General features: G+C 70.6%; 70 protein-coding genes and 1 pseudogene (2 of these 71 cut by a window edge). 62 read left to right on the forward strand and 9 right to left on the reverse strand.

Annotated features, from left to right (window positions below):
* Positions 1-50, forward strand: partial view of a hypothetical protein gene (locus tag JS756_RS08700; RefSeq protein WP_205382430.1) — the 3' portion only. The gene continues 742 nt to the left of window position 1, outside the view; the window shows 50 of its 792 coding nt (coding positions 743-792); its start codon lies off the left edge, out of view; it ends in the stop codon at positions 48-50.
* A gap of 437 nt (positions 51-487) precedes the next feature.
* Here JS756_RS08700 and JS756_RS08705 read toward each other — a convergent pair whose 3' ends face one another.
* Positions 488-886 carry a VOC family protein gene (locus JS756_RS08705; protein ID WP_205382431.1) on the reverse strand — a complete coding sequence of 133 codons (399 nt, stop codon included), beginning with the start codon at positions 884-886 and terminating at the stop codon, positions 488-490.
* A gap of 93 nt (positions 887-979) precedes the next feature.
* Here JS756_RS08705 and JS756_RS08710 point away from each other — a divergent pair, with 93 nt between their 5' ends.
* The 6 genes and pseudogenes from JS756_RS08710 to JS756_RS08735 all read left to right on the forward strand — a co-directional run bounded on the left by JS756_RS08710 (position 980) and on the right by JS756_RS08735 (position 4,154).
* Entirely contained in the window at positions 980-1,969 is a 990-nt protein-coding gene (locus JS756_RS08710; RefSeq protein WP_205382432.1) for a helix-turn-helix transcriptional regulator, read from the forward strand.
* Positions 1,970-2,196: 227 nt separating this feature from the next.
* Positions 2,197-2,613, forward strand: a pseudogene (locus JS756_RS08715) (Scr1 family TA system antitoxin-like transcriptional regulator); the annotation flags it as partial.
* A complete protein-coding gene (locus JS756_RS08720) occupies positions 2,610-2,813 on the forward strand; it encodes a DUF397 domain-containing protein (protein WP_205382433.1) in 204 nt (67 codons plus the stop codon). The pseudogene JS756_RS08715 and the gene JS756_RS08720, both read left to right, overlap by 4 nt.
* Positions 2,803-2,970, forward strand: a complete 168-nt coding sequence (locus JS756_RS08725; RefSeq protein ID WP_205382434.1) for a hypothetical protein — start codon at positions 2,803-2,805, stop codon at positions 2,968-2,970. Before JS756_RS08720 ends, JS756_RS08725 begins: the two co-directional genes overlap by 11 nt.
* Before the next feature lie 348 nt (positions 2,971-3,318).
* The gene (locus JS756_RS08730; protein ID WP_205382435.1) at positions 3,319-3,477 is read left to right on the forward strand and encodes a hypothetical protein; all 159 of its coding nucleotides are present in this window, start codon (positions 3,319-3,321) and stop codon (positions 3,475-3,477) included.
* Complete coding sequence (locus JS756_RS08735) at positions 3,474-4,154, forward strand: hypothetical protein (RefSeq protein ID WP_205382436.1); 681 nt, start codon at positions 3,474-3,476, stop codon at positions 4,152-4,154. The genes JS756_RS08730 and JS756_RS08735 overlap by 4 nt, the downstream gene beginning before the upstream one ends.
* 201 nt (positions 4,155-4,355) lie before the next feature.
* Here JS756_RS08735 and JS756_RS08740 read toward each other — a convergent pair whose 3' ends face one another.
* Entirely contained in the window at positions 4,356-4,535 is a 180-nt protein-coding gene (locus tag JS756_RS08740) for a hypothetical protein (RefSeq protein ID WP_205382437.1), read from the reverse strand.
* A 152-nt stretch (positions 4,536-4,687) separates the two neighbouring features.
* Between JS756_RS08740 and JS756_RS08745 the strand changes: the two genes are divergently transcribed.
* A complete protein-coding gene (locus JS756_RS08745) occupies positions 4,688-6,391 on the forward strand; it encodes a PucR family transcriptional regulator (protein WP_205382438.1) in 1,704 nt (567 codons plus the stop codon).
* 579 nt (positions 6,392-6,970) lie between these two features.
* Positions 6,971-7,507: a hypothetical protein gene (locus JS756_RS08750; RefSeq protein ID WP_205382439.1), complete on the forward strand. Its 537-nt coding sequence runs from the start codon at positions 6,971-6,973 to the stop codon at positions 7,505-7,507.
* Between the two features lie 157 nt (positions 7,508-7,664).
* Here the strand turns inward: JS756_RS08750 and JS756_RS08755 are convergent, their stop codons facing one another.
* Entirely contained in the window at positions 7,665-9,227 is a 1,563-nt protein-coding gene (locus JS756_RS08755; protein ID WP_205382440.1) for an alanine/glycine:cation symporter family protein, read from the reverse strand.
* An 894-nt stretch (positions 9,228-10,121) separates the two neighbouring features.
* Here JS756_RS08755 and JS756_RS08760 point away from each other — a divergent pair.
* From JS756_RS08760 to truA, 35 genes are all read left to right on the forward strand, one after another.
* Positions 10,122-10,895 (forward strand): hypothetical protein, encoded by a 774-nt coding sequence (locus JS756_RS08760; RefSeq protein WP_205382441.1) that lies wholly within the window; start codon positions 10,122-10,124, stop codon positions 10,893-10,895.
* A gap of 74 nt (positions 10,896-10,969) precedes the next feature.
* Complete coding sequence (locus JS756_RS08765) at positions 10,970-11,506, forward strand: YcxB family protein (protein WP_205382442.1); 537 nt, start codon at positions 10,970-10,972, stop codon at positions 11,504-11,506.
* A gap of 273 nt (positions 11,507-11,779) precedes the next feature.
* Entirely contained in the window at positions 11,780-13,042 is a 1,263-nt protein-coding gene (locus tag JS756_RS08770; protein ID WP_307790442.1) for a hypothetical protein, read from the forward strand.
* 443 nt (positions 13,043-13,485) lie between these two features.
* Entirely contained in the window at positions 13,486-13,794 is a 309-nt protein-coding gene (gene rpsJ, locus JS756_RS08775; protein WP_003948644.1) for a 30S ribosomal protein S10, read from the forward strand.
* A gap of 18 nt (positions 13,795-13,812) precedes the next feature.
* Positions 13,813-14,457, forward strand: coding sequence for a 50S ribosomal protein L3 (rplC, locus tag JS756_RS08780; protein WP_103781446.1), 645 nt, complete (start codon positions 13,813-13,815; stop codon positions 14,455-14,457).
* Positions 14,458-14,465: 8 nt separating this feature from the next.
* Positions 14,466-15,122: a 50S ribosomal protein L4 gene (gene rplD / locus JS756_RS08785; protein WP_205382443.1), complete on the forward strand. Its 657-nt coding sequence runs from the start codon at positions 14,466-14,468 to the stop codon at positions 15,120-15,122.
* Positions 15,122-15,541, forward strand: coding sequence for a 50S ribosomal protein L23 (gene rplW, locus JS756_RS08790; protein ID WP_205382444.1), 420 nt, complete (start codon positions 15,122-15,124; stop codon positions 15,539-15,541). The genes rplD and rplW overlap by 1 nt, the downstream gene beginning before the upstream one ends.
* Positions 15,542-15,579: 38 nt before the next feature.
* Positions 15,580-16,416 (forward strand): 50S ribosomal protein L2, encoded by an 837-nt coding sequence (gene rplB, locus JS756_RS08795; protein ID WP_205382445.1) that lies wholly within the window; start codon positions 15,580-15,582, stop codon positions 16,414-16,416.
* Positions 16,417-16,428: 12 nt separating this feature from the next.
* Positions 16,429-16,710, forward strand: a complete 282-nt coding sequence (gene rpsS / locus JS756_RS08800; RefSeq protein ID WP_003992359.1) for a 30S ribosomal protein S19 — start codon at positions 16,429-16,431, stop codon at positions 16,708-16,710.
* Positions 16,711-16,752: 42 nt separating this feature from the next.
* Positions 16,753-17,100 carry a 50S ribosomal protein L22 gene (rplV, locus tag JS756_RS08805; protein ID WP_205382446.1) on the forward strand — a complete coding sequence of 116 codons (348 nt, stop codon included), beginning with the start codon at positions 16,753-16,755 and terminating at the stop codon, positions 17,098-17,100.
* On the forward strand, positions 17,100-17,924 hold the full coding sequence (gene rpsC / locus JS756_RS08810) for a 30S ribosomal protein S3 (RefSeq protein ID WP_205382447.1): 825 nt from the start codon (positions 17,100-17,102) through the stop codon (positions 17,922-17,924). Before rplV ends, rpsC begins: the two co-directional genes overlap by 1 nt.
* A 5-nt stretch (positions 17,925-17,929) precedes the next feature.
* Positions 17,930-18,349, forward strand: a complete 420-nt coding sequence (gene rplP, locus JS756_RS08815; protein ID WP_205382448.1) for a 50S ribosomal protein L16 — start codon at positions 17,930-17,932, stop codon at positions 18,347-18,349.
* Entirely contained in the window at positions 18,349-18,573 is a 225-nt protein-coding gene (gene rpmC / locus JS756_RS08820; protein WP_055632347.1) for a 50S ribosomal protein L29, read from the forward strand. The genes rplP and rpmC overlap by 1 nt, the downstream gene beginning before the upstream one ends.
* The gene (rpsQ, locus tag JS756_RS08825) at positions 18,573-18,857 is read left to right on the forward strand and encodes a 30S ribosomal protein S17 (protein WP_205382449.1); all 285 of its coding nucleotides are present in this window, start codon (positions 18,573-18,575) and stop codon (positions 18,855-18,857) included. The genes rpmC and rpsQ overlap by 1 nt, the downstream gene beginning before the upstream one ends.
* Positions 18,858-18,994: 137 nt before the next feature.
* Positions 18,995-19,363 carry a 50S ribosomal protein L14 gene (gene rplN, locus JS756_RS08830; RefSeq protein WP_003998823.1) on the forward strand — a complete coding sequence of 123 codons (369 nt, stop codon included), beginning with the start codon at positions 18,995-18,997 and terminating at the stop codon, positions 19,361-19,363.
* Between the two features lie 2 nt (positions 19,364-19,365).
* Positions 19,366-19,689 carry a 50S ribosomal protein L24 gene (gene rplX, locus JS756_RS08835; RefSeq protein ID WP_205382450.1) on the forward strand — a complete coding sequence of 108 codons (324 nt, stop codon included), beginning with the start codon at positions 19,366-19,368 and terminating at the stop codon, positions 19,687-19,689.
* Positions 19,689-20,249, forward strand: a complete 561-nt coding sequence (rplE, locus tag JS756_RS08840) for a 50S ribosomal protein L5 (protein ID WP_205382451.1) — start codon at positions 19,689-19,691, stop codon at positions 20,247-20,249. The genes rplX and rplE overlap by 1 nt, the downstream gene beginning before the upstream one ends.
* A gap of 5 nt (positions 20,250-20,254) precedes the next feature.
* The gene (locus JS756_RS08845; RefSeq protein WP_003948630.1) at positions 20,255-20,440 is read left to right on the forward strand and encodes a type Z 30S ribosomal protein S14; all 186 of its coding nucleotides are present in this window, start codon (positions 20,255-20,257) and stop codon (positions 20,438-20,440) included.
* A 289-nt stretch (positions 20,441-20,729) separates the two neighbouring features.
* A complete protein-coding gene (rpsH, locus tag JS756_RS08850) occupies positions 20,730-21,128 on the forward strand; it encodes a 30S ribosomal protein S8 (protein ID WP_004984520.1) in 399 nt (132 codons plus the stop codon).
* A 24-nt stretch (positions 21,129-21,152) separates the two neighbouring features.
* The gene (rplF, locus tag JS756_RS08855; RefSeq protein WP_205382452.1) at positions 21,153-21,692 is read left to right on the forward strand and encodes a 50S ribosomal protein L6; all 540 of its coding nucleotides are present in this window, start codon (positions 21,153-21,155) and stop codon (positions 21,690-21,692) included.
* Between the two features lie 3 nt (positions 21,693-21,695).
* Entirely contained in the window at positions 21,696-22,079 is a 384-nt protein-coding gene (gene rplR / locus JS756_RS08860) for a 50S ribosomal protein L18 (protein ID WP_205382453.1), read from the forward strand.
* A 36-nt stretch (positions 22,080-22,115) separates the two neighbouring features.
* Positions 22,116-22,721 carry a 30S ribosomal protein S5 gene (gene rpsE, locus JS756_RS08865; RefSeq protein WP_009190144.1) on the forward strand — a complete coding sequence of 202 codons (606 nt, stop codon included), beginning with the start codon at positions 22,116-22,118 and terminating at the stop codon, positions 22,719-22,721.
* A gap of 2 nt (positions 22,722-22,723) precedes the next feature.
* Complete coding sequence (gene rpmD, locus JS756_RS08870; protein WP_003998814.1) at positions 22,724-22,906, forward strand: 50S ribosomal protein L30; 183 nt, start codon at positions 22,724-22,726, stop codon at positions 22,904-22,906.
* Between the two features lie 2 nt (positions 22,907-22,908).
* Positions 22,909-23,364: a 50S ribosomal protein L15 gene (gene rplO, locus JS756_RS08875; RefSeq protein ID WP_059127184.1), complete on the forward strand. Its 456-nt coding sequence runs from the start codon at positions 22,909-22,911 to the stop codon at positions 23,362-23,364.
* Between the two features lie 284 nt (positions 23,365-23,648).
* Positions 23,649-24,029 (forward strand): hypothetical protein, encoded by a 381-nt coding sequence (locus JS756_RS08880; RefSeq protein ID WP_205382454.1) that lies wholly within the window; start codon positions 23,649-23,651, stop codon positions 24,027-24,029.
* A gap of 348 nt (positions 24,030-24,377) precedes the next feature.
* On the forward strand, positions 24,378-25,691 hold the full coding sequence (gene secY / locus JS756_RS08885; protein ID WP_205382455.1) for a preprotein translocase subunit SecY: 1,314 nt from the start codon (positions 24,378-24,380) through the stop codon (positions 25,689-25,691).
* Positions 25,691-26,353, forward strand: a complete 663-nt coding sequence (locus tag JS756_RS08890; protein WP_205382456.1) for an adenylate kinase — start codon at positions 25,691-25,693, stop codon at positions 26,351-26,353. The genes secY and JS756_RS08890 overlap by 1 nt, the downstream gene beginning before the upstream one ends.
* A gap of 126 nt (positions 26,354-26,479) precedes the next feature.
* Positions 26,480-27,316 (forward strand): type I methionyl aminopeptidase, encoded by an 837-nt coding sequence (gene map / locus JS756_RS08895; RefSeq protein ID WP_205382651.1) that lies wholly within the window; start codon positions 26,480-26,482, stop codon positions 27,314-27,316.
* Between the two features lie 163 nt (positions 27,317-27,479).
* Positions 27,480-27,701 (forward strand): translation initiation factor IF-1, encoded by a 222-nt coding sequence (gene infA, locus JS756_RS08900; protein ID WP_003948620.1) that lies wholly within the window; start codon positions 27,480-27,482, stop codon positions 27,699-27,701.
* Between the two features lie 65 nt (positions 27,702-27,766).
* Positions 27,767-27,880: a 50S ribosomal protein L36 gene (gene rpmJ, locus JS756_RS08905; protein ID WP_003998809.1), complete on the forward strand. Its 114-nt coding sequence runs from the start codon at positions 27,767-27,769 to the stop codon at positions 27,878-27,880.
* 196 nt (positions 27,881-28,076) lie between these two features.
* Complete coding sequence (gene rpsM, locus JS756_RS08910; protein WP_062721749.1) at positions 28,077-28,457, forward strand: 30S ribosomal protein S13; 381 nt, start codon at positions 28,077-28,079, stop codon at positions 28,455-28,457.
* 64 nt (positions 28,458-28,521) lie between these two features.
* The gene (gene rpsK, locus JS756_RS08915; protein WP_003956432.1) at positions 28,522-28,926 is read left to right on the forward strand and encodes a 30S ribosomal protein S11; all 405 of its coding nucleotides are present in this window, start codon (positions 28,522-28,524) and stop codon (positions 28,924-28,926) included.
* A gap of 182 nt (positions 28,927-29,108) precedes the next feature.
* Positions 29,109-30,131, forward strand: a complete 1,023-nt coding sequence (locus tag JS756_RS08920) for a DNA-directed RNA polymerase subunit alpha (protein WP_003966937.1) — start codon at positions 29,109-29,111, stop codon at positions 30,129-30,131.
* A 137-nt stretch (positions 30,132-30,268) separates the two neighbouring features.
* Positions 30,269-30,763, forward strand: a complete 495-nt coding sequence (gene rplQ / locus JS756_RS08925; protein WP_205382457.1) for a 50S ribosomal protein L17 — start codon at positions 30,269-30,271, stop codon at positions 30,761-30,763.
* 73 nt (positions 30,764-30,836) lie between these two features.
* Positions 30,837-31,694: a tRNA pseudouridine(38-40) synthase TruA gene (truA, locus tag JS756_RS08930; protein ID WP_205382458.1), complete on the forward strand. Its 858-nt coding sequence runs from the start codon at positions 30,837-30,839 to the stop codon at positions 31,692-31,694.
* A gap of 190 nt (positions 31,695-31,884) precedes the next feature.
* On the opposite strand, the gene JS756_RS08935 is transcribed toward truA, so the two are convergent.
* Positions 31,885-32,763 (reverse strand): hypothetical protein, encoded by an 879-nt coding sequence (locus JS756_RS08935; RefSeq protein ID WP_205382459.1) that lies wholly within the window; start codon positions 32,761-32,763, stop codon positions 31,885-31,887.
* A 347-nt stretch (positions 32,764-33,110) separates the two neighbouring features.
* Here JS756_RS08935 and rplM point away from each other — a divergent pair, with 347 nt between their 5' ends.
* The 4 genes from rplM to JS756_RS08955 all read left to right on the forward strand — a co-directional run bounded on the left by rplM (position 33,111) and on the right by JS756_RS08955 (position 36,380).
* Positions 33,111-33,554 carry a 50S ribosomal protein L13 gene (rplM, locus tag JS756_RS08940; RefSeq protein ID WP_205382460.1) on the forward strand — a complete coding sequence of 148 codons (444 nt, stop codon included), beginning with the start codon at positions 33,111-33,113 and terminating at the stop codon, positions 33,552-33,554.
* Between the two features lie 42 nt (positions 33,555-33,596).
* Positions 33,597-34,109 (forward strand): 30S ribosomal protein S9, encoded by a 513-nt coding sequence (gene rpsI / locus JS756_RS08945; RefSeq protein ID WP_205382461.1) that lies wholly within the window; start codon positions 33,597-33,599, stop codon positions 34,107-34,109.
* A 265-nt stretch (positions 34,110-34,374) separates the two neighbouring features.
* A complete protein-coding gene (gene glmM, locus JS756_RS08950) occupies positions 34,375-35,733 on the forward strand; it encodes a phosphoglucosamine mutase (RefSeq protein ID WP_205382462.1) in 1,359 nt (452 codons plus the stop codon).
* Between the two features lie 188 nt (positions 35,734-35,921).
* Positions 35,922-36,380, forward strand: a complete 459-nt coding sequence (locus JS756_RS08955) for a hypothetical protein (protein ID WP_205382463.1) — start codon at positions 35,922-35,924, stop codon at positions 36,378-36,380.
* A 157-nt stretch (positions 36,381-36,537) separates the two neighbouring features.
* On the opposite strand, the gene JS756_RS08960 is transcribed toward JS756_RS08955, so the two are convergent.
* Positions 36,538-37,497: a DUF389 domain-containing protein gene (locus tag JS756_RS08960; RefSeq protein ID WP_205382464.1), complete on the reverse strand. Its 960-nt coding sequence runs from the start codon at positions 37,495-37,497 to the stop codon at positions 36,538-36,540.
* Between the two features lie 25 nt (positions 37,498-37,522).
* A complete protein-coding gene (coaA, locus tag JS756_RS08965; RefSeq protein ID WP_205382652.1) occupies positions 37,523-38,491 on the reverse strand; it encodes a type I pantothenate kinase in 969 nt (322 codons plus the stop codon).
* 224 nt (positions 38,492-38,715) lie between these two features.
* Between coaA and JS756_RS08970 the strand changes: the two genes are divergently transcribed.
* The 3 genes from JS756_RS08970 (at position 38,716) to glmS (ending at position 42,954) form a co-directional block, all read left to right on the forward strand.
* Complete coding sequence (locus JS756_RS08970) at positions 38,716-39,546, forward strand: hypothetical protein (RefSeq protein ID WP_205382465.1); 831 nt, start codon at positions 38,716-38,718, stop codon at positions 39,544-39,546.
* 261 nt (positions 39,547-39,807) lie between these two features.
* Positions 39,808-41,004 (forward strand): acyltransferase family protein, encoded by a 1,197-nt coding sequence (locus JS756_RS08975; protein WP_205382466.1) that lies wholly within the window; start codon positions 39,808-39,810, stop codon positions 41,002-41,004.
* A 102-nt stretch (positions 41,005-41,106) separates the two neighbouring features.
* Positions 41,107-42,954, forward strand: coding sequence for a glutamine--fructose-6-phosphate transaminase (isomerizing) (gene glmS / locus JS756_RS08980; protein ID WP_205382467.1), 1,848 nt, complete (start codon positions 41,107-41,109; stop codon positions 42,952-42,954).
* On the opposite strand, the gene JS756_RS08985 is transcribed toward glmS, so the two are convergent.
* Together JS756_RS08985 and JS756_RS08990 are read right to left on the reverse strand one after the other, a co-directional pair.
* Entirely contained in the window at positions 42,915-43,136 is a 222-nt protein-coding gene (locus tag JS756_RS08985; RefSeq protein WP_205382468.1) for a DUF397 domain-containing protein, read from the reverse strand. The genes glmS and JS756_RS08985 overlap by 40 nt on opposite strands.
* 8 nt (positions 43,137-43,144) lie before the next feature.
* Positions 43,145-43,996, reverse strand: a complete 852-nt coding sequence (locus JS756_RS08990) for a helix-turn-helix domain-containing protein (RefSeq protein ID WP_205382469.1) — start codon at positions 43,994-43,996, stop codon at positions 43,145-43,147.
* A 226-nt stretch (positions 43,997-44,222) separates the two neighbouring features.
* Here JS756_RS08990 and JS756_RS08995 point away from each other — a divergent pair, with 226 nt between their 5' ends.
* The 8 genes from JS756_RS08995 to JS756_RS09030 all read left to right on the forward strand — a co-directional run bounded on the left by JS756_RS08995 (position 44,223) and on the right by JS756_RS09030 (position 50,353).
* A complete protein-coding gene (locus JS756_RS08995; protein ID WP_205382470.1) occupies positions 44,223-44,633 on the forward strand; it encodes an ATP-binding protein in 411 nt (136 codons plus the stop codon).
* 61 nt (positions 44,634-44,694) lie between these two features.
* Entirely contained in the window at positions 44,695-45,066 is a 372-nt protein-coding gene (locus JS756_RS09000; RefSeq protein WP_205382471.1) for a holo-ACP synthase, read from the forward strand.
* Positions 45,067-45,147: 81 nt separating this feature from the next.
* A complete protein-coding gene (locus JS756_RS09005) occupies positions 45,148-46,584 on the forward strand; it encodes an NAD(P)H-hydrate dehydratase (RefSeq protein WP_205382472.1) in 1,437 nt (478 codons plus the stop codon).
* A gap of 159 nt (positions 46,585-46,743) precedes the next feature.
* A complete protein-coding gene (locus tag JS756_RS09010) occupies positions 46,744-46,905 on the forward strand; it encodes a hypothetical protein (protein ID WP_205382473.1) in 162 nt (53 codons plus the stop codon).
* 15 nt (positions 46,906-46,920) lie between these two features.
* Positions 46,921-48,099 (forward strand): alanine racemase, encoded by a 1,179-nt coding sequence (gene alr / locus JS756_RS09015; RefSeq protein ID WP_205382474.1) that lies wholly within the window; start codon positions 46,921-46,923, stop codon positions 48,097-48,099.
* Positions 48,100-48,327: 228 nt separating this feature from the next.
* Positions 48,328-49,563, forward strand: a complete 1,236-nt coding sequence (locus JS756_RS09020) for an alpha/beta fold hydrolase (RefSeq protein ID WP_205382475.1) — start codon at positions 48,328-48,330, stop codon at positions 49,561-49,563.
* Positions 49,529-50,041 carry a tRNA (adenosine(37)-N6)-threonylcarbamoyltransferase complex ATPase subunit type 1 TsaE gene (tsaE, locus tag JS756_RS09025; protein WP_205382476.1) on the forward strand — a complete coding sequence of 171 codons (513 nt, stop codon included), beginning with the start codon at positions 49,529-49,531 and terminating at the stop codon, positions 50,039-50,041. Before JS756_RS09020 ends, tsaE begins: the two co-directional genes overlap by 35 nt.
* A gap of 129 nt (positions 50,042-50,170) precedes the next feature.
* Positions 50,171-50,353, forward strand: a complete 183-nt coding sequence (locus JS756_RS09030; RefSeq protein ID WP_205382477.1) for a hypothetical protein — start codon at positions 50,171-50,173, stop codon at positions 50,351-50,353.
* A gap of 360 nt (positions 50,354-50,713) precedes the next feature.
* Here JS756_RS09030 and JS756_RS09035 read toward each other — a convergent pair whose 3' ends face one another.
* Positions 50,714-51,265, reverse strand: coding sequence for a hypothetical protein (locus JS756_RS09035; RefSeq protein ID WP_205382478.1), 552 nt, complete (start codon positions 51,263-51,265; stop codon positions 50,714-50,716).
* 113 nt (positions 51,266-51,378) lie between these two features.
* Here JS756_RS09035 and tsaB point away from each other — a divergent pair, with 113 nt between their 5' ends.
* The 3 genes in view from tsaB to tsaD are tightly spaced (at most 29 nt apart) and all read left to right on the forward strand, a layout consistent with a single transcriptional unit that may run on beyond the window.
* Positions 51,379-52,035, forward strand: a complete 657-nt coding sequence (gene tsaB, locus JS756_RS09040; protein WP_205382479.1) for a tRNA (adenosine(37)-N6)-threonylcarbamoyltransferase complex dimerization subunit type 1 TsaB — start codon at positions 51,379-51,381, stop codon at positions 52,033-52,035.
* Positions 52,036-52,064: 29 nt separating this feature from the next.
* Entirely contained in the window at positions 52,065-52,541 is a 477-nt protein-coding gene (rimI, locus tag JS756_RS09045; RefSeq protein ID WP_205382653.1) for a ribosomal protein S18-alanine N-acetyltransferase, read from the forward strand.
* Positions 52,534-52,880 carry the beginning of a tRNA (adenosine(37)-N6)-threonylcarbamoyltransferase complex transferase subunit TsaD gene (gene tsaD / locus JS756_RS09050; RefSeq protein WP_205382480.1) on the forward strand. 745 nt of this gene lie beyond the right edge of the window, so 347 of the gene's 1,092 nt are visible here — the first part of the coding sequence; the start codon lies at positions 52,534-52,536; its stop codon lies off the right edge, out of view. The genes rimI and tsaD overlap by 8 nt, the downstream gene beginning before the upstream one ends.

Below are 52,880 nucleotides of genomic sequence, written 5' to 3' on the forward strand. Positions count from 1 at the left end.
GACACGCGGAGACGGCCCGCATCCTGGAGTCGGTGCGGTTCCCGGGCTGAGGACGGCCCCTGGCCGCAGGCGGATCCGCCTCCCCTCACCCGGCCGTGGTGTGCACGAGGCCCAGCGCGTCCCGGTGCACAGGGATCCCCGCGTCGTGCGCGTCCTGGTGCACAGCGGTCCCCGCGTCGTGCGCTGTCCGGGGCGGTGGTTCAGGTGCTTCCCCCGCCCGGTCCAGGGGCAGGAATGGTCCGTTCGTGCCGGTGCTCCGACCGGGAGGTCCGCCGGAAGCGCGGGGCAACCGGCGTGGACGGGCCCGATCGACGCTCTTTGAGTGTGGTGTGTCAGGACGTTGGTTCCACGGCGTCAGCGCAGGCGTCCATTCGAGGGCAGCGGTGCGTTCCGGTGTGCCCTGCCGATGGCGCTCCTGGACTCGGTGGCCGTGCTCACCGGGAGCCCCGGGATCTTGGGGCTCCCGCGTGAGCGGCTGTGCATGGCGTCAGCGTGCGAACTTTGCGATGGCTGCCGGGGTGACGGGGGTGAAGAAGTTGACGAGGTTGCCGTCGGGGTCGCGGAACAGCAGCGACCGGTTGCCCCAGGGCATCGTGGTGGGTTCGTTGACGAAGTCGTCGACGAAGGCGGTCAGGTTCTGGTGAACGCGGTCCACGTCGTCGACGAGGAACTCGGTGATCACGCTGTGGTTGTCCGCCGGGCGGGCAGAGCCCGGAGCGAACAGCGGGACCGTGCGGGTGCTGCCGATCGCAAGGGTGGCGCCCGCGGTCCTGAGTTCGGCGAAGTCCTCGGTGGCCCACGTCGCCCGCGCCCCTGTGGCTCTCTCGTAGAACTCGACGAGGCGCGCTACGTCGCCGGTGATGATGCGGATCGAGACGAACTCCATGGGAGTCTCCTTGGCTGTGCTGGAGGCGTGCACTGCGCAGGCTAGGAGAAATAGTGGACAGAATCGGTCCTGTATTCGCGTTAGGCTGAGGATATGGCTCGACCCACCGGCCGCGTGCTGACACTCCTGGAGCTGCTGCAGTCGGGCGGCACCCGGACGGTGGCCGAACTGGCCGACCGGCTCGGCGTCGAAGGGCGCACCGTGCGGCGGTATGTGGACCAGCTGAACGACCTCGACGTGCCCGTGGAATCGGTGCGCGGCCGCTACGGCGGGTACCGGCTCGCTCCCGGGTACCGCTTGCCTCCGCTCATGCTCAGCGACGACGAGGCGCTGGCCGTGCTGCTCGGCCTGGTCGCCGGCCGCCGGGCAGGGCTGACGACGACGCAACACACGGCAGTCGAGACGGCGTTGGCGAAGATCCGGCGGGTGCTGCCCCAGCACATCGCCCGCCGGCTCGACACACTCCTGGAGACTCTCGCCTTCACGGATCAGCCGGGCGAGTTCGACCCCCCGGACGCCGGGGTCCTGCTCACCATCGCCGACGCGGTGCGCCACCGCCGACCGGTCTCGATCCGCTACACCGACCGCGACGGACGGCGCAGCGAACGCACACTGCACGCGTACGGGATCGTCGCCCATGCGGGCCGGTGGTACGTCACGGGCAAGGACGCCCGGATCGGCGAGGAGCGAACCTTCCGGCTCGATCGCATCACAGACGCCAGGGCCCTGCCCGGCTCATTCGAATCGCCCGTGGGTCCCGCGCCTGCACAGCGCGTGTTGTCAGGATTCGCCACGGCCGAGTACCGGCACGAGGTGACCTTGCGGATCCACGGGACAGTTGAGCAGATCCGCGCCCACCTTCCCATCAGCGTCGCGAGCCTGGAGGAGCACGAGTCCGCAGCCGGCCAGGACCGCGCGACCGAACGCTGGCTGCGTGTCGAGCTACGGGCGGAGCGACTCGACTGGTTGCCTCCGGTACTCGCCTCACTCGACCGGCCGTTCGTCATCGAGCGCCCCGATGAACTACGCGACCTCGTCATCGCGCTCGCCGATCGCCTCACCTCCTACGCCCGCCAAGCCTGACCGCGAGGAGCCAATGCCATGAGACGGCACATCAGGCTGGTGAGCGCCTACGAAGGGGATGTCGGGTGAACGGCAATCCGCTGTACCACTGGATGGCGCTGGCCGCGTCGACGGTGTCCACCCTGCCGGTACCGGCGGCGATGCTGGCAGGGTGGATACCGCGATGGATGCGGAACCGGCAGGCCGGGATTCGGCTTCGCGCCTACGGTCTCCTGTGCTGCTACGCGGATCTGGAACGCCGTGTGGCAGCCCGGATGGCACGGCGGGCCGTCTACGAGCGGGTCCCCGCGCCCGCTCTCGGGTTCGTCCTGGAAGAGGCGACGCTCCACCGCGGGGTCGGAGGCACAATGGTGCGGCGACAGCAGTTCGAACACCTGCTGGAGGTGGGGCGGTTGAACAACGTCACACTTCAGGTGACGCCGATGGACGGCGCTGCCCATCCCGGCATGGGCGGCAGGATCGAAGTGCTGAAGTTCGAGGACGGAACGGCGGTCGGGCGCTCCGACGGCGCCTTCAACGGCCGTCCGACGTCCGACCCTCGCCGGCTTCGAGTCCTTGAGCTGCGCTATGGCACCATCCGGGCGCAGGTTCTCCCACCGCGGGAGTCGCTGGCGCTGATCGAGCAACTTCTGGGAGAGAGATGATCCGCACGTCCACGACCGGGGGTGTCCCTGAACCGTTCTGGTTCAAGAGCAGTTACAGCAGTGGCCCCGACGGCGACTCCTGCGTCGAGGTCACCACCACCCCGGCCACCGTCCACGTCCGCGACTCCAAGCAGGGCACCGCCGGTCACCGCCTGGCGCTCACCCCTCACGCCTGGGAGGTGTTCGTCCGTGCCCTTTGACGACGACGAGCCCGTATTCCGGCGGAGCCGGTGGGGGACGAACCGCTACGAGTACAACCCGGACAACCCCGTCGGCTGCACGCTGATCGTGCTGACCGTCGTCTTCGTCGCGGTGATGATGCTGCTCATGGTCAACCACGCGGGCCCGTTCAGCTGAGGGGACGGACACCGGCGAGCGGCGGCCGGTGACGAGGCGCGCGGCTGCGGGACGCACGGGGCAGCACGAGAGGCCCGGCGGGGGAGGTCACGCCGCAGCCTCGCGGTGCGGTCACGTCAGCACCCGATGGACACAACAGCGTGGCCTGGCACGAGAGTTGCCATCCTCCGCACCTGTGAAGACACGGTGCCCGTGCACGGCCCCCGAGACCGTTGGCGGCGACCTCATGGTAGGAATGTTCGAGGTTTCGACCATGACGGGCAACGCCCTGGCTGATCGCGGTCGGCCGATGGCACGGCGCGGGCGGGGGCGGCCGAAGACCGAGGCCGTGCAACTGCATCCACACGGATGCAGTTGAACCACCTGCCCGCGGAACCGTGCTGCGGCAGGACGCCGGATCCCGCTGCCCTCGAGGACGAACTGGGAGAACTCGGCACCATGGCGTACGACACGTTCACCGCGTCCCACGGCTGCTCGGTCACGGCCGGTTCAGGAGCGCGGTGGTGACGATGCGGAAGAGCATGGTGGCCGTCGTTCTGCCCTTGCTGCTGGCCGCGACGGGGTGCGACTCGGGTGACGGGAACCAGCAGGACGACCGGGCCGGTGAAACCTGCACGACGCTGCTCGGCAAGGCCGGGGAGACCTGGGTCAAGGAGAGCAGCGCCCAGGAAACGGGTCGGGCGGACACCGGGGATCTCCCGTCTGCCAAGGAGCGGTTCTACCAGGACGCTCGGTCGTGGAGCGCCGGCGACGAGCAGGCGGTGCGTCTCTTCTCCAGGACCGAGGTGTGCCGCGTCGTCCTGAGGCAGCAGAAGCCGCACACGAGCCGCTTGTCTCTCGCCTACGGCGCGTCCAGCTTTCCCTTCGACTCCCCGTTCGGGGAGAAGAACTCCGTCGAGGTGCCCGAGACCCTCGTTCCGGTCAACTCCGACGTGAAGCTGGTGACACGGCGGCTGAACGGCTCCATGGCGTACTCCGTCTACGTGAAGTGCCGGGTCCCGGGCGCCCCTGTGGGGCAGGAGGAGGGGGTGCCGCTGGAGGGCTCCCTGACGGACACGCTCGTCGCCGGCGCTGGACGCCTGGAACATCTGACGTACCTGCTGCACTCCGCACGCGTGGTCGCGGACGCGTTCGGCTGCCGGAACGACCCGGTCGTTCCGGAGGCCCCTCCGGAGAGCACGTGACCAGGACGCCTGCACGGATCGCTGCGGTGGCACTGTCCCTCCTCGGCGCGCTCACTGCCGGATGCTCGGCCGAAGGGCGGGAGTACACGCTTCCGGCAGGCGTGCGCGGGGTGCCCGTGGGGGAGGAGACAGGTTCCCTCTGCCCGCGGGGAAGACGTTCGCTCAGAACCTGAGCGAGGTGAGCAGCAGGGGCAATCCTGATCACGACTGTGCGCTACTGGTGGACGGGGAGCTTGCCATGTCGACGACGGTCGCCGAAGCGGACGATGGGATCGACCCCATGCGCTCCTCGGCCGCGTCGTTCTTCACCCATCGCGAGAAGATGGCCGGGCTGTCCTTCGACGGCTCCGGCGCCCTGGGCGGCGAGATCGCGATGATCACGGCGAAGTGCAACGCTCCGCGGAGTCCCTACCTGTACGTCGAGGTGAATCTCGTCGGCGCCGGGAGCGGACTCGATCACTATGGGGAAAGTCCTAGCAGCGCGTGTCACACCCTTTCCGCGCCGGACAGCTTTTTGTATGTTTGTCCTGTCAATGATCGGGTTCGACCGCGTGCCGCAGGCAGGCCGCGGGGCAGGACGGGTGCTCAGCGTGGAAGAGACGGTGCCCGCCGGAGCGGGCCTGCGGCAGGTGTTGCTGGCACTGGGGGAGCCGGTCATCGACCTCGTGGCCGCGCCCGCCGGACTGGACGTCGAGATCACCGACGTGGCGATCCTGGACGCCGACGAGGAACCGGAGGCGTACCACGCCGACCTGGTGCTGCTCATCGGTGCGCGCGGACGCAGGGCGGCCCGGCTCGCGTGGGCCGCCGGCCGCCGGGGTGCGGCGGCCGTGGCGCTCAAGGTGGAGGCCGGCGACGACCGGCAGGCGCTGAAGGAGCTGGCGGAGGGCACCGGAACCGTCGTGCTCGGTGTCCGGCCGGAGGTGCGCTGGAGCAGGCTCGACGCGCAGGTCAGGGAGGTGCTCGCGGACGCCCGCTGGGCCGGGCCGGCGTCGGCGTCCGAGCAGCCCGCCGACCTGTTCGCGCTGGCCGAGACGGTCGCCGCGCTCACCGGCGGCATCGTCAGCATCGAGGACAGCGCCAACCGCGTCCTGGCGTACTCCCGCTCCGACGACGACGTCGACGAACTGCGGCGCCGTTCCATCCTCGGCCGGGAGGGCCCCGCCCACTTCCTCGCGCTGCTGCGGCAGTGGGGCGTGTACGAGCGGCTGCGGGCCGGCGAAGAGGTGGTGCACGTCGAGGAGCGGCCGGAACGCGGGATCAGGCGGCGGCTGGCCATCGGCATCCGCGTCGACGAGCAGACGCTGGGCTCGATCTGGGTCCAGCAGGGCCGGGAGGAACTCTCCGACAACGCCGAGAGCGCCCTGATCGGCGCCGCTCGCACCGCGGCCCTGCTCCTCGTGCGCAACCGCACGGGCGCGCCCACCGACCTGCGGCTGGAGGACGCCCTGCTCAGCAGGATGCTGGAGGGCCACATCGACCCGCGCACCTTCGCCGCCCGCATCGGGGCCGACCTGGGCAAGCCCGCCGCCGTCGTGGGCTTCGCCCTGCGCGACACCACGACCGGCGGCGAAGCCGGGCGGCCGGCCTTCGAACTGCGCCGGGCGGACCTGACCAACCTGGTCTCGGTGCACGCCGCCGCGTTCCGGCGCCGCTCCCTGGTGGCCGGGGCGGGCACCCGCGTGTACATGCTGCTCCCCGGTCTGCAGGAACGTTCCGGCGCGGGGGCCGTCGCCGCGCTGGCGCAGGACATCGTCCGCACCGCGGGCCAGCGGCTGCAACTGGACGTGTACGCCGCCGTCGGCTCGGTGGTCGAGGGGCTGGACATCATCGCCGAGTCCAAGGCCGAGGCCGACCGGGTGCTCGACATCATCGCCGCAGGCGGTGAGCGGCGCGTCGCCACCATCGACGACGTCCGCTCCGAGGTCCTGGTCGGCGACACCCTCGCCCTGCTGGAACGGCACCCGCGGCTGCGCGACCCGCGGATCAGCGCCCTCCTCACCTACGACCAGGAGCACGAGACCGGGCTGGTGACGTCGGTCCTGGCCTACCTCGCCGCGCAGAGCAACATGCGCGCCGCGGCCCGGCTGCTGCACGTGCACACCAACACCCTCCGCTACCGGCTCAAGCGGGCCGAGGCCGTCAGCGGGATCGACCTGAACGACCCGCACCAGTGCCTGTTCTCGCACCTCCAACTGCTGCTGGAGACCGGCGCGATGCCGGTGCCGCACACGTAGCCGAACCCGTGGCACGGGCACCGGGGGCCTCGCCCGGTTCGGCCGGCCCGGTGCGCAGGGCGATCCCCGCGGAGGGACTGTCCGAAGGCTCCCCGGGAGCTGCGCCGATGGTGTCGGCGGGGAGGACGAGGGGACCGGACGCGAGGTCGCCGACCGTGCCAGTAGGTTCCCTCTGTTCGTGCCCGCACCCGGGCGGGGCACGAGGCGGATCCGTGTTCTCCCTGCCGGCGTGAGCCGCGCTGTCCGCGCGGGCCCGCGCGTCAGGCGCGTGACAGGCGGGCCAGGCGCCGGTCACCACCGCCGATCTGTACCCGCACGGCGTGGCGTCCAGGAACGCGGGCCACGTTCGTGTGTCCGGCCCATGGTGGGAATGTTCGACGGCGCGGCGACAGAGGCGGGCGTGCGGCCGGCGCAACGCCTGCACTTGAAGAGCGAGTTCGCGCGGCTGGGCAGTTCGCGGCGCCCGACGACGCCCTGTGTGAGGTCCGTGCGCCCGAGCGGCACGATGCGTGCACCTCGGCCGTGGATAGCCTTCGACGGGAACAGCACAGCCAACAGGATTGCGGGTATCGCGCCTCGATGAGCAGCAAGGTGACACACAGGGCGGTGGCCGTGGTCGGCGCGGTGGTGGTCGTGCTCGCGGGGGTGTCGGCATGCGCCGGATCCGGCGGTTTCACGATTCCGGAGCGTCTGTGCGGAGTCGAGGTGAGCCCCGATCTCCTGCGCCCCCTGCTGCCCGCGGGCGAGGAGTTCGAGGCCGAGCGGAAGGAGCCGGCGTCCGACCGCCGGCAGTGTGTCGTGTCCGTGGACGGGAAGACGGTGCTGTCCATCGACGAGTTCAGCGGTCAGCGCGGCTTCGACGCCGTGGAGCACGCGCGAACGACACGGCCCGAGCTCGATCCGCAGAAGGTGCCCGCGGTGTCCAACGCCGCGATCATGGACGGGGAGTTCGTCGCCGTGACCTCCTGCGGGGGCGGCGGCGACCAGAGCGCTCACGTCCTCGACGTCTCGCTGCCGGGGCCGCGCAAGGAGGCGGGGCGCAAACGCGAGGCGCTGGAGCGGTTCGCGGTGTCGTACCTGCCGCACAGCCTCGGCGCGGCGAACTGCACCCGGTGATCGGTGGCGCCCGTACGGATGGGGCGTGCGGCGCGCTGGGGCTGTGCCTCCTCCGGCTGCGTCCGCCGCCGGAGACACGCGCGATGCCGGTGCCGCACGCGTGGTCCTCACACGTGCGGCACCGGCATCGCCGAAGGGGAGCGGGTGGCAGGGCCTCCTACGGGGCTTCCTCCACCGCGGACACCGCGACGGGCTCCGGCTCGCGGGCCGGCCGCGGCGACACGTCACCGCTCTGCAGCGCCGCCTTGAAGCGGGCCAGCTCCTGCTTGACGAACGGGGCCAGCAGGTAGAGGCCGATGATGTTGACCAGGGCCAGCAGGAACAGCACCGCGTCGGTGAAGTCCAGCACGCTGCCGAAGGTGAGCACCGCGCCGATCACGATGAACAGGCAGAAGATCACCTGGTAGATGCGCTCGCTGGTCCGGGTCTTGCCGAACAGGTGGGTCCAGGCCTTCTGACCGTAGTACGACCAGGTGATCATGGTCGAGACGGCGAACAGGACGACGGCCACGGTGAGCAGCTTCGGGAACCACGGCAGGACGGTCTCGAACGCCGAGGAGGTGACGGTGACGCCGTCCGCCTTGGAGCCGTCGGCCGCGTACTGGGCCTTGGCCTCGTTCCAGAAGCCGCTGTCGGCGATGACGATGGTCAGCGCGGTCATGGTGCACACGACGACCGTGTCGATGAACGGGCCGATCAGCGCGACCAGGCCCTCGGTCACCGGGTAGCGGGTCTTCACCGCGGAGTGCGCGATGGGCGCCGAGCCGAGGCCGGCCTCGTTGGAGAAGGCGGCGCGGGTGAAGCCGACGATCAGGGCGCCGATGACACCGCCGACCACGCCCTCACCGGTGAAGGCCTCGTGGAAGATCGAGCCGAACGCGGCCGGGACCTCGGTGGCGTTGGTCAGGATGACGATCAGGCAGGCCGCGACGTAGAGGATGGCCATGCCCGGCACCAGGCGGCTGGCCACCTTGCCGATCGAGCGGATGCCGCCGAGGATCACCGCGCCGACGACCACGGCCAGCACGATGCCCATGACCAGAGCGGAGCCGCTGCCGCCGAGGGGGCCGGTGTCGCCGCCGGTGACGTTGCGGATCTGCTGGACGGTCTGGTTGGCCTGGAACATGTTGCCGCCGCCGATGCCGAACAGCAGGATCATGACGGCCGCGAGGGCGGCGAGCACCTTGCCGATGACCGCTCCGCCCGCGCCGGGCAGGCGCTCGGCCAGGCCCTTGCTCAGGTACTTCATCGGGCCGCCGGAGTACGACCCGTCCGCGTGCTGGTCGCGGTAGCGCACGCCGAGGGTGCACTCGACGAACTTCGACGCCATGCCGAGCAGGCCGCAGAGCACCATCCAGAACGTGGCCCCGGCCCCGCCGATGGTGATCGCGACGCCGACACCCGCGATGTTGCCCAGGCCGACCGTGCCGGACAGCGCCGAGGACAGTGCCTGGAAGTGGGTGATCTCTCCGGGGTCGTCGTCACGGCTGTACCGGCCGCGCAGCAGGTTCAGCGACAGCTTGATGCTGCGGAACTGGATGAAGCCGAAATAGAGGGTGAACACCGCACCGGCGACCACCAACCAGGCCACGATCCATGGGAACGTGATCCCGCCGACGGTGACATCGGCGAAGACGAATTCGCCGAGCCCTTTGGCGAGCGGGTCGAAGAGAGAGTTGATCTTGTCCTCGACCTGTCCGAGGACGCCCTCCTGAGCCATGGTGATTGATCCTTTCCGCCGACCCGTCGACCTGGCGACGTACCGGTGCCGACCGGGCCCGAACTGGGGGACTGAAGCTGTCGGGAACCCGTGTGCAACCCGAACCACGTCGGGTTTCGGCAAACCGTAGGGGTTGGCGGTCGGCCCGTATCTCGTACAAGCGGACAAAGAACCGGCCGGTACGCCGTCAAAGTGACGTTCAGTCGCGCCCATGACATGCAGGTCGACGCCTCGGGGTGCCTCCGTCCCGAAGATCGCCGACTGGTAGGTTCTGGGGTTCGATGCACCGGCGTGACCTTGATCCGCAGACGGTACGGGGGTGTGGCTTCGTGGTCCGGTCGGCGTCGCGGTGGCGCGCGCTGCCGTGCAGACGTTCGTCCCTGTTCACAGGGGTGCCGGCGCGGCACCCGACCTCCGCCGACGCGGCCGCCCGTGCCCCGGCTGCGGCATGCCCTCCGGTGCTCACCCAGGGGCCTTCGTCCGCCGACCGGTCCACGCCTGCGACCCGGCTTTCCCCCACGTCCCGGCCCCGGCGCTCGCTCCGGCCCGCGCCCGCCCACCGGCTCTGGCCCACGTGCCGAATTTCTTCCGACGCATCTGCCGCATGCGGCGCGGCTGCCGCGCCCACCGCGCAGGTCCCACCCACCGCACTGGTCGCGCAGGCCCCACTTGCCGCACCGGACGCGCCCGCCGCGTTCGCCGGGCCACCGGCACGAGCCCGCGCGCGGGGGCCACGCACCGGACCACGGCACGGGCTCTCGCCACCTCACCGCCCCGCGCCGCCCTCGGGGTGAGGGTGACCTCCCCGCCGTGACCTCTCCGCCCCGCCTCCTCAGCTCTCCCCCCACCCCGTCGCGCGTTCCCGGAACCCGGAACGAGGAAGAAGGAAGATCCATGCACCGAACCCTCAGGACGGCCCGTTCCGCCGTGCTCGCCGCGCTCATGGGGACGGCGGTGGCAGCCTGTGGCACGGCCCAGGGCGGCGGAGGGCCCTCCCGTGCCCTGGCCACGGTCTCCGCCACGGCCGACGACGTCGCCGGCCACGACGAGGAGAGCGGGCAGTCCGCCCGGCAGCTCATCGAGCGGGCCAACGACACGATGCGCAGCCTCGCGTTCAGCGGGGTCGGTTCGACGACGTCCTTCGACGGGGGAGTGACGCTGATCGACTGGAACCCGGACCGGGGCCTGCACATGTCCTACTCGGCCACGGCCGACGACCGCCAGGACATGTACTGCAAGGACGGCCTGCTCTACACGAGCGCACCGCTCCTGGCCCGGAGCCTTGGGTCGCAGGGCGTCGACATCACCGTCCCCGACCGGCTCAGGGACGTCTACGTGACCAAGGAGACCGGCGAGAGCTGCGCGATCTACTTCGTCATACCGTCCAGCGGGACCTATGCGCCCGACAAGGACACGACCGTGAACGGCAGCCGGGCCCGGGCCATCGAGGTGAGGTCGTCGGGCACCTCCTCCGTCTACTACGTCAGCGCCGACGACCCCGCCCGGATCCTGAAGCTGAAGTCCGTGCACAACGGCCGTACCAGCAGCACGGCCTACTCCGACTTCGGCAAGAAGCAGAACTTCACCCTGCCGGGCCCGGACCGGACCATGACCATGGAGGAGTTCCGCGGCGAGGTCGACGGCGCGCACCCCGCCGACGGGCAGTGATCGTCGTCCCCCTAGGGTTCCGCCCCGGAACCGCCCCCGTTCTCGGCCGTGCCGCCGAGGGAGATTGGTGTGAGATGACGACGGAAGCGCAGCAGGTCGACGGCAGACGCGTCGAGGTCCGGCAGGTGACGACGGCCGCGCAGTACCGGGAGGCACTGCGGGGACAGATGAAGGTGTCGCCGGCCGCGCGGCGGCAGCGGATGTTCTTCGTCGTGCTGGCGCTGGTGATGGCGGCCCTGGCGGTCCACCCCACCCCGGACGGTGTCGGCGTCGACCCCGTCGGCATGTCCCTCGCCGCAGTGTGGCTGCTCCTCGGCACGTTCGCGCTCCGCTGGCTGACCGCCCGGGCCCAGCAGCGCGCCCACGGACACCACGGGGAGCGGAGGATCGTCGTCGACGAGACGGGGGTGAGCGTCGAGACCGCCCACACCTTCACCAGGTTCGCCTGGCCCGCGATGTCCCGGTACGTCGAGACCCGTCACCTGTTCGTCCTGGCCAGCGCCGACAAGCGGGCCTCCTGCGTGGTGTTCCTGCCGCGTCAGGGCGTCGGCGGCACGGACGAGTCCGAGCGGCTGCGCGCCCTGTTCGACGCACATCTGCCCCGGGGCTGACCCGGGCCGCTCAGGACCGGACGGGACCGGACCGGACAGGGCCGGGCAGAGCCGGGCGAAGAAGGCTGACGGGCGCCGGTCGGAACGGCGGCGCCGGGGGAGCAGGGGCTCAGGCCCATAGCAGTTCGATCACGGGTTCCACACGACGTCTGGGCACGGTACGTGGTGACGGAAAACAATGCCCTCTGACGATCTTGCGCGGTCCCCTGCCGCCGGTCGCCCCACAACCCGCACGTCCCCGCACCTCCGCATCCGGCCCATGAGAGCGAGCCCGTGAGCACCGTCCCGCCGCCCGAACACCCCGACGAGGAGCCCGGTGAGGGGTTCTCGATATCCGACGACCAGTGGGAGGTCTTCCAGCGCGAGGCCGCCGAGGACGGCGGTCGGAACGCGCCGAAGGAGCCCTCCGCGCGCGCACGGACGGTGACCCGGCGGCTGCGGGAGCAGGACGCCGCGCAGGCGCCCGCCGCGGAGGGGGCCCGGCGGCGGTGGTGGCGCAGGCGTACCCCGCAGCCGCAGGCCTGGACGCCGCCCGGCTGGCGCACCGGACCGGCCTGGCAGGAGATGAACGGCACCCGCACCCGCCGGCGCCGGGCGGTCTCGGCCGTCGCCGTGCTGGCGGCGGCAGCGGTGGCAGTGGTCGCCGTACGGCCGTCGCTGCTGGCGGGCCACGTCCCCGGGTTCGACACCGCGTCCGGCGCCTCGCCCTCGCCGCTGCCGCCCGAGACGGCGCAGCCCTCCGCGTCTCCGGCGGGCGCCGACACGCTCAGGATCCCGGACCGCGCCCACCCCTTCCGCGGCTCACCCGCCCTGAACTGGGCCGACGGCGCGGACGCCATCACGCTGCCGCCCGCGAAGGCCACGGCCGGGCTGAGCAAGGCCGACGTGGCTCTCGCGCTGCGCCGTACCAAGGACTTCGTCGTCGCCGCCAACCTCGACCCGGCCGTGCTGCGCGGTGCGCAGCCCGACAAGGCGCTGTCCCTGCTGGACCCGAAGAACGCGACCCGGCTGTCCGAGCTCCGCCGGTACCTGCGCGAGCCGTCGGCGCGCCGCGACCCGCTCACCGTGTTCAGCCGCTTCGACCCGCACGAGGTGACCCTGGCCGGTGACGTGATCAAGGTGCGGGGACGTATGACGTTCGCCGCCGCCAGGCAAGGGGAGGTCCGCGTCCACGCCGACTACTCCTTCGTGTACCCGCTGGTGAAGGCCGACGCCGCCGGCGGCGGCAGCGACGTCGTCGCCCGCACGGTCGTCCGCCGCGAGCTCGACGTCACCGTCGCCGATCCCCACCGGTGGCAGGCCACGTCGGGCAAGCTCTGGCTGGAGGACTGGGACGCCGAGTACTACAACGACGAGTGCGGCGTCGACGACGGCTGGTTCCACCCCGGGTTCCCCTACGACGGGCCCTCCGACGTCGAGCCGTCGGGCGAGCCCGTGAACCCCTACGACCGCACCCGCCCGCTGCAGGAGAGCGGCGCTCCGGAGGCCTCGGCCGGTCCGGATTCCGTGGAGTGCGGGAGGACCACCGGCACCTGACGCCACGGGCGGCGCCCCGGGCGGCCCGCGAGGGTTTGACCTTCGTCACGCTCGGGGTATTCTCTCCGGCCCGATTGGCCAGCCCCCTGCCCCATATGGCAGACTGTCCGAGTTGCTCGGTCGAGTGTTGATGCTGCGCGCCTCCCGCCGGGAGGACCGGAAGCGAGTCCCACAGTACTCGTCGCCCTAACTGCCGTAAGGCAGCGCTGGGGCGGACGTACGGGAATCTTCCGGGAAGTGTCGGTGCGGCACCGGCCAGGCACCCGGTGGGCCTTCCGCCCTCGGCTTGCGGTTCCGGACGGGCCGTGTTCATTCCGCAGGGATGTTCGAACAAGGGACATCTGTGTCAGCGGGAGCGCGACACGCCCGACCGCGTGGGTCGGAGATGAAGGCCTCGAACACCGGGTTCCAGAGCGTAAGAGAGACAGGACTACTGAGTAGCCATGGCGGGACAGAAGATCCGCATTCGGCTCAAGGCCTACGACCACGAGGTCATCGACTCCTCGGCGAAGAAGATCGTCGAGACGGTGACCCGTACCGGTGCGTCGGTCGCGGGCCCGGTGCCGCTGCCCACTGAGAAGAACGTGTACTGCGTCATCAAGTCGCCGCACAAGTACAAGGACTCGCGCGAGCACTTCGAGATGCGCACGCACAAGCGCCTGATCGACATCCTCGACCCCACCCCCAAGACCGTTGACTCTCTGATGCGACTCGACCTCCCGGCCGGTGTCGACATCGAGATCAAGCTCTGAGGCCCGGTGATCTGAGAGATGGCTAAGCAGATCAAGGGCATCCTGGGCGAGAAGCTCGGCATGACGCAGGTGTGGGACGAGAACAACCGTGTTGTTCCGGTCACCGTCGTCAAGGCCGGCCCCAACGTCGTCACCCAGGTCCGTACGAACGATGTCGACGGCTACGAGTCGGTCCAGATCGCCTTCGGCGAGATCGACCCGCGCAAGGTGAACAAGCCCCTCAAGGGCCACTTCGCCAAGGCCGACGTCACCCCCCGTCGTCACCTCGTCGAGATCCGCACCGCGGACGCCTCCGAGTACACACTCGGCCAGGAGATCACCGCTGAGGTGTTCGAGGCCGGCGTGAAGGTCGACGTCACCGGCAAGAGCAAGGGCAAGGGCTTCGCCGGTGTCATGAAGCGCCACAACTTCGGTGGCCTCGGTGCCGGGCACGGTACCCAGCGCAAGCACCGCTCCCCCGGCTCCATCGGTGGCTGCGCCACCCCGGGTCGTGTGTTCAAGGGCCTCCGCATGGCGGGTCGCATGGGCAACGAGCGGGTCACCACCCAGAACCTGACCGTCCACGCCGTTGACGCGGAGAAGGGTCTGCTGCTCATCAAGGGCGCGGTTCCCGGTCCGAACGGCGGCCTCGTCCTGGTCCGCACCGCGGCCAAGGGGGCCTGAGGTAACCGATGAGTACTGTTGACATCCTTTCGCCGGCGGGCGAGAAGGCCGGTTCCGTCGAGCTCCCCGCGGAGATCTTCGGCGTTGAGAAGGTCAGCGTCCCGCTGATCCACCAGGTCGTCGTCGCGCAGCTGGCCGCGGCCCGTCAGGGCACGCACAAGACGAAGACGCGCGGCGAGGTCCGCGGCGGTGGCAAGAAGCCGTACCGCCAGAAGGGCACCGGTCGCGCCCGTCAGGGTTCGACCCGCGCGCCGCAGTTCGCCGGTGGTGGCGTCGTGCACGGTCCCGTGCCGCGCGACTACTCGCAGCGCACCCCGAAGAAGATGAAGGCTGCCGCTCTGCGTCACGCCCTCACCGACCGGGCGCGTCACAACCGGATCCACGTCGTCTCCGGCGTGATCGAGGGCGAGACCCCGTCCACGAAGGCCGTCAAGACGCTGTTCGGCAAGATCAGCGAGCGCAAGAACCTGCTGCTCGTCGCCGACCGCTCGGACGAGGCCGCGTGGCTGTCCGCCCGCAACCTGCCCCAGGTCCACATCCTGGAGCCGGGCCAGCTGAACACGTACGACGTTCTCGTCTCGGACGACGTGGTCTTCACCCAGTCCGCGTTCGAGTCCTTCGTGTCTGGCCCCAAGGCCGCTGACACCGAAGGGAGCGAGGCCTGATGGCTACGCGTCACCCGAGCATCGCCTCGAAGGCCGCCAAGGCGGCCAAGGCCGCGCGCGTCGCCAAGGCCCGCCGCCACGCCACCGAGGGCAAGAACACCGTCGAGACCCCGCTGAGCAAGTCGTACACGGACCCCCGTGACGTGCTGCTCAAGCCGGTCGTCTCGGAGAAGAGCTACGCGCTCCTCGACGAGAACAAGTACACGTTCATCGTCGACCCGAACGCCAACAAGACCCAGATCAAGCAGGCCGTCCAGGCGGTCTTCGACGTCAAGGTCACCGGGGTCAACACGATCAACCGCCAGGGCAAGCGCAAGCGGACCCGCACGGGCTTCGGCCAGCGTGCCGCCACCAAGCGCGCGATCGTGACCCTCGCCGAGGGCGACCGTATCGACATCTTCGGCGGTCCGACCGCGTAAGCGGGTCGGATCGTCCGATATCGGACGAGGACTGAGAAATGGGAATCCGCAAGTACAAGCCGACTACGCCGGGCCGTCGTGGCGCCAGCGTCGCCGACTTCGTCGAGGTCACGCGGTCCACGCCGGAGAAGTCGCTGGTCCGCCCCCTGCACAGCAAGGGCGGCCGTAACAACGCCGGTCGTGTGACCGTTCGCCACCAGGGTGGCGGACACAAGCGCGCCTACCGCGTGATCGACTTCCGTCGTCACGACAAGGACGGCGTGCCGGCGAAGGTCGCGCACATCGAGTACGACCCCAACCGCACCGCGCGCATCGCGCTGCTGCACTACGCCGACGGCGAGAAGCGCTACATCCTCGCCCCGCGCAACCTGCAGCAGGGTGACCGCGTCGAGAACGGTCCCGGGGCCGACATCAAGCCGGGCAACAACCTGGCCCTCCGCAACATCCCGGTCGGTACCACGATCCACGCGATCGAGCTCCGTCCCGGCGGCGGTGCCAAGTTCGCCCGTTCCGCCGGTGCCTCCGTGCAGCTGCTCGCGAAGGAGGGCCAGATGGCCCACCTCCGCATGCCCTCCGGTGAGATCCGCCTGGTCGACGTGCGCTGCCGCGCCACCGTCGGCGAGGTCGGCAACGCCGAGCAGAGCAACATCAACTGGGGCAAGGCCGGTCGCAAGCGCTGGCTGGGCGTCCGCCCGACCGTTCGCGGTGTGGCGATGAACCCGGTCGACCACCCCCACGGTGGTGGTGAGGGCAAGACCTCCGGTGGTCGCCACCCGGTCAGCCCCTGGGGTCAGAAGGAAGGTCGTACTCGTTCTCCCAAGAAGGCGAGCAACAAGTACATCGTCCGCCGCCGCAAGACGAACAAGAAGCGCTAAGGACGGGTTGAGATGCCTCGTAGCTTGAAGAAGGGGCCCTTCGTCGACGACCACCTGATCAAGAAGGTGGACGCCCAGAACGAAGCCGGTACCAAGAACGTCATCAAGACCTGGTCCCGCCGCTCCATGATCGTGCCGGCCATGCTGGGCCACACGCTGGCGGTGCACAACGGCAAGACCCACATCCCGGTGTTCGTCACCGAGTCGATGGTCGGCCACAAGCTCGGCGAGTTCTCGCCGACGCGCACCTTCCGGGGTCACGTCAAGGATGACCGGAAGTCGAAGCGCCGCTAACGCGGATCGCATTCAGACACGTAAGTAACTGAAGGGACAACCATGGAAGCCAGGGCCCAGGCGCGGTACATCCGCGTCACGCCCATGAAGGCCCGCCGCGTGGTGGACCTCATCCGTGGCATGAACGCCACGGAGGCCCAGGCAGTCCTGCGATTCGCTCCGCAGGCTGCTTCCGTGCCGGTCGGCAAGGTGCTCGACAGCGCCATCGCCAACGCCGCGCACAACTACGACCACACCGACGTCGACGACCTGTTCGTCTCCGAGGCGTTCGTCGACGAGGGCCCGACCCTGAAGCGGTTCCGACCGCGTGCCCAGGGCCGTGCCTACCGGATCCGCAAGCGGACCAGCCACATCACCGTGGTCGTCGCCAGCAAGGAAGGAACCCGGTAATGGGCCAGAAGGTAAACCCGCACGGGTTCCGGCTCGGTGTCACCACCGACTTCAAGTCGCGTTGGTACGCCGACAAGCTGTACAAGGACTACGTCAAGGAAGACGTCGCCATCCGTCGGATGATGACGTCCGGCATGGAGCGCGCCGGCATCTCGAAGGTGGAGATCGAGCGCACCCGTGACCGCGTGCGTGTGGACATCCACACCGCTCGTCCGGGCATCGTCATCGGCCGCCGTGGCGCCGAGGCCGACCGCATCCGCGGCGACCTCGAGAAGCTCACGGGCAAGCAGGTCCAGCTGAACATCCTCGAGGTCAAGAACCCCGAGACCGACGCTCAGCTCGTGGCCCAGGCCGTCGCCGAGCAGCTCTCCTCCCGCGTCTCCTTCCGTCGGGCCATGCGCAAGAGCATGCAGTCCGCCATGAAGGCCGGCGCCAAGGGCATCAAGATCCAGTGCGGTGGCCGCCTCGGCGGCGCCGAGATGTCCCGCTCGGAGTTCTACCGCGAGGGCCGTGTGCCCCTGCACACGCTCCGCGCGAACGTGGACTACGGCTTCTTCGAGGCCCGTACGACCTTCGGCCGCATCGGTGTGAAGGTCTGGATCTACAAGGGCGACGTCAAGAACATCGCCGAGGTCCGCGCCGAGAACGCCGCCGCCCGTGCGGGCAACCGCCCGGCTCGCGGTGGCTCCGACCGCCCGGCCCGTGGTGGCCGCGGTGGCGAGCGGCGCGGTCGCAAGCCGCAGCAGGCTGCCGGTGCCGAGGCCCCCAAGGCCGAGGCCCCCAAGGCCGACGCTCCGGCTGAGAGCACCGGAACGGAGGCCTGACCGTCATGCTGATCCCCCGTAGGGTCAAGCACCGCAAGCAGCACCACCCGAAGCGCAACGGCATGTCCAAGGGTGGCACGCAGGTTGCTTTCGGTGAGTTCGGCATCCAGGCGCTGACGCCGGCGTATGTCACGAACCGCCAGATCGAGGCGGCTCGTATCGCCATGACCCGTCACATCAAGCGTGGCGGCAAGGTCTGGATCAACATCTACCCGGACCGCCCGCTGACCAAGAAGCCCGCCGAGACCCGCATGGGTTCCGGTAAGGGTTCCCCGGAGTGGTGGGTTGCGAACGTCAAGCCCGGTCGCGTGATGTTCGAGCTGTCCTACCCGAACGAGAAGATCGCCCGTGAGGCGCTGACCCGTGCGGCCCACAAGCTGCCGATGAAGTGCCGGATCGTCAAGCGCGAGGCAGGTGAAGCGTGATGTCGGTCGGTACCAAGGCGTCCGAGCTGCGCGAGCTGGGCAACGAGGAGCTTCTGGGCAAGCTCCGCGAGGCCAAGGAAGAGCTGTTCAACCTCCGCTTCCAGGCGGCGACGGGCCAGCTCGAGAACCACGGCCGTCTGAAGGCGGTCCGCAAGGACATCGCCCGGATCTACACCCTCATGCGTGAGCGTGAGCTCGGCATCGAGACGGTGGAGAACGCCTGATGAGCGAGAGCAACGTGACTGAGAAGCAGGAAGAGCGCGGATTCCGCAAGACCCGTGAGGGTCTGGTCGTCAGCGACAAGATGGACAAGACCGTCGTCGTCGCCGTCGAGGACCGCGTCAAGCACGCGCTGTACGGCAAGGTCATCCGCCGTACCAACAAGCTCAAGGCGCACGACGAGCAGAACAGCTGCGGCGTCGGCGACCGCGTCCTCCTGATGGAGACCCGGCCGCTGTCGGCGACCAAGCGCTGGCGCGTCGTCGAGATCCTCGAGAAGGCCAAGTAATTCCCGCGAGGGAATTGCGCAGGCAAGCACATCCCTCCTAGGGGGACCCCCTAGGCATCGTTCCGCCAGGCTCGGGGCGGGGTCGCGTGTCCACACCGACTCCGCCCCGGGAACCGGCAGACATCCAGGAGATAGACGTGATCCAGCAGGAGTCGCGACTGCGTGTCGCCGACAACACTGGTGCGAAGGAGATCCTTTGCATCCGTGTGCTCGGTGGCTCCGGTCGCCGCTACGCGGGCATCGGTGACGTCATCGTCGCCACCGTCAAGGACGCGATCCCCGGTGGCAACGTGAAGAAGGGTGACGTCGTCAAGGCGGTCATCGTTCGCACCGTCAAGGAGCGCCGCCGTCCGGACGGCTCGTACATCCGCTTCGACGAGAACGCCGCCGTCATTCTCAAGAACGACGGCGACCCTCGTGGCACCCGTATCTTCGGCCCGGTGGGCCGTGAGCTGCGCGAGAAGAAGTTCATGAAGATCATCTCCCTCGCGCCGGAGGTGCTGTGAGCATGAAGATCAAGAAGGGCGACCTGGTCCAGGTCATCACCGGCAAGGACAAGGGCAAGCAGGGCAAGGTCATTGCCGCTTTCCCGCGCGACGAGCGCGTCCTGGTCGAGGGTGTCAACCGGGTCAAGAAGCACACGAAGGCCGGGCCGACCGCTCAGGGCTCGCAGGCCGGCGGCATCGTGACCACCGAGGCCCCCATCCACGTCAGCAACGTCATGCTGGTCGTGGAGAAGGACGGCCAGAAGGTCCCGACCCGCGTCGGCTACCGCTTCGACGACGAGGGCAACAAGATCCGCGTTGCCAAGCGGACGGGTGAGGACATCTGATGACGACCACCACCGTTTCCCCGCGTCTGAAGCAGAAGTACAGGGGCGAGATCGTCCAGAAGCTGCGTGACGAGTTCCAGTACGAGAACGTCATGCAGGTTCCGGGCCTCGTCAAGATCGTGGTCAACATGGGTGTCGGCGACGCCGCCCGTGACTCGAAGCTGATCGAGGGCGCGATCCGCGACCTGACCACGATCACCGGTCAGAAGCCGGCCGTCACCAAGGCCCGCAAGTCCATCGCGCAGTTCAAGCTGCGTGAGGGCCAGCCGATCGGTGCCCACGTCACGCTCCGTGGCGACCGCATGTGGGAGTTCCTGGACCGCACCCTGTCGCTCGCGCTGCCGCGCATCCGCGACTTCCGCGGCCTGTCCCCCAAGCAGTTCGACGGCCGTGGCAACTACACCTTCGGTCTCACGGAGCAGGTCATGTTCCACGAGATCGACCAGGACAAGATCGACCGCGTCCGGGGTATGGACATCACCGTGGTGACCACGGCGACCAACGACGAAGAGGGCCGTGCCCTTCTCCGTCACCTCGGCTTCCCGTTCAAGGAGGCGTGAGCGAGATGGCGAAGAAGGCTCTCATCGCGAAGGCTGCTCGCAAGCCCAAGTTCGGTGTGCGTGGCTACACCCGCTGCCAGCGCTGCGGCCGTCCGCACTCCGTGTACCGCAAGTTCGGCCTCTGCCGCGTGTGCCTTCGTGAGATGGCTCACCGCGGCGAGCTGCCGGGCGTGACCAAGAGCTCCTGGTAGTCCCGCCCAACCGTCGCCCGACCACCGCCCTTTGAGGGCGGCCTGTCGGGCGGGCCGGTTGGAACGGAACACCTGGACCTCTCGGTAAGCAACCGGGACGGCAGGGGCTCCCACCCTCATGGCGTAGGCTGGGAGGGTTGGGCCTCTGCCGCCCCGAACGCACGCGGACTAGTCCGCCAGTAATTGCTTACTACGCCGTAGGTCCCCGCGCCGCACCCGTCCCGTCCCTGTACGGGGAGAGGGATGGCGCATATAGGAAACCCCGGCGAGAAAGGCCACAGGCCAATTCATGACCATGACTGATCCGATCGCAGACATGCTCACGCGTCTGCGGAACGCGAACTCGGCGTACCACGACTCCGTGGCGATGCCGCACTCGAAGATCAAGTCTCACATCGCGGAGATCCTCCAGCAGGAGGGCTTCATCACGGGCTGGAAGGTCGAGGACGCCGAGGTCGGCAAGAACCTCGTCCTGGAGCTGAAGTTCGGCCCCAACCGTGAGCGCTCCATTGCGGGCATCAAGCGGATCTCCAAGCCCGGTCTCCGGGTCTACGCGAAGTCCACCAACCTGCCGAAGGTGCTCGGCGGCCTGGGCGTGGCGATCATCTCCACGTCGCACGGGCTCCTCACCGACAAGCAGGCCGGCAAGAAGGGCGTGGGTGGGGAAGTCCTCGCCTACGTCTGGTAGCAGAAGGGAACGGAGGAAACAGCTATGTCGCGCATCGGCAAGCTCCCCATCGCGGTTCCCGCCGGCGTGGACGTCACCATCGACGGCCGTACGGTCTCGGTCAAGGGCCCCAAGGGCGCGCTGACCCACACCGTCTCGGCGCCGATCGACATCGCCAAGGGCGAGGACGGCACCCTGCAGGTGACCCGCCCCAACGACGAGCGTCAGAGCAAGGCCCTGCACGGCCTGTCCCGCACGCTGGTGGCGAACATGATCACCGGCGTGACCCTGGGTTACGTGAAGAAGCTCGAGATCAGTGGTGTCGGTTACCGCGTGACCGCCAAGGGCTCGAACCTCGAGTTCGCGCTCGGCTACAGCCACCCGATCCTGGTCGAGGCCCCTGAGGGCATCACCTTCAAGGTGGAGACCCCGACCCGTTTCTCGGTCGAGGGCATCGACAAGCAGAAGGTCGGCGAGGTTGCGGCCAACATCCGCAAGCTGCGCAAGCCCGACCCGTACAAGGCCAAGGGCGTCAAGTACGAGGGCGAAGTCATCCGCCGCAAGGTCGGAAAGGCGGGTAAGTAAGCCATGGCATACGGGCAGAAGATCCTCAAGGGCGACGCCTACAAGCGCGCCGCGATCAAGCGCCGCCACATCCGGATCCGCAAGCGGATCTCGGGTACGGCGGAGCGCCCCCGTCTCGTCGTGACCCGCTCCAACCGCCACATCGTGGCGCAGGTGATCGACGACCTGAAGGGCCACACCCTGGCGTCGGCGTCCACGCTGGACGCGTCGATCCGTGGTGGCGAGTCCGACAAGTCCGCGCAGGCCAAGCAGGTCGGTGCCCTGGTCGCCGAGCGTGCCAAGGCCGCCGGTGTCGAGGCCGTCGTGTTCGACCGTGGTGGCAACCAGTACGCCGGGCGCATCGCCGCCCTGGCGGACGCCGCCCGCGAGGCCGGGCTCAAGTTCTGAGCCGCTTGTAGCTAGCGGAAAGAGAGAGGTAATCCAATGGCTGGACCCCAGCGCCGCGGAGGCGGTGCCGGTGGCGGCGAGCGGCGGGACCGGAAGGGCCGTGACGGCGGCGCTGCTGCCGCCGAGAAGACCGCGTACGTTGAGCGCGTCGTCGCGATCAACCGCGTCGCCAAGGTTGTGAAGGGTGGTCGTCGCTTCAGCTTCACCGCGCTGGTCGTGGTGGGCGACGGTGACGGCACCGTGGGTGTCGGTTACGGCAAGGCCAAGGAGGTGCCGGCCGCCATCGCCAAGGGCGTTGAGGAGGCCAAGAAGCACTTCTTCAAGGTCCCCCGGATCCAGGGCACCATCCCGCACCCCATCCAGGGTGAGAAGGCTGCCGGCGTCGTGCTGCTCAAGCCGGCGTCCCCGGGTACCGGTGTGATCGCCGGTGGTCCGGTGCGTGCCGTGCTCGAGTGCGCCGGTATCCACGACGTGCTGTCGAAGTCGCTCGGCTCCGACAACGCCATCAACATCGTGCACGCGACCGTGGAGGCCCTGAAGGGCCTGCAGCGTCCCGAGGAGATCGCGGCCCGCCGTGGTCTGCCCCTGGAGGACGTGGCCCCCGCGGCCCTGCTGCGTGCGCGTGCCGGGGCGGGTGCGTAATCGTGGCGCAGCTCAAGATCACGCAGGTCAAGTCCTACATCGGCAGCAAGCAGAACCACCGTGACACCCTGCGGTCGCTTGGTCTCAAGGGGATCAACACCGTGGTCGTCAAGGAGGACCGCCCCGAGTTCCGCGGCATGGTGCACACCGTCCGCCACCTCGTGACGGTCGAGGAGGTCGACTGATCATGGCGGAGCAGAACCCGCTCAAGATCCACAACCTCCGTCCCGCCCCGGGCGCCAAGACCGCCAAGACCCGTGTGGGTCGTGGTGAGGCGTCGAAGGGTAAGACGGCCGGTCGTGGTACCAAGGGCACCAAGGCCCGCTACCAGGTTCCGGAGCGCTTCGAGGGTGGGCAGATGCCCCTCCACATGCGCCTCCCGAAGCTGAAGGGCTTCAAGAACCCGTTCAAGACCGAGTACCAGGTCGTGAACCTCGACAAGCTGGCCGCCCTCTACCCCGAGGGTGGCGAGGTCACCGTCGAGGGTCTGGTGGCCAAGGGTGCCGTTCGCAAGAACGCGCTCGTCAAGGTCCTCGGCCAGGGCGAGATCTCCGTGGCGCTGCAGGTGACGGTCGACGCCGTCTCCGGCTCCGCCAAGGAGAAGATCACCGCTGCCGGTGGAACGGTCACCGAGCTCGTCTGAGGCGCGAGACGCCCGTCGAGACGGAGGCCCGAGGTCGGCCGCACTCAGCCCCACTCTGCCCCGGCGGAGTGGGGCTGAGCCCGTCTGTGGGGCCGGCAGGCTTCAACTGCTGCCCCCCACCGCGGAGTTGGTGTCGGCCGGATGACTTTGAAAAATCTTGATCATGACGCTCGGGTGAACTAGTGTTCCCCTTGATCGCCGCTACGCCACGTAACCGACCAGGCGCTGCGGCGATTTCTGCTGTCTACGGGGGTCGACCACGACCCAGCAGAAGGGGAAATGCGATGACCAGGACCAAGCTCACCCGCCTGGGCACGGTGGCCGCGGCCGCCACGGCCATGATGGTGACGGCGGCTACGCCGGCCATGGCCACGTCCAACAAGACGATCTCCCTCGGCCACGGCCGCGGGTACATGAAGTTCATCGACGACGGGGACGTCTTCAAGATCTGCGACACCAAGAAGGACGGCCACGGCGTCACCGGCACGCTGTGGGTGAGGAACCTCAGCGGACTGGTGTCCGTGGCGATGCGGATCGACGACGGCGGCGACGCCGGCTGCGACAAGAAGGGGTACAACATCGGCAATCTCGCCAGCTACAAGATGGAGATCTGCTGGAACGGCAAGGGCGAGCCCTGCAAGTTCTCGGAGTGGTTCAACGAGTAGGCCGATGCCGCGCGGCCGGTCACCTCACCGTGCGGCCCCTGTCCGTGACCGTTCACACTCATCGGTGACCTGCGGTCGCGGGCGCGGCGTATGACGACAGGGCCCCGGACGGGGCGGGGGCGCCGAGCCCGCCGCCCCCTCCGGGGCCCGTTGCCGTGGGTCACCGGCCGTTCTCCGGGGCGCCCGGCCGCCGGGGGCAGGGCGGCATCCCGTTCGGTCCGCGATATGGGTAGGCTGTGCTGTCGGCGCCCGGCGCCGTGTCGCCATGCCGTAACCTCTTTCACCAAACCGTCAATCACCTTAGCCATCTACCTCACGTGCGCACGCGCGGGGGTCGCAGGAGGCACCGTGCTCACCGCGTTCGCCCGGGCGTTCAGGACGCCCGACCTGCGCAAGAAGCTGCTCTTCACGTTCGGCATCATCGTGGTCTACCGGGCCGGTACCCACGTTCCGATCCCGGGTGTCGACTACAAGTCCGTCCAGCAGTGCGTGGACGAGGCGTCCGGCAACCAGGGGCTCTTCGGCCTCGTCAACATGTTCAGCGGCGGTGCGCTGCTGCAGATCACGGTCTTCGCGCTGGGCATCATGCCGTACATCACGGCGAGCATCATCCTGCAGCTGCTGACCGTGGTGATCCCGCGCCTGGAGGCCCTGAAGAAGGAGGGCCAGACCGGTACGGCGAAGATCACCCAGTACACGCGGTACCTGACGGTGGCGCTCGCCATCCTCCAGGGCACCGGCCTGGTGGCCACCGCCCGCAGCGGCGCGCTCTTCTCCGGTTGCACGGTCGGCTCGCAGATCGTCCCGAACCGCTCGATCTTCGCCACGATCGTCATGGTCATCTGCATGACCGCCGGTACGGCCGTCGTGATGTGGCTCGGCGAGCTGATCACCGACCGCGGTATCGGCAACGGCATGTCGATCCTGATGTTCATCTCGATCGCCGCCACCTTCCCGTCCGCCCTGTGGGCCATCAAGAAGCAGGGCAACCTGGCGGACGGCTGGATCGAGTTCGGCACCGTCATCGCCGTCGGCCTGGCCATGGTGGGACTGGTGGTCTTCGTCGAGCAGGCCCAGCGCCGCATTCCCGTGCAGTACGCGAAGCGGATGATCGGGCGCCGTTCCTACGGCGGCACGTCCACCTACATCCCGCTCAAGGTGAACCAGGCGGGTGTGATCCCGGTCATCTTCGCCTCGTCGCTGCTCTACATCCCGGCGCTGGTCGCGCAGTTCTCCGGTGGCAACTCCGAGTGGAAGCAGTGGATCACTGCCAACCTGACCAAGGGCAGCCACCCGATCTACATCACTCTGTACTTCTTGCTCATCGTTTTCTTCGCGTTCTTCTACGTGGCGATCTCCTTCAACCCCGAGGAAGTCGCCGACAACATGAAGAAGTATGGTGGCTTCATCCCGGGCATCCGGGCTGGCCGACCGACCGCTGAGTACCTCTCCTACGTGCTCAACCGGATCACCTGGCCGGGTTCGCTGTATCTGGGCCTGATCGCTCTCGTACCGACAATGGCGTTGGTCGGCTTCAACGCGAGCCAGAACTTCCCGTTCGGCGGGACCAGCATCCTGATCATCGTGGGTGTCGGCCTCGAGACGGTGAAGCAGATCGAGAGCCAGCTTCAGCAGCGCAATTACGAAGGGTTCCTCCGCTGATGCGAATCGTCCTCGTCGGGCCGCCCGGTGCCGGTAAGGGTACGCAGGCCACGCGCCTGGCCGAGAAGCTGCGCGTGCCGCACATCTCCACGGGCGACCTGTTCCGCGCCAACATCAGCCAGCAGACGGAGCTCGGGAAGCTTGCGAAGTCCTACATGGACGCCGGAAACCTCGTCCCGGACGAGGTGACCATCGCGATGGCCAAGGACCGCATGGAGCAGCCCGACGCCGAGAACGGCTTCCTGCTCGACGGCTTCCCGCGCAACGTCTCGCAGGCGGAGGCGCTGGACGAGCTGCTGACCACCGAGAACATGAAGCTCGACGCGGTGCTCGACCTGGAGGCCCCCGAGGAGGAGGTCGTCAAGCGGATCGCCGGCCGGCGCATCTGCCGCAACGACGGCTCGCACGTCTTCCACGAGACGTACAAGAAGCCGGCCGAGGCCGGCGTCTGCGACGTCTGCGGGGGCGAGCTCTACCAGCGCGACGACGACTCCGAGGAGACCGTCCGCAAGCGGCTGGAGGTCTACCACACGCAGACCGAGCCGATCATCGACTACTACAAGGCCCAGGGCCTCGTGGTGACGATCTCGGCGATGGGCCCGGTGGACGAGGTCACCGAGCGGGCTCTGGGGGCGCTGAAGCGCGAGGACGACGGCAAGTAGGCAGTGGCCGCCGTCAGGCTTTCCGGCCGTGGCGTCCCCAGGGACGCCACGGCCGTAGTGTTGTACAGGCACGCGTGTGCGTGCAGGTGACCGGTTGACGTGAGTGACGGAGAGCGCAGGCTTCCCATGGTGCAGATCAAGACGCCCGAGCAGATCGCGAAGATGCGGGCGGCGGGCCTGGTCGTCGCCGCCATCCACGCGGCCACCCGCGAGGTCGCGGTGCCCGGTGCCACGACGAAGGACCTGGACGAGGTCGCCCGCAAGGTCCTCGCCGAGCACGGCGCGAAGTCGAACTTCCTCGGCTACGGCGGCTTCCCGGCGACGATCTGCACCTCCGTGAACGAGGTGGTCGTCCACGGCATCCCGTCCGAGGACGTCGTGCTCAAGGACGGCGACGTCATCTCCATCGACTGCGGCGCGATCGTCGACGGCTGGCACGGCGACGCCGCGTACACGGCCTTCGTCGGCTCGGGCCACGCCCCGGAGCTGATCGAGCTCTCCCGGGTGACCGAGGAGTCGATGTGGGCCGGCATCGCCGCCATGAAGCAGGGCAACCGCCTGGTCGACATCTCCCGGGCGGTCGAGACCTACATCCGCCGCCAGCCCAAGCCGGGCGGCGGACGCTACGGCATCATCGAGGACTACGGCGGCCACGGCATCGGCACCGAGATGCACATGGACCCGCACCTGCTGAACTACGTGGACCGCAGGAGGGGCAAGGGCCCGAAGCTGGTCCCCGGGTTCTGCCTGGCCATCGAGCCGATGGTCTCCCTCGGCACGCCGCGCACGGAGGTCCTGGAGGACGACTGGACGGTCATCACGACCGACGGCACCTGGTCCTCGCACTGGGAGCACTCCGTCGCCCTCACCGAGCAGGGCCCGCTGGTGCTGACCGCCCCCGACGGGGGCCGGGCGAAGCTCGCCGAGTACGGCGTCACCACGGCGCCGGATCCCCTTGCGTGACGATCGGCATGACGATCTCGTCCGCTGGGCACACTTTCTCAATTCGTGTTTCCGGGTGCGCTGACGTAGACTGACTCGTCGGCTCTTGTGCACCCGCATGTCCGCATGCTCACCAACGGTGCACGCCAGAGTCGATCAAGGTAGTCGATTCGAAGGGCGAAGCGTGGCCAAGAAGCAAGGTGCCATCGAGATCGAGGGCACTGTCGTCGAGTCTCTGCCGAACGCCATGTTCAAGGTCGAGCTCCAGAACGGCCACCAGGTCCTGGCACACATCAGCGGCAAGATGCGCATGCACTACATCCGCATCCTCCCTGACGACCGGGTCGTGGTGGAGTTGTCTCCGTACGACCTGACGCGTGGCCGGATCGTCTACCGCTACAAGTAGATCTTGCCCACGTTCCGCGCCTGTCGCGGGGCTGCCGGCAACTGACCCGGAGAACCTCACATCCCATGAAGGTCAAGCCGAGCGTCAAGAAGATCTGCGACAAGTGCAGGGTGATCCGCCGCCACGGTCGGGTCATGGTCATCTGCGAGAACCCGCGCCACAAGCAGCGCCAGGGCTGACGCACGACCACACCCTCTGCACCTCTGTGGCAGAGACTTCGCGCGACGCGAGCTGAATATGTACATACGCAGGGCCCGAGCCGTCTCCGACGACTCGACACCCCCGGCTCGGAGGCCGGGGACCCAGTCCGTACCTGACACGGCGGCTGGGAACCGGCTCTGCGGAAGACCTCCGAAGATCACCAGGAGCCATTGAATGGCACGCGTTTCCGGTGTCGACATCCCGCGCGAAAAGCGCGTGGAGGTCGCCCTCACCTACGTGTTCGGCATCGGCCGGACCCTTTCGCAGCAGACGCTGGCTGCCACCGGCGTCGACCCGAACACCCGCGTCCGCGACCTCTCCGAGGAGCAGCTCGTCGCGATCCGCGAGTACGTCGACAACAACATCAGGACCGAGGGTGACCTCCGTCGCGAGATCCAGGCCGACATCCGCCGCAAGGTGGAGATCGGCTGCTACCAGGGTCTGCGGCACCGCCGCGGTCTGCCCGTCCGCGGTCAGCGCACCAGCACCAACGCTCGTACCCGCAAGGGCCCGCGTCGCGCCATCGCCGGCAAGAAGAAGCCGGGCAAGAAGTAGTCCGCAGCGGACACCTGTCCACGGTCTTCGCTGTAGGACCGACCACCTCCTCAGGAGTTAAGACATGCCCCCCAAGGGACGTCAGGGCGCTGCCAAGAAGGTGCGCCGCAAGGAAAAGAAGAACGTCGCTCACGGCCACGCGCACATCAAGAGCACGTTCAACAACACGATCGTGTCGATCACGGACCCGTCCGGCAACGTGATCTCCTGGGCCTCCGCCGGCCACGTCGGCTTCAAGGGCTCCCGGAAGTCCACGCCGTTCGCCGCGCAGATGGCCGCCGAGTCGGCTGCCCGCCGTGCCCAGGAGCACGGCATGCGCAAGGTCGACGTGTTCGTCAAGGGTCCGGGCTCCGGCCGTGAGACCGCGATCCGCTCCCTGCAGGCCACGGGCCTCGAGGTCGGCTCCATCCAGGACGTCACCCCGACCCCGCACAACGGCTGCCGCCCGCCGAAGCGCCGCCGCGTCTGACGCACGGCTGCCTCAGGGCTTTTCGGGGCGGTACTCCCTCGCGGGCCGTACCGCTTTTCCGGGCGGTACGTCCCCAGCGGGGCGTGCCGCCCGTACCCTTGCAGTACCCCCGTGCTTCTCGGGCACGGGTTCCGTCGGGCGTCATATAGCGGGCGTCCACGACTGAAGGATCTGATCCACACATGCTGATCGCTCAGCGTCCCTCGTTGACCGAAGAGGTCGTCGACGAGTTCCGCTCCCGGTTCGTGATCGAGCCGCTGGAGCCGGGCTTCGGCTACACCCTCGGCAACTCCCTGCGTCGTACGCTCCTCTCCTCGATCCCGGGTGCGGCGGTCACGTCCATCCGCATCGACGGCGTTCTGCACGAGTTCACCACCGTGCCGGGCGTCAAGGAGGACGTCACCGACCTCATCCTCAACATCAAGCAGCTGGTCGTCTCCTCCGAGCACGACGAGCCGGTCGTGATGTACCTGCGCAAGCAGGGCCCGGGTCTCGTCACCGCCGCCGACATCGCGCCCCCGGCCGGTGTCGAGGTGCACAACCCCGACCTCGTCCTCGCCACGCTCAACGGCAAGGGCAAGCTGGAGATGGAGCTGACCGTCGAGCGCGGTCGCGGCTACGTCTCCGCCGTGCAGAACAAGCAGGTGGGCCAGGAGATCGGCCGGATCCCGGTCGACTCCATCTACTCGCCGGTTCTCAAGGTCACCTACAAGGTCGAGGCGACCCGTGTCGAGCAGCGCACCGACTTCGACAAGCTGATCGTCGACGTCGAGACCAAGCAGGCGATGCGTCCGCGTGACGCCATGGCCTCCGCCGGCAAGACCCTGGTCGAGCTGTTCGGTCTCGCCCGCGAGCTGAACATCGACGCCGAGGGCATCGACATGGGTCCGTCCCCGACGGACGCCGCCCTCGCCGCCGACCTGGCGCTGCCGATCGAGGAGCTGGAGCTCACGGTCCGCTCCTACAACTGCCTCAAGCGTGAGGGCATCCACTCCGTGGGTGAGCTCGTCGCCCGCTCCGAGGCCGACCTCCTGGACATCCGCAACTTCGGTGCGAAGTCCATCGACGAGGTCAAGGCGAAGCTGGCCGGCATGGGCCTGGCCCTGAAGGACAGCCCGCCCGGATTCGACCCGACCGCCGCCGCCGACGCCTTCGGCGCCGACGACGACGCGGACGCCGGATTCGTCGAGACCGAGCAGTACTGACGGCTCGGGACCGCGGTCCGCACTCTTTCCGGGATCGTCCCCTCGGGGATGATCCCGGATCTCCGACAGGCGACCGCCTGCTCGGATACTGACTCCGGTACCTGATACGGCCGGGGCAGACCCACAGGAGAAGAACCATGCCGAAGCCCACCAAGGGTGCCCGTCTGGGCGGCAGCGCCGCGCACGAGAAGCTGCTCCTCGCGAACCTGGCGAAGAGCCTCTTCGAGCACGGCCGCATCACCACCACCGAGGCGAAGGCCCGCCGCCTGCGCCCGTACGCGGAGCGTCTGATCACCAAGGCGAAGAAGGGCGACCTTCACAACCGCCGCCAGGTGCTCCAGGTCATCACGGACAAGGGCATCGTCCACACGCTCTTCACCGAGATCGGCCCGCGTTACGAGAACCGGCCGGGTGGCTACACCCGCATCACCAAGATCGGCAACCGTCGTGGCGACAACGCGCCCATGGCGGTCATCGAGCTGGTCGAGGCGCTGACGGTGCAGCAGAAGGCCGTCGGTGAGGCCGAGGCCGCCACCCAGCGTGCGGTCAAGGAGGCCGAGGAGGCCAAGGCGGAGGAGACCACCGAGGCTCCGGCCGAGGAGGCCGCCGCCGAGGAGTCCAAGGACGCCTGAGGTCACGCCTCGCGCTGAGCGGGTCCGCCCCTTCCGGGCGGGCCCGCTTTCGCGTACCTGAGAGGATTCCGGTGTGAGTGACGAAGTACAGCCCGGGCATGTCCGCATCCGCCTCGACCTGGCCTACGACGGCACCGCCTTCCACGGCTGGGCCAAGCAGGCCGGCGGGAAGCGGACCGTGCAGGGCGAGATCGAGGACGCACTGCGCACGGTGACCCGGTCCCCGCAGACGTACGAGCTGACGGTCGCCGGGCGGACCGACGCCGGGGTGCACGCGCGGGGCCAGGTGGCGCACGTCGATCTGCCGCGCGACGTGTGGGCCGAGCACAAGGAGAAACTGCTCAAGCGGCTCGCCGGGCGGCTGGACCGGGACGTGCGGGTGTGGGCGCTGCGCGAGGCGCCGGGCGGCTTCGACGCCCGGTTCTCGGCGATCTGGCGCCGCTACGCCTACCGGGTCACCGACAACCCGGGGGGCGTGGATCCGCTGCTGCGCAACCACGTGCTGTGGCACGACTGGCCGCTCGACGTGGACGCCATGAACGAGGCGGCCCGGCACCTGCTCGGCGAGCACGACTTCGCCGCGTACTGCAAGAAGCGGGAAGGCGCCACCACCATCCGCACGCTGCAGGAGCTGAGCCTGGAACGCGGAGGCGACGGGATCGTCACGGCGACCGTGCGGGCCGACGCCTTCTGCCACAACATGGTCCGCTCGCTGATCGGCGCCCTGCTGTTCGTCGGCGACGGGCACCGGGGGCCGGAGTGGCCGGGCAAGGTGCTCGCGGCGGGTGTGCGGGACTCGGCCGTGCACGTCGTACGGCCGCACGGGTTGACGCTGGAGGAGGTCGGCTACCCGGCCGACGGCCTGCTGGCCGCGCGGAGCCGTGAGGCCCGGAACAAGCGGTCGCTGCCGCCGCGCGGGGGCTGCTGCTGAGCGAGCGGTGCGCCGGGCCGTGCGCGGGGTACCGCCCGCGGTCCGCGGCGCCGCGCCGTGCGCGGGGTACCGCCCGCGGTCCGCGGCGCCGCGCCGTGCTCCCGCACGCCGCGGTGCCGGCCGCCGGGCCCGCCTCGCAGCCGGTGCCGGGGCGCGGCGCCGTCGGGCCGCGTGGGCGTCGGTCCCGGCCCTACTGCTGGGCCGCCGCCGACGCCTGGGCCTCGCCACGGCGGCGGATCTGGCGGAAGGCGAAGTCGGCGAGGTCGTCGCCGGTGCCGAAGACCTCGGCGTCCTTCGCCGTCACGTCCTTGCCGCTGGTGAAGCCCGAGAGCGTGAAGTAGGCGTAGCGGCCGTAGGCGTTGGTGGTGGAGCGGCACACGGCGCCGTTGCAGAAGTTCTTCACGCCCTTGCCGGACAGCGCTGTCACGATGCTCTTGGTGTCGGCCTGCTTCTTGGCCTTCAGGGCCTGCGCCTCGGTGTCGAACACGGCCACGCCGACGGTCGACGCGATGCCGTCGACGGTGTAGGTGACGCGTATCAGGCGGGTGCAGCCGTTGGCGGTGAGCACCTTCGGCAGGGTGCCCCCGGCCGCCGTGGCGCACTTCGCGGTGTCGGCCTCCGGGCCCTTCTTGTAGACCGTGGAGCCGACGGTCAGCTGCGTGCCCGGGAAGAGGAGGGCGGGGGAGAGCGGCGCGGTGTCCTTCTGCTTGCTGGAGACGAAGTCCTTCGGGTCCAGCGGCGGCGGCGCGCTGGTCGGTTCGAAGGAGGGCGCGGTGGCCGTCTCGCTGGGCAGGGACGCGGTGGACGGAAGGGCGACCGGGTCGTCGGGGCCCGAGCTGCCGTTCGCGGACACCACGGCCACGGCGACGGCCGCGCCGACGGCCAGTGTGGCGACCACGCCGCCGCCGACGAACAGCATCCGCCGCCGTTTCGCGCGCGCCTCGGACGCCTCGGCGAGTGCCGCCCAGTCCGGTGTGTCGCCGGTGCCCTCGCCGCTCCAGCCCTGCTGGGACTGCGGTTTCCAGGGATCCCACTGGGACTGCTGAGGTCCCCCCTGCCCAAAGCTCATGGGGCGCATCCTAGACCGGCGGCCGGATTCGTCATGCCCGGGCCGGACGACAGCGCCGGCCGCGCGGCACCGAGGGTGCGGCCCTGCCGTCCGCCCGGGGCGGCGAACGGGCCGGCGCCGTGCGTGGTGAGGGGCCGTTTTGACCCCTCAGGGGTGCCCCGGTATTCTGCTTGTTCGTTGTGTATTGGCTTGCTCATTCTCACGGGACGGGCCCTTACACCGGTCCACCGGGCCGATGACCAGCGATCCCACGCTTGCGGTATGCGTCGCCGCCGTGCGATCGAGGCTGTCGTGATCGTTTCGGTGACCTGTTCAGGACCATTCACTCGAAGCGAAGGCTACGAACCGTGCGTACGTACAGCCCCAAGCCCGGCGATGTGACGCGCCAGTGGCACGTCATCGACGCTCAGGACGTCGTCCTGGGTCGTCTCGCCACGACCGCCGCCACCCTTCTGCGGGGCAAGCACAAGCCGATCTACGCGCCGCACGTCGACGCTGGTGACTTCGTCATCATCATCAACGCCGACAAGGTGCACCTCTCCGGCAACAAGCGGACCCAGAAGATGGCGTACCGCCACTCCGGTTACCCGGGCGGTCTGCGCTCCGTCCGCTACGACGAGCTGCTCGAGAAGAACCCCGAGAAGGCCGTCGAGAAGGCCGTCAAGGGCATGCTCCCCAAGAACTCCCTGGGCCGTCAGATGCTCTCGAAGCTGAAGGTCTACAAGGGTGACCAGCACCCGCACGCTGCGCAGCAGCCGGTGCCGTTCGAGATCACCCAGGTCGCGCAGTAAGTCCGGCCACCCCCTAAGACTGAAGAGAATCTGAGGAGAATCGTGGCCGAGACCACTGCCGAGCAGCCGCTCGAAGAGCTTGACATCGACAGCTACACCACCGAGTCCGAGGTCCCCGTCGAGGGTGAGTACACCTCGGAGTCCCTCGCCTCCGCCTTCGGTGAGCCCCAGCCGGCCGCCGGCCTGGGCCGCCGCAAGGAGGCCATCGCCCGTGTCCGGATCGTTCCGGGCACCGGCAAGTGGAAGATCAACGGTCGCACCCTCGAGGAGTACTTCCCGAACAAGGTGCACCAGCAGGAAGTGAACGAGCCCTTCAAGGTGCTCGAGCTCGAAGGCCGCTACGACGTCGTCGCCCGCATCTCCGGCGGCGGTGTCTCCGGCCAGGCCGGCGCGCTGCGTCTCGGTGTCGCCCGCGCCCTGAACGAGGCGGACGTGGACAACAACCGCGGCCCGCTGAAGAAGGCCGGCTTCCTGAAGCGCGACGACCGTGCGGTCGAGCGCAAGAAGGCCGGTCTGAAGAAGGCCCGCAAGGCTCCGCAGTACAGCAAGCGCTAAAGCTTCGCTGCCTGCTCGTACGTTCTCGGGGATCCGGAGCCGACACCTCGTATCCTGATTCCCCTGCGTACTCCGAACGCCCCGGCGGCACGCCAGTGTGCCGCCGGGGCGTTCGTGTATCACCGCCTTCGGGCGTATAACGGCACAAGATGTTGAGCTGCTTGTGTGATCGGATCTCCGGGCCGTGCAGGCCCGGAACGGGACCCCTGTGCACGGGCCGCACCCGCACGGGCGACCGTGACTGACGCTTCCTGTAGGAGGACACGTGGGACGACTCTTCGGCACGGACGGCGTGCGCGGTGTCGCCAACGCGGATCTGACGGCCGAGATGGCACTCGGACTGTCCGTCGCGGCGGCACACGTACTGGCCGAGGCGGGCACTTTCGAGGGCCACAGGCCGACCGCCGTGGTCGGACGGGACCCGCGTGCGTCCGGGGAGTTCCTGGAGGCAGCCGTGGTCGCGGGCCTGGCGAGCGCGGGCGTGGACGTCCTGCGGGTCGGCGTGCTGCCGACGCCCGCGGTGGCCTACCTGACCGGCGTGCTCGGCGCGGACCTCGGCGTCATGCTCTCCGCCAGCCACAACGCGATGCCCGACAACGGCGTCAAGTTCTTCGCCCGCGGCGGCCACAAGCTCGCCGACGAGCTGGAGGACCGGATCGAGTCCGTGTACGAGGAGCACCGCCGCGGCGAGCCGTGGGAGCGCCCGACCGGCGCCGGCGTGGGACGCGTACGCGACTACACCGAGGGCTTCGACCGGTACGTCGCCCACCTCGTCGGTGTCCTGCCGAACCGCCTCGACGGACTGAAGATCGTCCTCGACGAGGCGCACGGCGCCGCCGCCCGCGTCTCCCCGGAGGCGTTCTCGCGGGCCGGCGCCGAGATCATCACGATCGGTGCGGAGCCGGACGGGCTCAACATCAACGACGGCTGCGGATCGACCCACCTCGGCCAGCTGAAGGCCGCGGTCGTCGCGCACGGCGCCCACCTCGGCATCGCCCACGACGGCGACGCCGACCGCTGCCTCGCCGTGGACCACACCGGCGAGGAGATCGACGGCGACCAGATCCTCGCCGTACTCGCGCTGGCGATGCGGGAGCGGTCCGTCCTGCGGGCCGGAACCGTCGTCGCGACCGTCATGTCCAACCTCGGCTTCAAGCTCGCCCTGGAGCGGGAGGGCCTGAAGCTCGTCCAGACCGGGGTCGGCGACCGGTACGTGCTGGAGGAGATGAAGCAGCACGGCTACGCCCTCGGCGGTGAGCAGTCCGGGCACGTCATCATCCTGGACCACGCCACGACCGGCGACGGCACCCTCACCGGCCTCATGCTCGCGGCGCGGGTCGCGCAGACCGGACGGACGCTGCGGGAGCTGGCGTCCGTGATGGAGCGGCTGCCGCAGGTGCTGATCAACGTCCCCGACGTGGACAAGGCGCGGGTCGGCGAGTCGGCCGACGTGGCCGCCGCCGTCGCCGAGGCGGAGCGGGAGCTGGGCGCGACCGGCCGGGTGCTGCTGCGCCCCTCCGGCACGGAGCCGCTGGTCCGGGTGATGGTGGAGGCCGCCGACATCGACCAGGCCCGGTCGGTGGCCGGGCAGCTGGCCGACGCGGTGAAGTCGGCGCTCGGCTGATCCACGTCCGCAGGCCGGCACTCGGCCGCCGCACGCTCGTACCGCACGGCGCCGTCGCGCCCCCCAGAGGGGCGGGCGGCGCCGTGCGTGCTGTGGACGCGACCCGCCCGTGATCACCGGGAGACCTGCGGGCACTAGTGTCCCCGGCATCGGCCGAGGCGGAGGACGCCAGCGGGGAGCATCGGGACATGAGTGCAGGCAGGCGCGTGACGGCGCTGATGGTGGCGGCGGTGTGGGCCGGGACGTGCGGTACGGCCGCGGCCGCCGGCGGGAGCGGTGCGGATCTGATCCGTGACGAGGGCGTCCGGGGCGCCGCCGCCGTGGCCGAACAGGCACGGGTCCAGGGCCTGGTGGCGTGGCGGGCCGAGCAGACGGCGGCCTTCGAGGCTGCGGTGCGGCAGGCCGAGCAGGAGGCGGAGCGCGCTCTGCGCGCGGCCCGTTCGGCCGCGTCGCCGGACTCGCGGGGCACCACCGTGGCGGCGTCCGGGTCCGCGGGGCGGGACTGGGCCGCCGAGATCGCCGAGGCGCTCCGGACCCCGGCACCGCGCCCGAAGTCCGAGCCCACGGTGGATCCCGAGCACCAGCAGTTCGTGGAGGACTCCTTCACGCACGCGGTCAAGGACCTCACCTACAGCCCCGCCCCCTGACCGCTCGGCGTCGCGGCGGACGGCGTGGAGTGGATCCGAGCGCCCCGCTCCAAGTGCCGCGGTACGGCGTCGGTCGACCGTGGCGCTGTCAGGTCGCGCGGTTCCCCGCGCTCCCTCGGGGCGCCGCCGCAACCGCGGTGGACTTCGCCCGGCCTGCTCAGGACGCCTGCCGCTGGGCGCGTCCGGCTGCCGCCCGGCGTCCGCGGCGGGACCACAGCCACTTCTGCGCCAGCAGCGTGAGGGTGCCCGCGAGCACGATGCCGCCGAGGTTGGCCAGCAGTTGGGCCGCCGAACCGTAGGTCTGGCCGAGGTCGCCGTAGCTCAGTGCCACGGCGGCGTTGCCGGCCGCGGGGACGGTCGTCACCGAGATCGCCACGCCGATCAGCGCACTGGACTTCGCCGAGGTGAGGGACAGCGTTCCCGCGACGCCCGCGAGGAAGGCCACGACGAAGGACATCCGGTCGGGCTTCCAGATGAACGCCGTGTTCGAGCGCGGCCGTTCCAGCATGATCTCCCGGAACAGCCCGGCCGCGTCCATGAGCACGCTGAACAGCACCGTCAGCGCGATCGCCAGGGCGAACCCGGCGAGCAGCGCGTACAGGGAGCGTCCCGCGAGGCGCGGGGCGCGTTGCACCACGGCGGTGCAGATGCCCGCGAGCGGTCCGAACTCCGGGCCGACGGCCATGGCGCCGACGATCAGGATGGCGTTGTCGAGCATCACACCGCAGGCGGCGAGCATCACCGCCAGCGTGAGGAAGGCGACGTAGGTGATGCTGAAGGTCGACTCCTCGTGGGTGACCTCCGTCAGCTGCTCCCACACCACCGCGTCCGCGCCCTCGCCGGGTGCCTCGTGCTCGGCCTGCTCGGCCCGTTGGGACAGCTCCAGGTCGACGGTCTCCACGGCGATGGAGCCGCACTCGTGGATGCCGAGCGCACGCAGTTCCCGCAGCACCTCGTCGCCCGCCTCGCGCACGACGTCGCACAGGATCACGTCGCCCGCCGGATCGCGGGCGGCGCCGGTCAGCACGGCCAGGTTGGTGGTGCCGACGCTGTTCTCCAGCAGGGTCACCACCGCCTCGGTGCGGTCCGCGGGGGTGATCAGGCGCAGGTGCAGCATGAGCCCGTTGTAGCAGGGCCGGTGGTCAGAGCTTGCGCAGGCTCAGTCGCTGCACCTTGTGGTCGGCGCCCTTGCGCAGCACCAGCGTGGCCCGGCCGCGGGTGGGGGCGATGTTCTCCACCAGGTTCGGCTTGTTGATGGTCCGCCACATGGTGCGGGCGTAGTCGAGGGCTTCCTCCTCGGAGACCTGCGTGTACCTGCGGAAGTACGACGACGGGTTCTGGAACGCGGTCTCGCGCAGCCTGCGGAACCGGTTGAGGTACCAGCGCTCGATGTCCTCGGCGCGGGCGTCGACGTACACGCTGAAGTCGAAGTAGTCGGCGAGCCCGACCCGGGTCCGGCCGTCCTTGCCGGGCAGGGCGGGCTGAAGGACGTTCAGGCCCTCGACGATGAGGATGTCGGGGCGGCGCACGGAGAGCTTCTCGCCCGGGACGATGTCGTAGATGAGGTGGGAGTAGACGGGTGCGGTCACCTCGTCCTTGCCGGCCTTGATGTCGGCGACGAAGCGGGTCAGGGCGCGGCGGTCGTAGGACTCGGGGAAGCCCTTGCGGGACATCAGGCCGCGCGTCCGGAGTTCCTCGGTGGGCAGCAGGAAGCCGTCCGTCGTGACCAGTTCGACCCGCGGGTGCTCGGGCCAGCGGGAGAGCAGCGCCTGGAGCAGGCGGGCGACGGTGGACTTGCCGACGGCGACGGATCCGGCGACCCCTATCACGAACGGGGTCCCGGACTGGGAGCCCTGCTCCCCGAGGAAGGTGTTCAGCGCCCCGCGCAGGCCGTCGGTGGCGCCGACGTAGAGGTTGAGCAGCCGGGACAGCGGGAGGTAGATGTCCCGCACCTCGTCGAGGTCGATGACGTCGCCCAGGCCGCGCAGCTTCTCCACCTCCTCCGCGCTCAGCGGCAGCGGCGTCTTGTCGCGCAGGGCGCTCCACTCGGCACGGGTGAGGTCGACGTAGGGAGTCGCCTCCGGCCGCTGCCGGTGGGCGCTCCGGGGCATCGAGGAGACCGGAGAGATCACAGTCCATTGTTATCGGACTTCGCACGGCCGGCAGGGTGGGGTCCGTCACGTGCCGGTCCCCGGCGGTGGTTGGCGTGTCACGGTCACATCACGAGCCGATACCAGGTCCAGACCTGCTGATCATGTGCGTCCTCGCCGTGCGTAAAGTGCGGGCAAAGCCCCGGCGAGTGTGCGCCGCGGGCGCGACAGGAAGAGCCCTACCTGTGAGATCCACCGCCGTGCGCCGCACCGCTCTCGCCGCCTCCGCCGCCGCCCTCGCCCTGCTGGCCGCTGCCTGTGGCGGCTCCTCGGACGACGCCGGCACGTCCGGCGACGGCAAGACCGCCGGGGCCGGCGCGTCCGCCTCCGCCTCCGCCGCAGCTTCCGCCTCCGCTTCCACCGCTCCCGCGGCCACCGCCGCCGCGAAGGCGCTCACCGCGGCCGAGCTGCAGAAGGCCGCGCTGACGCAGGCGGACGTCAAGAGCGGCACGATCATGGAGAAGCTGCCGGCGCAGGACCAGGTGGCCCAGGACAAGGTGAAGGCCGCCAAGGCGGAGTGCGCGCCGCTGGCCCAGCTCCAGGCCGGTACCTTCGTCGGCAAGCCCGCGGCCACCGTCGCGCGCAAGTGGATCGGCGACCCGAAGAAGCCCGCCGCGGGTGCGAGCGAGGAGGAGAAGTTCCTCTCCGGTCTCGACAAGTCGATGGTCGTGCTGACGCTGGCGTCCTACGCCGACGGCGGTGCCGAGAAGGCGATGAAGGAGCTGACCACGGCCGCGACCCAGTGCGCCGGCGGCTTCGAGTTCTCCGTCGGCGGCGCCGCGACGAAGGACGTCAAGGTGGTCGAGACCGACGCCCCCCAGGGTGCCGACGAGGCCCTGGCCGTGACCATGACCATGGACGCGGAGGGCACGCGCGCCCCGGTCAAGGGCGTCGTCGTCCGCAAGGGCGCCACCCTCGCCTACCTCCCCGCCGTGAACATGGCCGCCGCGGCCACCGGTGACGACTTCGACTTCCCCGTGGAGCTCGTCCAGGCGCAGCTCGCCAAGCTCGGCTGACCCGCCGCCGTTCCCGCCGGGTCGTCGTCGCCCGGCGGGAGCCGCGCCGGATCCTCGTCGTCCGGGGGGAGTCCCGCCGGGCGACTGCGCAGCTGGTGGGGGTCCGGCGCCGGGTGGGTGACCGTCCGGTGCCGGTTCTGTGCGGAGTCCCGACACGCCGGGCCTCGGGAAGGCGCCGGGGCGGTCGGGGATGCGAGCCTGCCGTTCGTACGAGCGGGTCGCCGGCCTGCACCGCACGAGGCGACGACGGACGGTGAGCGAATGAGCCACGCGGACACCACGGAACTCCTCGACGCGCCCACGGGCGGAAGAGGCGGGGACGGGGGCGCCGCGCGGGCGGTCCTGCCGGCCCCGGCCCCCGCACCGGCCGTCGGCCGGACGAGCGGGCAGCGGCTGGCGGCGCTGGACGGACTGCGCTTCGCCGCGGCCCTGTCCGTGGCGCTCTTCCACTTCATCGGCCAGAAGCCGTCCACCGTGGTGCGGATCTGGGGCAGGCCCTATCAGGACGTCTTCCCCGAGGCGCACGCCTACTTCGCCTACGGCCGTCTCGGTGTCGACCTGTTCTTCCTGATCAGCGGGTTCGTCATCTGCATGAGCGCGTGGGGTCGCACCCCGCGGGCCTTCTTCGTCTCCCGTGTGACCCGGCTCTATCCGATGTACTGGATCGCGATCGGGGTCTCGGCGTGCGTCGTCTACACCCTCGGCTTCCCTTTCGTGCGCCGCCCGGTGTGGGACCTGCTCGCCAACCTCACGATGCTTCAGAAACCGCTGGGCGCGGGCAATCTCGACCCGGTGTACTGGACGCTCTGGCCGGAGCTGTGCTTCTACCTCGCCTTCGCGGTCCTGGTGTGGAAGGGGCTCACGCACCGGCGCGTGGTGGTCTTCTGCGGGATGTGGACGGTCGCCGTGGCGCTGGCCCGCGCCTCCGACATCCCGCTGCTCCCGCTCCTGGTCAACCCGCCTTCCGCGCCCTACTTCATCGCGGGCATGGCCTTCTACCTCATGCACCGGTTCCACCCCACACCGCTGCTCTGGGGCATCGTCGGGATGTCCTGGCTGCTGGCCCTGCACTTCCTGCTGGCCCCGGACGGAGGCCGCAACAGCTGGGCGGCCTGGGCTCCCTGGCGCGGCTGGCTGATCCTCCTGGTCACGGTGTTCTTCCTGCTGGTCGGCGCGATCGCGCTCGGCTGGACCAGCCGGATCCGCTCACGGTGGCTGACCGTCGCCGGGACGCTGACCTTCCCGCTGTACCTGCTGCACGACGTCGTCGGCGTGGCCGTCCTGCACCACTACCGCGACCGGGTCGCCCCCTGGACGCTGGTCGCGGTCACCATCGGCGGACTCGTCGTGCTCTCCTACCTCGCCCACCGTTTCGTGGAGCGCCCCCTGGCCACCCGGATGCGGCGCTGGTTGACGTCCGCCGACTTCGGTCTCTCCGCACCGACCCGGCGCCCCTGACGCGAAACAGGCTTCGCGGGGCGTTCGTACCCTCGTGGGAATTTCCGAATCCGGGCACGCAAGCGGGGTTTCGGGTGGGTGACGGGCCGTAGGCTGCCCGCCATGTGCGGAATCGTGGGATACGTGGGGGCGCAGTCGGCGCTCGATGTCGTGATGGCCGGACTGAGGCGGCTGGAGTACCGGGGATACGACTCGGCCGGCGTCGCCGTGCTCGCGGACGGCGGGCTGGCGGCCGCCCGGAAGGCCGGAAAGCTCGTCAACCTGGAGAAGGAGCTCGTCGACCGGCCGCTGCCGACGGGCACGACCGGGATCGGGCACACCCGCTGGGCCACCCACGGCAGTCCGACCGACGCCAACGCCCACCCCCACCTGGACAACGCGGGCCGGGTGGCCGTCGTCCACAACGGCATCATCGAGAACTTCGCGGTCCTGCGGGCCGAACTCGCCGAGCGGGGCCACGAACTGACCTCGGAGACGGACACCGAGGTGGTGGCGCACCTGCTGGCCGAGGAGTTCTCGGCGACCGCCGACCTCGCCGCGGCGATGCGGCTGGTGTGCCGGCGGCTGGAGGGCGCCTTCACGCTGGTCGCGGTGCACGCCGACGAGCCGGACGTGGTCGTGGGAGCCCGCCGCAACTCACCGCTCGTGGTCGGTGTCGGCGACGGCGAGGCCTTCCTCGCCTCCGACGTCGCCGCCTTCATCGAGCACACCCGCTCCGCGGTCGAGCTGGGCCAGGACCAGGTCGTGGAGCTGCGCCGGGAGAGCGTGACGGTCAGCGGCTTCGACGGCAGCCCGGCCGAGGTCCGCTCCTACCACGTCGACTGGGACGCCTCGGCCGCCGAGAAGGGCGGCTACGACTACTTCATGCTCAAGGAGATCGCCGAGCAGCCCAAGGCCGTCGCCGACACCCTGCTGGGCCGCATCGACACCTCCGGCTCCCTGACCCTGGACGAGGTCCGCATCTCACCGGCGGCGCTGCGCGAGATCGACAAGGTCGTCATCGTCGCCTGCGGCACCGCCTTCCACGCCGGCCTGATCGCCAAGTACGCCATCGAGCACTGGACGCGGATCCCGTGCGAGGTGGAGCTCGCCAGCGAGTTCCGCTACCGCGACCCCATCCTCGACCCGCAGACCCTCGTCGTCGCCATCTCCCAGTCCGGCGAGACGATGGACACGCTGATGGCCCTGCGGCACGCCCGCGAGCAGGGATCCAAGGTGCTCGCCATCTGCAACACCAACGGCTCGACGATCCCGCGCGAGTCGGACGCGGTGCTGTACACGCACGCGGGCCCCGAGGTCGCCGTCGCGTCGACCAAGGCGTTCCTGACCCAGCTCGTGGCCTGCTATCTGGTCGCCCTCTACCTGGGCCAGGTGCGGGGCACCCAGTGGGGCGACGAGATCCGTGCCGTCATCCGCGACCTCGCGCAGATCTCCGGTGCGGTCGAGCGGGTGCTGGAGACCATGGAACCGGTGCGGGCGCTGGCCCGCTCCCTGGCCGCCAAGAACACCGTCCTCTTCCTCGGCCGGCACGTCGGGCACCCGGTCGCCCTGGAGGGCGCGCTGAAGCTCAAGGAGCTCGCGTACATGCACGCCGAGGGCTTCGCGGCGGGCGAGCTGAAGCACGGGCCGATCGCGCTGATCGAGGAGGACCTGCCCGTCGTGGTGGTCGTGCCGTCACCGCGGGGCCGGTCCGTCCTCCACGACAAGATCGTCTCCAACATCCAGGAGATCCGGGCCCGCGGCGCCCGCACCATCGTGATCGCCGAGGAGGGGGACGAGGCCGTGGTCGCCTACGCCGACCACCTCATCCGTATCCCGGCCACGCCGACGCTGCTGCAGCCCCTGGTGGCGACGGTGCCGCTCCAGGTCTTCGCCTGCGAGCTGGCCACCGCGCGCGGCAACGAGGTGGATCAGCCGCGCAACCTGGCGAAGTCCGTCACGGTGGAGTGAGTCTCCTTCAGGGCTCCCACGAAGCGGGCGAACGCCCCGGCCGGAACGGTGAGAACGGCACCGGCCGGGGATTTCGAGTCGCGGATGGCTATGTGGGCGCCGGACTCGGCTATCTCGACGCAGGCATTGCCTTCTCCTCCGCCGGAGTGGGACGACTTCTTCCATGAGGTGGGGGTGTTCATGCCGGTCCTCACAGCTCCTTCGCCAGCCTGCGGATGAAGTCACGCGAACGGTCCTGTTCGAGTGACGCTGCCCTCACTTTACGGAAAAGCGTTCGAAAGCGACCGAGTTGGGCCTCAGCGTCGACGAACACCGTGCCGTGGGGTCCGTCGCGCACCACGGTGTCCAGCCGGGGGAGGGGGCCTCCCGCGTACACCATGGCGCTCCCGGCCCCGGCGAACCCCTCCTGGGCGAAGGGGATGAGCCGGACGGTGACGTGGTCGGCCTCGGACAACTCCAGGACGCGGGCGAGTTGAGCGCGGGTTGCCTCGCGGCTGCCGACGTTGATGCGCAGTGCTGCTTCGTGGATCACCGTCTCGTACGGAATCGGATCCGTGCGCTCGATGATGACCTTGCGCCTCATGCGGTGTTCCACCCGCCGATCCACCTCCTCCGCCGGGAACTCCGGGTTGACGTAGGAGAAGAGCGCCCGGGCGTACTCCTCGGTCTGGAGGAGTCCCGGGATGTGCAGGAAGTCCGCGTCCCATCGGTAGCTGGAGTGATGCTCCAGCTCGGCCAGATCCAGATAGGGCGTGGGCAGGCGGCCCCGGTACTCCTCCCACCAGCCGCGTGTCCGGTTGCCGGCCATGGCGGCCAGCGCTTCCACCAACTCCTCGTCCGAGCAGGTGTAGTGCGCGGCAATGCGGCAGAGCCGCTCCTCGCTCAGGCCCGCGAGGCCGGCCTCGATCTGGCTCACCTGGGCCGAGTCCGTCCCGAGCAATGCGGCGGCGTCGCGTCCCTTGAGTCCTGCCGCCTCGCGGAGTTTCCGCAACTCGGCACCGAGACGCTGCTGGCGTGCGGTGGGCTGCTGCCTGCGTGGCATGGCTTCCTTCCCGGCCCCAACTTCCCCGAGCCAATGACTCGTTCGAGGGGGAGATTACGGCAACGGCTTGCATGGGACCAAGTTTGGTCCCTACTGTCGGTCACGCAACGCGCACCCTGCGCGTCCCCGGGGCCACCGGAAGCGCACCGCTCCGTCCTGCCGTGACGGCTGCGGCAATGACACCGTCGGCCCGCCCGCCCCCCACCGACACAACGGAGTCACCCGCATGCCCGAGAACGAGCCGTGGGAGTACGCCCTCCACATCCCGAACGACCCGCGCGCCGTCACCGTCTGCCGCCGCACCCTCCGCCTGGTCCTCACGCTGCACGGGCTGATCGGGCTCGTCGACGTCGCCGAACTGCTGGCGGCGGAGCTGGTGTCGAACGCCGTACGCCACACCGCGGGCCCGGCCGCGCTGCGGGTGCGCTGGGCGCCGCCGGGGACGTTGCGCATCGGGGCGTGGGACGCGGACCCCGAGCCACCGGAGCCCCCGGTGCCCTGGGAGGCGGGCGCCTGCGCGGAGGAGGGCCGGGGGCTGGCCCTGGTGCGGGCCTGCTCCGACCTGTGGGGGTGGCAGCCGCTGGCCCGGCACGGCACGCGGGGCAAGTACGTCTGGTGCGAACTCGCGGCGGCCTGAGCCCTTCCGCCCCTGCGTCGTCGTCGCCCCGCTGTTCCACCCCGGCCGTAGGGTGCACGGCATGAGCATCATCGGGGTCGGTATCGACGTGGCCGAGATCGAGCGGTTCGCGGCGTCGCTGGAGCGCACGCCGGGGCTGGCGCGGCGGCTGTTCGTGGACGGCGAGCTGCTGCTTCCCGGCGGGGAACGGCGCGGAGTCGCCTCCCTCGCCGCCCGGTTCGCCGCCAAGGAGGCCCTGGCCAAGGCGCTCGGTGCGCCGGCCGGGCTGCACTGGACCGACGCGGAGGTGTACGTCGAGGACAGCGGGCAGCCCCGTCTGAGGGTGCGTGGCACGGTCGCGGCGCGGGCCGCGGAACTCGGCGTGCGGTCCTGGCACGTGTCCCTCAGCCATGACGCCGGGGTGGCCTCGGCGGTGGTGGTGGCCGAAGGGTAGGAGCCGCCGGGCCGAGGGGGCCGCCCGCGGACGCGCGCGTCCCGGCGCGTCGCGGGCGGGACGTGGGGAAGACTCGGTGCCATGCGGACTGCGTACAGCGTGGAGACGGTAAGGGCGGCCGAACGGGAGCTGATGGCCCGGCTCCCTCAGGGCGCTTTGATGCAGCGGGCCGCCGCCGGGCTCGCCGCCGCGTGTGCCGACCTGCTCGGGCGGGTCTACGGCAGCCGGGTGGTGCTGCTCGTCGGCAGCGGCGACAACGGCGGCGACGCCCTGTACGCCGGTGCCCGGCTCGCCCGCCGCGGCGCCGGGGTCACGGCCGTCCTGCTGAACGCGGGGCGCGCGCACGCCGCCGGGCTGGCCGCCCTGCGCCGGGCCGGCGGCACGGTCACCGGGACCGAGGGCGCCCCGCCGCTCATCGACCGTGCCGACCTCGTCGTCGACGGCATCGTCGGGATCGGCGGCACGGGCGGACTGCGCCCGGAGGCGGTGCCGCTGGCGGACGCCGCCGACCGGTCGCGGGCCGCTGTCGTCGCCGTCGACCTGCCCAGCGGGGTCGACGCCGACACGGGCGAGGTCCACGGCGCGGCGCTGCGGGCCGACCTGACGGTCACCTTCGGCACGCACAAGCCGGGCCTGATGATCGACCCGGCGCGGGACCACGCCGGGTCGGTCCGGCTCGTCGACATCGGCCTGGCGCTGCCCGAGGACGCCGCGTTGGAGGCGCTGCAGCACGCGGACGTGGCCGGGCTGCTGCCGTTGCCGGGGGCGGAGAGCGACAAGTACCGCCGGGGCGTCGTCGGGGTCGCGGCCGGGTCCGTGCGCTATCCGGGCGCCGCCGTCCTCGCCGTCTCGGGGGCGCTGCGGGGCGGCGCCGGCGCCGTGCGGTACGTCGGGCCGGCGGGCGCGGCGGTCATCGCGCGCTTCCCCGAGACCCTCGTCTCCGACCAGGGGCCGAAGGCCGCGGGGCGGGTGCAGGCCTGGGTGGTCGGGCCGGGGGCCGGGGACGACGCGGCCACCGTCGCCGAGGTGCTGACGGCCGACGTCCCCGTCCTGGTCGACGCGGACGGGCTGAGGCTGGCGGAACGGGACACGGTCCGCGCCCGTACGGCGCCGACCCTGATGACCCCGCACGCCGGGGAGGCCGCAGCGCTGCTCGGCGTCGCACGTGAGGAGGTCGAGGGGGCCCGGCTGGCCGCGGCACGGGAGCTGGCGGAACGGTACGGGGCGACGGTGCTGCTGAAGGGGTCGACCACGCTGGTCGCCTCCCCCGGGGGCCCGGAGCCGGTGCGGGTCAACGCCACCGGGACGTCGTGGCTGGCCACGGCCGGCAGCGGGGACGTCCTGTCCGGGCTGGCGGGATCCCTGCTCGCGGCCGGGCTGTCGGCGCGGGACGCGGGCAGCTCGGCCGCCTATCTGCACGGGCTGGCCGGCAGGATCGCCGCCGTGGGGGCGCCGGTGGGCGCGCACGACATCGCCGAGGCGATTCCCCGGGCCTGGCGGGACGTGCGGGACGTGTGACGGACGACCCGGCGGGGGACCGCGCGCGGCGGCCCGGCCCGGGGCCTCCCCGGTGGGGACCGTCCGCGGCGGGCCGCCGCCGCGTGTGGCTGCTCCGGCGGGGTGACCTGCCAGCGTGGCCGCGTCCGGCCCGGCAGGACGGCACGTTTGTCTGACCGCATGATCAGCACACGCGCCGTCCGCCGCCTCGCCGCCTGCGTCCTGGCCGCCGCCCTCCCGTCCACCTGCGTCGCGCACGCCGCCCCCGCCGCGCCGCTCGCCGGCCGCGGTACCGGGGCCCCGCGCGCAGGCGGCCCCCGGGAGCCCGCCGGGGCCCTCTGACACACTGGGGGCGCTATGACTGAGACAGTGGAGAGCCGGCGGACGGCGCCCCTGCGGGCCCGCGCCGAGATCGATCTGGCCGCCCTGCGGGCCAACGTGCGAGCCCTGCGCGCACGGACCCCCGGCGCGGCGTTCATGGCCGTGGTGAAGGCCGACGGGTACGGCCACGGCGCACTCCCGTGCGCCCGTGCGGCGGTCGAGGCCGGTGCCACCTGGGTGGGCGCGGCCACGCCCGAGGAGGCCCTGGCGGTGCGCGCGGATCCCGGCGTGCCCGCCGACGTGCGCGTCATGTGCTGGCTGTGGACGCCCGGGGGGCCCTGGAGGGAGGCGATCGAGGCCGGCATCGACGTCTCCGTCAGCGGTATGTGGGCGCTGCGGGAGCTCGTGGCGGCCGCCCGCACCGCGTCCCGGCCCGCGCGCGTGCATCTCAAGGCCGACACCGGTCTCGGACGCAACGGCTGCCAGCCCGGTGCGGACTGGACCGCGCTCGTCGCCGAGGCGCTGCGGGCGCAGGCCGAGGGACTGCTGACGGTCACCGGCCTGTGGTCCCACTTCGCCTGCGCCGACGAGCCGGGGCACCCCTCCGTCGCCGCGCAGCTCTCCCTCTTCCGGGAGATGACCGCCCACGCGGAGCGGCAGGGCGCGCGCCCCGAGGTGCGGCACATCGCCAACTCCCCGGCCGCGCTGACCCTGCCGGAGTCACACTTCGACCTGGTCCGCCCGGGCATCGCGATGTACGGCATCTCGCCCAGCCCCGAGATCGGCACCCCCGCCGACTTCGGACTGCGCCCGGCGATGACGCTGTCCGCCTCCCTCGCCCTGGTCAAGCACGTCCCCGGCGGCCACGGCGTCAGCTACGGACACCACTACGTCACGCCCGGCCCGACCACCCTCGGCCTCGTCCCGCTCGGGTACGGCGACGGCGTGCCCCGGCACGCGTCCGGTGCCGGACCGGTGCTCGTCGAGGGCAAATGGCGTACCGTCGCGGGACGGATCGCGATGGACCAGTTCGTCGTCGATCTGGGGGGCGACGAGCCGGAGCCGGGCGCGCGGGCCGTCCTGTTCGGGCCCGGCGACCGGGGGGAGCCCACCGCCGAGGACTGGGCCCAGGCCGCCGGCACGATCGCGTACGAGATCGTCACGCGGATCGGAGCACGCGTCCCGCGCGTCCATCACGACGACAGGGACCGGTGAGACCGGCCGGCGACCGCGGTCGGCGGGCGCCGGCCACGCCGGGAGCCCGCTGCGCGGGTTCCGGCGCGGAGCCCGGCCGGCCGGGGCGTACGAGCGGCGCGTTCGCGCCGCCGGCAGCGCCTCCGGCGCGCGCCGAGCGCCGGTGACGTCGGTTCGGCAACGGACCGGGTGAAGGGGCGACGAAGCGGGTAGTCCGCCCGAGGGCAGGACGGCGAGGAGGAGCGGTACGTGAGCGAGAGCACTGCGGAGGCCGTCGCGGCCGTCGCCTCCACCGCGGCGGTGCCCGGCGGCTGGCGCAGGGCGACCGGCCTCGCCGGCGCCGCGATAGGCGTGGTCGCCGCGGGCGCGGCCGCGGGCGTCGCCATAGAGCGGATGACCGTCGGCCGTGGCATGCGGCGCAAGGCCCGGCTGGCACTGGACTCCGCGGGCCCGTACGGGACCCTGCGCGGCACCCCGGGCCGGGCGGCCGCCGACGACGGAACCGAGCTGTACTACGAGGTCGACGACGTCGAGCCGGAGGGCGGATCCGCGCCCCGCAGGCGCCGGCTGTTCGGGCGCAAGGCGCCGCTGCCCGTCACGGTCGTCTTCAGCCACGGCTACTGCCTCAACCAGGACTCCTGGCACTTCCAGCGCGCCGCGCTGCGCGGCGTCGTCCGCACCGTGCACTGGGACCAGCGCAGCCACGGCCGCTCCGGGCGCGGGGTGGCCCAGAACCAGGACCGGGTGCCGGTCGGCATCGACCAGCTGGGCCGCGACCTGAAGGCCGTCATCGACGCGGCCGTGCCCGAGGGCCCGATCGTGCTGGTAGGCCACTCCATGGGCGGTATGACGGTGATGGCGCTCGCCGCCCAGTACCCCGAGCTGATCCGGGACCGGGTCATGGCCACCGCCTTCGTCGGGACGTCCTCCGGGCGGCTCGGCGAGGTGAACTTCGGGCTGCCCCTCGCCGGCGTGAACGCCGTCCGGCGCATCCTGCCGGGAGTGCTCAAGGCGCTCGGCCAGCAGGCCGAGCTGGTGGAGAAGGGGCGGCGGGCCACCGCCGACCTGTTCGCCGGGGTCATCAAGCGGTACTCCTTCTCCGGCCGTGACATCGATCCGGCCGTCGCCCGCTTCGCCGAGCGGATGATCGAGAGCACGCCGATCGACGTCGTCGCCGAGTACTACCCCGCCTTCGCCGACCACGACGAGACCGAGGCCCTGGCCTGCTTCCGGCAGATGCCGGTGCTGGTCCTGGCCGGGCTCGACGACCTGGTGACGCCCAGCGAGCACAGCGAGGCCATCGCCGGCCTGCTGCCCGACGCCGAGCTGGTCCTCGTCCCCGATGCCGGGCACCTGGTCATGCTGGAACACCCGGAGGTGGTCACCGACCGCCTCGCCGACCTGCTCACCCGCGCGGGTGCCGTGCCCGCAGGGGCTACCGTGGGTGGCTATGGAAGCACCAGCAGCACCGCACCCTCACGCTGAGATCCGGCTGACCGTCACCTCCCCCGAGCAGATGCGCGACCTGGGCCGCCGGCTCGCCAAGCTGCTGCGCGCCGGCGACCTGGTGATGCTCAGCGGGGAGCTCGGTGCCGGGAAGACGACCCTGGCCCGCGGGCTCGGCGAGGGCCTCGGCGTGCGCGGTGCCGTCACCTCCCCGACCTTCGTGATCGCCCGCGTGCACCCGTCCCTCGGCGACGGCCCGCCGCTCGTCCACGTCGACGCCTACCGCCTGTCCGGCGGGCTGGACGAGATGGAGGACCTCGACCTGGACGTGTCGCTGCCGGACTCCGTGGTCGTCGTGGAGTGGGGCGAGGGCAAGGTCGAGGAGCTGACCGAGGACCGGCTCCAGGTCGTCATCCACCGGGCCGTCGGCGACACCACCGACGAGGTGCGCCGGGTCACGGTGACCGGAGTCGGGGAGCGGTGGACGGCCGCCGACCTCGGCGTCCTGTCGGCCTGAACACCGCCCGTACGTTCCGACAGGCTGTCGGCAAGATGTTGCGCGGGGCGTGCCCGGCGTGGTCACATGGTATCCCGTTCGTACTTAGGTGTGCCTAAGTACGTCCGCCCCCATGTTGAGGAGGCGTTCATGCCGGCCACCGACAGCACGCCCCCGCCGCACCGCCCCGACGCGGTCGCGGGACCGTCCATGCGGGATCTGCTGGCCGCGTGCGCGGCGGCCGACGCCGTCTCCCGGCCCCCGCGGGACGCCGATGCCCGGGAGGCCGCAGACCGCCCGGCGCAGACCGAACCGCAGCGCAGAGTGGCCTGACCCGCACCACGGTTCGGCGGCGCCCCGAGAAGGGGCGCGGGGAACCGCGCGATCGGCCGCGACGGCGCCGCAGCCGGCCGACGGCGGACCGCGGCATGTTCCGCCGAGCGTCCAGCGGACCACCACGACCCCCTGCGGTGCCGCCCGCGCCACCGCCCTGCGGTGTCAGTGCCCGTACAGGTGGACGATCGCCCCCACGGCGGCGGGAGCCCCGAACGTCCGGACCCGGGCCAACGGGTGGCCGCGGTTCAGCGTCCGGCCCCACCCGTGGCGCCCGGGCACCGCGAGGCGCGGATCATCCCGGTCGCAGTGGAAGATCCCGAACCGGTGGGTTCGTCATGGGGACGCACGGTGCCGGCCCTAGCGGACCACCACGACGCGCCGACCGATCGTCGCGAAGCCCCACATCGCGTCGCCGTCCGCGCGCTTCTCGCGGATGCCGCCGGTGCGCAACGTGCGGTCCGGGGCCCGTGTCGGCTCGCGCACCGTCGCGCTGAAGCCGATGGTCACACCGTCCACGCTGGTGAAGCGCACGACGTGCTCGACGGGCAGGCCGTCGGTGCCGGTGATCGCGTTCGAGCGGGAGGTGACGGCGTAGGTGCCGGGTTCCGGATCCACGGTGCCGGGCTCGACGGTGAAGGTGCGCCGCACCTTGCCGTCACCCCCGACGAGCCACACCCGGTGGTCGTGCACCGCGTACACGACGCGCTGACCGGTGCCCGAACCGGCGGGCAGCGCGGTGGGACTCCGTGTGGCACGGGGCGCCTCGGACGTGGCGGGCTCGCTGCTCGACCGTGGTGCTCCGCCCAGTCCGGCGGGGACGGTCGCGGAGGCCTGCCAGGCGAGGAAACCGACGGTTGCGACGGCCGCCGCGGTGAGCCCGGCCACGATTCCGGAGCTGCTGCTTGCCACCGTTGCCCACCTCAGTGATCGCGTCGTACCTGGTGCCTGCGCCGACCGTAACAGCAGGGGCCGGTCCCACCGGGACGTCCGACACGGAGCCCGCGGCGCCGTAGGCTGTTCGCGTGCTCTTGCTCGCTCTGGATACCGCCACCCCAGCCGTCACCGTCGCCCTGTACGACGGGACGGACGTCATCGCCTCCTCGAGCCAGGTGGACGCGCGCCGGCACGGAGAGCTGCTGCTGCCGGCCGTTGACCGCGTGCTCACCGAGGCCGGCCTCGCGCTGGACGCCGTCACCGGGATCGTCGTCGGTGTCGGTCCCGGCCCCTACACCGGGCTGCGGGTCGGACTGATGACCGCCGACACCTTCGGACTGGCCCTCCAGGTCCCCGTGCACGGCGTGTGCACGCTGGACGGGCTCGCCTACGCCGCGGACATCGACCGGGGCCCCTTCGTCGTGGCGACCGACGCCCGGCGCAAGGAGGTCTACTGGGCGACGTACGCGGATTCCCGCACCCGCCTGACCGACCCGGCCGTGGACCGGCCCGCCGACATCACCGGGCAGGTCGAGGGCCTGCCCGCGGTCGGCGCGGGCGCACTCCTGTACCCGGAGGTCTTCCCGCGCGTGCACGAGCCCGAGCACGTCTCCGCCGCCGCCCTCGCCCGGTTGGCCGCCGAGCGGCTCGCGGCGGGCGTCGAACTGCCCGCGCCCCGGCCGCTGTACCTGCGCCGGCCCGACGCCCAGGTCCCCAGGAACTACAAGGTGGTCACCCCCAAGTGACCGGATCCGACACCGTCGTGCTGCGCGAGATGCGCTGGTGGGACATCGACGCCGTGCTGGAGCTGGAGAAGAACCTGTTCCCCGAGGACGCCTGGTCGCGGGGGATGTTCTGGTCCGAGCTGGCCCACTCCCGGGGCCCGGAGGCGACCCGGCGGTACCTGGTGGCCGAGACCGCCGACGGCCGGGTCGCCGGGTACGCGGGACTCGCCTCCTCCGGCGACGTGGCCGACGTGCAGACCATCGCCGTCGCCCGCGACCAGTGGGGCACCGGCCTCGGCGCCCGCCTCCTCACCGAACTGCTGCGCGCGGCGACCACCTTCGAGTGCGCCCAAGTGATGCTGGAGTGCCGCGTCGACAACGTGCGCGCACAGAAGCTGTACGAGCGCTTCGGCTTCGAACCCATCGGCTTCCGACGCGGCTACTACCAGCCGGGCAACGTGGACGCCCTGGTGATGCGCCTGACCGACCCAGCAACCTCCGTACAAGGAACCGAGATCAATGGCTGACCAACCCCTGGTCCTGGGGATCGAGACCTCCTGCGACGAGACCGGCGTCGGCATCGTCCACGGCACCACCCTCCTCGCCGACGCCGTCGCCTCCAGCGTCGACGAGCACGCCCGCTTCGGCGGTGTCGTGCCCGAGGTCGCCTCCCGCGCCCATCTGGAGGCGATGGTCCCGACCATCGACCGCGCGCTGCAGGAGGCCGGGGTCGCCGCGAAGGACCTCGACGGCATCGCGGTCACCGCAGGACCGGGTCTGGCGGGCGCGCTGCTGGTCGGCGTCTCCGCGGCCAAGACGTACGCCTACGCCCTCGGCAAGCCGCTCTACGGGGTCAACCACCTCGC

The organism is Streptomyces actuosus (assembly GCF_016921115.1).
Taxonomy (GTDB): Bacteria; Actinomycetota; Actinomycetes; order Streptomycetales; family Streptomycetaceae; genus Streptomyces; species Streptomyces actuosus_A.

Excerpts from the sequence above, each read along its gene's own strand:
- JS756_RS08705 (WP_205382431.1), bottom strand. The coding sequence starts at position 886 with ATGGAGTTCGTCTCGATCCGCATCATCACCGGCGACGTAGCGCGCCTC.
- JS756_RS08710 (WP_205382432.1), top strand. The coding sequence starts at position 980 with ATGGCTCGACCCACCGGCCGCGTGCTGACACTCCTGGAGCTGCTGCAG.
- JS756_RS08720 (WP_205382433.1), top strand. The coding sequence starts at position 2,610 with ATGATCCGCACGTCCACGACCGGGGGTGTCCCTGAACCGTTCTGGTTC.
- JS756_RS08730 (WP_205382435.1), top strand. The coding sequence starts at position 3,319 with ATGCAGTTGAACCACCTGCCCGCGGAACCGTGCTGCGGCAGGACGCCG.
- JS756_RS08745 (WP_205382438.1), top strand. The coding sequence starts at position 4,688 with ATGATCGGGTTCGACCGCGTGCCGCAGGCAGGCCGCGGGGCAGGACGG.
- JS756_RS08750 (WP_205382439.1), top strand. The coding sequence starts at position 6,971 with ATGAGCAGCAAGGTGACACACAGGGCGGTGGCCGTGGTCGGCGCGGTG.
- JS756_RS08755 (WP_205382440.1), bottom strand. The coding sequence starts at position 9,227 with ATGGCTCAGGAGGGCGTCCTCGGACAGGTCGAGGACAAGATCAACTCT.
- JS756_RS08760 (WP_205382441.1), top strand. The coding sequence starts at position 10,122 with ATGCACCGAACCCTCAGGACGGCCCGTTCCGCCGTGCTCGCCGCGCTC.
- JS756_RS08765 (WP_205382442.1), top strand. The coding sequence starts at position 10,970 with ATGACGACGGAAGCGCAGCAGGTCGACGGCAGACGCGTCGAGGTCCGG.
- rpsJ (WP_003948644.1), top strand. The coding sequence starts at position 13,486 with ATGGCGGGACAGAAGATCCGCATTCGGCTCAAGGCCTACGACCACGAG.
- rplC (WP_103781446.1), top strand. The coding sequence starts at position 13,813 with ATGGCTAAGCAGATCAAGGGCATCCTGGGCGAGAAGCTCGGCATGACG.
- rplD (WP_205382443.1), top strand. The coding sequence starts at position 14,466 with ATGAGTACTGTTGACATCCTTTCGCCGGCGGGCGAGAAGGCCGGTTCC.
- rplW (WP_205382444.1), top strand. The coding sequence starts at position 15,122 with ATGGCTACGCGTCACCCGAGCATCGCCTCGAAGGCCGCCAAGGCGGCC.
- rplB (WP_205382445.1), top strand. The coding sequence starts at position 15,580 with ATGGGAATCCGCAAGTACAAGCCGACTACGCCGGGCCGTCGTGGCGCC.
- rpsS (WP_003992359.1), top strand. The coding sequence starts at position 16,429 with ATGCCTCGTAGCTTGAAGAAGGGGCCCTTCGTCGACGACCACCTGATC.
- rplV (WP_205382446.1), top strand. The coding sequence starts at position 16,753 with ATGGAAGCCAGGGCCCAGGCGCGGTACATCCGCGTCACGCCCATGAAG.
- rpsC (WP_205382447.1), top strand. The coding sequence starts at position 17,100 with ATGGGCCAGAAGGTAAACCCGCACGGGTTCCGGCTCGGTGTCACCACC.
- rplP (WP_205382448.1), top strand. The coding sequence starts at position 17,930 with ATGCTGATCCCCCGTAGGGTCAAGCACCGCAAGCAGCACCACCCGAAG.
- rpmC (WP_055632347.1), top strand. The coding sequence starts at position 18,349 with ATGTCGGTCGGTACCAAGGCGTCCGAGCTGCGCGAGCTGGGCAACGAG.
- rpsQ (WP_205382449.1), top strand. The coding sequence starts at position 18,573 with ATGAGCGAGAGCAACGTGACTGAGAAGCAGGAAGAGCGCGGATTCCGC.
- rplX (WP_205382450.1), top strand. The coding sequence starts at position 19,366 with ATGAAGATCAAGAAGGGCGACCTGGTCCAGGTCATCACCGGCAAGGAC.
- rplE (WP_205382451.1), top strand. The coding sequence starts at position 19,689 with ATGACGACCACCACCGTTTCCCCGCGTCTGAAGCAGAAGTACAGGGGC.
- JS756_RS08845 (WP_003948630.1), top strand. The coding sequence starts at position 20,255 with ATGGCGAAGAAGGCTCTCATCGCGAAGGCTGCTCGCAAGCCCAAGTTC.
- rpsH (WP_004984520.1), top strand. The coding sequence starts at position 20,730 with ATGACCATGACTGATCCGATCGCAGACATGCTCACGCGTCTGCGGAAC.
- rplF (WP_205382452.1), top strand. The coding sequence starts at position 21,153 with ATGTCGCGCATCGGCAAGCTCCCCATCGCGGTTCCCGCCGGCGTGGAC.
- rplR (WP_205382453.1), top strand. The coding sequence starts at position 21,696 with ATGGCATACGGGCAGAAGATCCTCAAGGGCGACGCCTACAAGCGCGCC.
- rpsE (WP_009190144.1), top strand. The coding sequence starts at position 22,116 with ATGGCTGGACCCCAGCGCCGCGGAGGCGGTGCCGGTGGCGGCGAGCGG.
- rplO (WP_059127184.1), top strand. The coding sequence starts at position 22,909 with ATGGCGGAGCAGAACCCGCTCAAGATCCACAACCTCCGTCCCGCCCCG.
- JS756_RS08880 (WP_205382454.1), top strand. The coding sequence starts at position 23,649 with ATGACCAGGACCAAGCTCACCCGCCTGGGCACGGTGGCCGCGGCCGCC.
- JS756_RS08890 (WP_205382456.1), top strand. The coding sequence starts at position 25,691 with ATGCGAATCGTCCTCGTCGGGCCGCCCGGTGCCGGTAAGGGTACGCAG.
- map (WP_205382651.1), top strand. The coding sequence starts at position 26,480 with ATGGTGCAGATCAAGACGCCCGAGCAGATCGCGAAGATGCGGGCGGCG.
- rpmJ (WP_003998809.1), top strand. The coding sequence starts at position 27,767 with ATGAAGGTCAAGCCGAGCGTCAAGAAGATCTGCGACAAGTGCAGGGTG.
- rpsM (WP_062721749.1), top strand. The coding sequence starts at position 28,077 with ATGGCACGCGTTTCCGGTGTCGACATCCCGCGCGAAAAGCGCGTGGAG.
- rpsK (WP_003956432.1), top strand. The coding sequence starts at position 28,522 with ATGCCCCCCAAGGGACGTCAGGGCGCTGCCAAGAAGGTGCGCCGCAAG.
- JS756_RS08920 (WP_003966937.1), top strand. The coding sequence starts at position 29,109 with ATGCTGATCGCTCAGCGTCCCTCGTTGACCGAAGAGGTCGTCGACGAG.
- rplQ (WP_205382457.1), top strand. The coding sequence starts at position 30,269 with ATGCCGAAGCCCACCAAGGGTGCCCGTCTGGGCGGCAGCGCCGCGCAC.
- JS756_RS08935 (WP_205382459.1), bottom strand. The coding sequence starts at position 32,763 with ATGAGCTTTGGGCAGGGGGGACCTCAGCAGTCCCAGTGGGATCCCTGG.
- JS756_RS08955 (WP_205382463.1), top strand. The coding sequence starts at position 35,922 with ATGAGTGCAGGCAGGCGCGTGACGGCGCTGATGGTGGCGGCGGTGTGG.
- JS756_RS08960 (WP_205382464.1), bottom strand. The coding sequence starts at position 37,497 with ATGCTGCACCTGCGCCTGATCACCCCCGCGGACCGCACCGAGGCGGTG.
- coaA (WP_205382652.1), bottom strand. The coding sequence starts at position 38,491 with ATGCCCCGGAGCGCCCACCGGCAGCGGCCGGAGGCGACTCCCTACGTC.
- JS756_RS08975 (WP_205382466.1), top strand. The coding sequence starts at position 39,808 with ATGAGCCACGCGGACACCACGGAACTCCTCGACGCGCCCACGGGCGGA.
- glmS (WP_205382467.1), top strand. The coding sequence starts at position 41,107 with ATGTGCGGAATCGTGGGATACGTGGGGGCGCAGTCGGCGCTCGATGTC.
- JS756_RS08985 (WP_205382468.1), bottom strand. The coding sequence starts at position 43,136 with ATGAACACCCCCACCTCATGGAAGAAGTCGTCCCACTCCGGCGGAGGA.
- JS756_RS08990 (WP_205382469.1), bottom strand. The coding sequence starts at position 43,996 with ATGCCACGCAGGCAGCAGCCCACCGCACGCCAGCAGCGTCTCGGTGCC.
- JS756_RS08995 (WP_205382470.1), top strand. The coding sequence starts at position 44,223 with ATGCCCGAGAACGAGCCGTGGGAGTACGCCCTCCACATCCCGAACGAC.
- JS756_RS09000 (WP_205382471.1), top strand. The coding sequence starts at position 44,695 with ATGAGCATCATCGGGGTCGGTATCGACGTGGCCGAGATCGAGCGGTTC.
- JS756_RS09005 (WP_205382472.1), top strand. The coding sequence starts at position 45,148 with ATGCGGACTGCGTACAGCGTGGAGACGGTAAGGGCGGCCGAACGGGAG.
- JS756_RS09010 (WP_205382473.1), top strand. The coding sequence starts at position 46,744 with ATGATCAGCACACGCGCCGTCCGCCGCCTCGCCGCCTGCGTCCTGGCC.
- alr (WP_205382474.1), top strand. The coding sequence starts at position 46,921 with ATGACTGAGACAGTGGAGAGCCGGCGGACGGCGCCCCTGCGGGCCCGC.
- tsaE (WP_205382476.1), top strand. The coding sequence starts at position 49,529 with ATGGAAGCACCAGCAGCACCGCACCCTCACGCTGAGATCCGGCTGACC.
- JS756_RS09030 (WP_205382477.1), top strand. The coding sequence starts at position 50,171 with ATGCCGGCCACCGACAGCACGCCCCCGCCGCACCGCCCCGACGCGGTC.
- rimI (WP_205382653.1), top strand. The coding sequence starts at position 52,065 with ATGCGCTGGTGGGACATCGACGCCGTGCTGGAGCTGGAGAAGAACCTG.